Source organism: Psychromarinibacter sediminicola, assembly GCF_029168335.1.
Classification (GTDB): Bacteria; Pseudomonadota; Alphaproteobacteria; order Rhodobacterales; family Rhodobacteraceae; genus Psychromarinibacter; species Psychromarinibacter sediminicola.
The window spans coordinates 1-54318 of sequence record NZ_JARGYC010000014.1 but is presented as its reverse complement, the minus strand read 5'-3'; the positions used below and the strand labels follow the sequence as shown (position 1 = coordinate 54318).

The window sequence follows — 54318 nt, the reverse complement described above, 5'->3', positions numbered from 1 at the left end:
GCGGCGCCGCCGAGTGCCTGCTGATCCACCGGGATCTGGCCGACACGCTGGGCGCCGATCTGGTCCGCGCGCTGGTCGAGGCCGGCGTCGCGGTGCATGCCGATGCCGCGCTGCAGGACATCCCCGGCACCGTCGCGGCCACCGACGACGACTGGGGCCGCGAGTATCTCGACATGCACATCGCCGCGAAAGTCGTCGAGAGCATTGACGACGCGATGGATCACATCCGCCGCTACGGCTCCAGCCACACCGACGCCATCCTGACCGAGGACGACGCGGCCGCCGAGCGCTTCTTCGCCCGGCTCGACAGCGCGATCCTGATGCGCAACGCCTCGACCCAGTTCGCCGATGGCGGCGAGTTCGGCATGGGCGCCGAGATCGGCATCGCCACCGGCAAGATGCACGCGCGCGGGCCGGTGGGCGCGGCGCAGCTGACGAGCTTCAAGTACCTGGTGACCGGGGACGGCGCGACCCGGGCCTGACCCCGCGCGCCGCTCAGGCGCGGATCGTCGCGCCGGTCTCACTCAGCTCCACGGCGAGGGGCCGGCCCAGCTCGGCCGCGACCAGCGGCGCCAGCAGGAACTGCACCTCCGCCGCGCTCGCGCCAGTGGCGGGACCGGACCGCGACAGCCCCTCCCAAAGCGCGGGATCGGCGCGCATCTTCTCGGCCCGGGCCGCGACGTGCCAGCGCGCGCCCTCGCGGCCGACCTCGATCGTGCCGCCCCAGGGCATCGCGTTTTCCAGGCAGTTCAGCAGCAGGAAGACCAGCTTCACCTCTGGCCGCGCCACCTCGCCCTCGGCCGACCACAGCATCTCCAGCCGCCCGCCGCGGGTCAGGTCCGCCAGGATCTGCCGGATCTCCGCGGCGCCCAGCACCTGATCCGGCGCGGCGGCGCCGAAGGCGACGCGAAAGAATCCGATCCGCGCATTCGCATGCTCGACGCTCTGGGCGATCAGGTCTATCTCTGGCATGGGGCCGGCGCCCGACATCGCCAGAAGCTCGACCCCGTTGGAGATCGCGCCGATCGGCGAGATCAGGTCGTGGCAGATGCGCGAGCCGAGCAGCGCCGCGATGTCGGAAGTCGCCTGGGTCATGGCACTGCCTCCTCGCTGAAGGAAACCGGGGGCGGAAAGGAACCGATGAGTGAAATCAACGCATTTCTGGAACCGGGCATGCTGGTCCGCCACCCGGAGCAGCCCGACTGGGGCCTGGGCCAGGTCCAGTCGAATATCGGCGGCCGCATCACCGTGAATTTCGAACACCAGGGCAAGGTGGTCATCGACGGCCGGCGAATCGAGCTGATGCCCGTCTTTGACAGTTGATCCATCCTGCCTTCTTTCTACCAGAAAGGTTAACAGACACCTAACGCCGCAGCGGGCACGGAAATATTGCCATTTCCGGCCGGCTGCCGTTAAAAGCCGCGCGATGAAGGCGGAGACATCCCTCAAGGCCGGTACGGCGCCGCGGTTCGAGGTCCGGCTGGCCGCCGGTGCCGAGGATCTGCGCGCGGCGCAGGCGCTGCGCTACGATGTCTTCGTGCGCGAGCTGGGCGGCTCGGGGCCGCTGGTGGACCACGCGGCCGGGCTGGAGCGCGACGAGTTCGACCCGCATTTCGACCATCTTCTGCTGTTCGACCACGCCCGCGGCGCAGCGCCCGTCGTCGGCGTCTATCGGCTGCTGCGCGGCGACCAGGCGGCGCAGCTCGGGCGCTTCTATTCCGAGACCGAATACGACCTGACGCCGCTTCTGACCTCGGGCCGCCGGCTGCTGGAGCTGGGCCGCTCCTGCCTGCATCCGGACTATCGCGGCGGCACGGCGATGTACAAGATGTGGAACGGCCTTGCGGAGTATGTCGCGCGGCACGAGATCGAGCTACTGTTCGGCGTCGCCTCGTTCCACGGCACGGATATCGCGGCGCTGGCCGAGGCGCTGTCGCTGCTGCATCACCGCCACCTGGCGCCGCCGGAGCTCCGGGTGCGGGCGCGCGACGACCGGTTTCAGCGGATGGACCTGCGGCCGGAGGCCGAGATCGACCGCCTCGCGGCGATGAAATCGGTGCCCGCGCTGATCAAGGCCTATCTGCGCCTCGGCGGCATGGTGGGCGAGGGCGCGTGGATCGACCATGCCTTCAACACCACCGACGTGTGCCTCGTGATGGACACCGCACGGATGAACGACAAGCGCCGGAACCTCTATACCGGCGGTCGCGGGCGGTGAGCGTCACCTGGCATTCCAAGGATCTGCCGGCGGCGAAGCGGATTACCGCGGCCGGCTGGCTGCGCGTCGCCTTTCGCGGTTCAATTCTGGCCTGCATGATCCTGACGGGGCTGATTTTTCTGCTCCTCATCCGGGTGCCGGAACGCCCGCTCCACAGGCTGTCCCGGCCCTGGAGCCCGCATGTGGTGCGGCTGTTCTCGCGGCTGGTCTTCGTGGTGCTCGGGATGCGTTACCGGGTGGTCGGGCAGCCGATGGCCGGCCCGGGGGCGATGGTGTCCAACCACGCCTCGTGGCTGGACATCTTCGTGCTGAACGCGCGGGCCTGCGTCACCTTCGTGTCCAAGGCCGAGGTGGCGCGCTGGCCGGGCATCGGGTTTCTCGCCCGGATCACCGGCACGCTGTTTATCCACCGCGCCGGGCGGCAGGCCGGCGAACAGCGCGGGCTCTTGGAGGACCACCTGCGGGCGGGGCACAGGCTGGTGTTCTTTCCCGAGGGCACCTCGACCGACGGCCTGCGGGTTCTGCCTTTCAAATCAACGCTTTTCGCCGCGCTCTTCACGTCCGGCCTGCCGCATGACACGGCGGTGCAGCCGGTCACCGTCCGCTATATCGCGCCGGCCGGCGAAGACCCGCGATTCTATGGCTGGTGGGGCGACATGGGGTTCGGCGCGCATCTGTTGAAGCTGCTGGCACAGGCGCCGCAGGGCGGGGTCGAGGTGACCTATCACGCGGCGATCCCGGTCTCCGGCGTGGCCGACCGCAAGGCGCTGGCCCGGGCCTCCGAGGCGGCGGTGCGCGGCGGGCGCGGCCCGCGGCCCTGACCTCAGAGGCTCGGCGCCGCCAGCGCCTTCAGCGCGGCCACCGGGTCGTCGGCGTCCCAGATCTCGGTGCCGATCCCGAAGAAATCCGTCACCGGCGCCAGCGCCGCGACCCGCTCCGCCGTCAGCGCGCCTTCGGCCACCACCGGCACCTCGATCATCTCCGACCACCAGCCGAACAGGTCGGCCTCGGCATAGCTGCCATCCCCCAGCACCGTCGGCGCGCAGGGGCCGAAAGCCACGTAGTCCGCCCCGGCCTCGCCCGCGGTCATCCCGTCATGCCGCGATGTGCCGCAATAGGCGCCGACGATGGCGTCCTGTCCCAGCGCCTTGCGCGCCGGGCGCACCTGGCGCGCGCCGTCGGGCAGATGCACCCCGTCCAACCCCAGCCGCTCGGCCAGTTGCCAGTGGCGGTCGATCACCAGCGGCACGTCGCGGTCATGCGCCACGCCGCGCAGCGCGTCGCCCGCCCGGATCAGCCGGTCCTCGTCCGACGCCGCCAGCGCCAGCCGCAGGCAGGCCACGGGAACCGCGTCAAGAACGGCGCCCAAGGCGTCGGGAAAGCTCGACAATTCGATCTCCGGCGGGGTGATCAGGTAGATCTGCGGCTGCTCGGTCTCGGCCATACGGACACTCCTTCCGCCCGCTGCTATAACGCGGGCCGTCCGGCTTGACCATCGCCTCCGGAGGCCCGGGGCACGGCGCGGCCTCCGGCGCGCGCGGTGCCGACCCCGACGCCCGCCTTGCCTCTGCCCCGCCACCCCTCTATCACCGCGCCGCACAGCCCGGAAAGCCATCCATGCCCGACCGCCAGCCGATCTTCGTCCTCGTCCGCCCGCAGATGGGCGAGAATATCGGCGCGGCCGCGCGGGCGATGCTGAACTTCGGGGTGGGCGCGATGCGGCTGGTGGACCCGCGCGACGGCTGGCCGAACCCGCGCGCCGTCGCGATGGCCTCGGGCGCGGCGGGGCGGGTGCTGGACAGCGCGACGATCCATCCGACGACGGAAGAGGCGGTGGCCGACTGCACCTACGTCTACGCCACCACCGCGCGGCCCCGCGACCTGACCAAGCAGGTCTTCACGCCCGAGGCCGCGATGGCCGACGCCGCCGCGCGCCTCGCCGCGGGCGGCAAGGTCGCCGTGCTGTTCGGACCCGAACGCGCGGGGCTGGAGAACGACGACATCGCGCGGGCCAATGCCATCGTCTCGGTCCCGGTGAACCCCGACTTCGCCTCGCTGAACCTCGCGCAATGCGCGCTGCTCACCGCCTACGAGTGGCGCCGCCAGGCCGCGCCGGCCGAGGGCGCGCGCATGGATTACGCGGGCACCGAACCCGCCACCGCCATCGAGGTCGCGCGGCTGGGCGACCATTACGAGGACCGGCTCGACGCGGCCGGCTTCTTCTTTCCCGAGACCAAGGCGCCGGGCATGAAGCGCACCCTGCGCAACATGTGGTCGCGGCTGGAACTGACCCGCGCCGATGTCCAGATGTTTCACGGGATGCTGCGCCAGCTTCTGCGGCGCCGCGACACGCTTGCCGAGGACCGACGCGAGGACTAGTGCATGTCGCGTTCAATCGAGTTTCCCCGCCGCCCCGACTGCATTCGCGCGCGCGAACGCTGCCTCGGGGCGGCAGGTGAATGCGTGACTCGAATCAGACGCGACACGCACTAGGTAACGCGCGCCGCCAGGAGAGGACCACATGAGTCAGAAACGCTCGATCTTCGAGGAGGTGGGCGGGGACAAGCCCGCCGAGGCCCCCCGCACCACCGGCGTCATCGACGCCGGCCGCCGCGACGCCCGCGGCGCCATCCGCGCCTGGCTGGCCGTCCTGTTCGCGCTGGTCGTGATGATGATCGCGGTCGGCGGGCTGACGCGGCTGACCGACTCGGGGCTGTCGATCACTGAATGGAACCCGGTCAGCGGCGCGCTGCCGCCGATGAACGCCGCCGACTGGCAGTCGGAATTCGAGAAATACCAGGCGATCCCCGAATACCAGTTGCAGAACATGGATATGACCCTGTCCGAGTTCAAAACCATCTACTGGTGGGAATGGGGCCACCGGCAGCTCGGCCGGGTGATCGGCCTGGTCTGGGCCGTCGGATTCGTCTTCTTCCTGGCGACGAAACGCATCCCCGCGGGCTGGACCGGCCGCCTCCTGGCGCTCGGCGTGCTGGGCGGGCTGCAGGGGGCCATCGGATGGTGGATGGTGGCCTCGGGCCTGACCGGCACGATGCTGGACGTGGCGTCCTACCGCCTCGCCACGCATCTCGGCCTGGCCTTCCTGATCCTCGGGTTGATCGCCTGGTACATGTTCCGCCTCGGCCGCCCCGAGCGCGAGAACATGCAGGCCCGCCGCGCCCGCGAGCCCGGGCTGATGCGCCTCGGCACCGCACTGGCGGTCGTGGCCTTCGTCCAGATCCTGCTGGGCGCGCTGGTCGCCGGGATCGACGCGGGCCGCAACTATACCGACTGGCCGCTGATGGCCGGCGCGGTCACCCCGCCGGGCATGTGGGAGATCGCGCCGGCCTGGCGCAACCTGTTCGAGAACGACGGCACCGTGCAGTTCTTCCACCGTCTCGCCGGCTACGCCCTGTTCCTCTTCGGCGTCTTCGTCTGGCTCCGCGCCCGGGCCAGCGCCCATCGCCGCACGAAACAGGCGCATGACTGGATGGCGGTGGCGGTCTTCGGCCAGTTGGTCATCGGCATCGTGACCGTCATGCACTCCGCCCCCGTGGCACTGGCGCTGATCCACCAGCTCGGCGCGGTGGCAGTCTGGGTGCTGATCCTGCGCGCGCGTTTCCTTGCCAACTACCCGCTGGCACAATCTGTAAGGGGATAGGCCATGACCGCCTACGACGACCTGATGGCGTTCCAGCGCCAGACCGAGGCGCTCGCCCGCGTCGCCGGCCGCCTCGGCTGGGACCAGGAGACGGTGATGCCCCGCGGCGCCACCGGCCAGCGGGCCGAGGAGATGGGCGCGATGGAAAGCGTCCTGCACGCCCGCCGCACCGACCCGCGGGTGGCCGACTGGCTGGCCGCGATCGACCCCGACACACTGGACGCGGCGGGCCGCGCCAACCTGCGCCACATCCGCCGCGACCACGACCGCGCCGTCAAGGTGCCGGCCGACCTCGCCGCCGAGATTGCCCGCGTCACCAGCCTGTCCCAGGGCATCTGGGCCGAGGCGCGGCGGACCGAGGATTTCGACGCCTTCGCGCCGACGCTGCGCCAGGTGCTGGATCTGCGCCGGCGGGAGGCCGCCGCGCTGGCCGGCGACGGCGACCTTTACGACGCGCTGCTGGACGATTACGAGCCGGGCGCCACCGGCGCCGGGATCGAGGCGCTGTTCGGCGCGCTCCGCCCCCGCCTCGTCGCCCTGCGCGAGGCGGTGCTGGGCGCCGAAAAACGCCCCCCCGCACTCGCCGGCCATTACGACGAGGCGGCGCAGCTGCAGCTCGCCCGCGAGATGGCCGAAACCTTCGGCTACGACTTTCACCGCGGCCGGCTGGACCGGGCCGTCCACCCGTTCTCGTCGGGCTCCGGATCGGACGTGCGGATCACCACCCGCACCGTCGCCGCGGAACCGTTCAACTGCCTCTACTCGACGATCCACGAGACCGGCCACGCCTGCTACGAGCTCGGCATCGACGACGCCCATGCGCTGACGCCGCTGGGGCAGGGGGTCTCGCTCGGCGTCCACGAAAGCCAGAGCCGCATCTACGAGAACCAGCTCGGCCGCTCCCGCGCCTTCACCGGCTATCTCTTCGGCCGCATGCAGGCGATGTTCGGCGATCTCGGCATCGCGGACGCCGACGCCTTCTACGCCACCGTCAACCGCGTCGCCCCCGGCTACATCCGCACCGAGGCCGACGAGGTGCATTACAACCTCCACATCCTGCTGCGCTTCGACCTGGAACGCGCGCTGCTGTCGGGCGACCTCCCCGTCGCGGACCTGCCCGACGCCTGGAATACGCGGTTCGAAAAGGACTTCGGCGTCCGCGTCGACCGCCCCAGCCACGGCTGCCTGCAGGACGTCCACTGGTCGGTCGGCCTGATCGGCTATTTCCCGACCTACACGCTGGGCAACGTCTATGCCGGCTGCCTGCTGCAGGCGATGAAACAGGCCGTCCCCGACCTCGACGCGCAGCTCGCCCGGGGCGACACCGCGGCCGCCACCGGCTGGCTCCGCGACAATCTGCAGCGCCACGGCGGCCTGCGCGCCCCCCGCGCCACCATCGCCCACGCCTGCGGCTTCGAGCCCAACGAGGAACCGCTCCTCGACTACCTGGAAACCAAGTTCAGGTCCCTCTACGACCTCTAGGCTTCTTCTCGTTCCAAATACGCACGCCGAAGGCGAGGGCCCGCAGGGCCCTTCACTCCGCCCAGTCCGGCTTGCGCTTCTCCAGGAACGCCGCGATGCCCTCCTCGGTGTCGCGGTTCAGCATGTTCTCCACCATCACCGCCCCGGTATGGGCATAGGCGGCCGCCAGCCCCATCTCCAGCTGCTGGTAGAACGCCCGCTTGCCGATCCGCACCGCGCTGCCCAGCTTGCCCGCGACGGTCTCGGCCAGCGCCGCCGTCTCGTCGGCCAGTGCCTCGGCCGGCACCACCCGGTTCACCAGCCCGATCTCCCGCGCCCGCGCGGCGTCCACGAAGCCGCCGGTCGTCAGCATCTCGAAGGCCTGCTTGCGGGGCACGTTCCGCGACAGCGCCACCATCGGGGTCGAGCAGAACAGGCCGATATTCACCCCGTTGACGCCGAACCGCGCGTCCTCGGCCGCCACCGCCATGTCGCAGGAGGCCACCAGCTGACAGCCGGCCGCCGTCGCCAGCCCCTGCACCTGCGCGATCACCGGCTGCGGCAGCGCCGGGATGGCCTGCATGACGGCCGAACAGCGCGCGAAGAGGTCGGCGAAATAGGCCGCCCCGCCATCCTCCGCCTGCCGCCCGGCGGTCATCTCCTTCAGGTCGTGGCCCGCGCAGAACGCGCGCCCCTCGCCGGAGAGCACCACCACGCGGATGTCGCGGTCCTCGGCCAGCGCATCGAAGGCGCGCTGCAGCTCTGCCAGCATCGCGTCGCTCAGCGCGTTGAGGTTGCGGTCCGAGCACATCCGCAGATGCGCGACGCGGCCCGCGTCGTGACGTTCCAGAAGTGCCATCTTGTCCTCCGCCCGAATTCCCGGCACATCCTAGGACGCGCAGGCGAGAGGGGAAAGCATGGCCGTCCGGATGACCGTAGAAGACCTGCACGCCTTCCTGGCCGAGCATTTCCCGCAGGTCGGCGACGATTTCACTGTCGAGGAGGTGGGGGCGCGCCGCATCCGGGTGCGCCTGCACGTGACCGAAAAGAACCTGCGCCCCGGCGGCACCGTCTCCGGCCCCTCGATCTTCGCGCTGGCGGACGTGTCGATCTACCTGGCGGTGCTGGCGATGATCGGACCCGAGGCGCTGGCGGTGACGACGAACTGCTCGATCGACTTCATGCGCAAGCCCGCCGCCGCGACCGACCTGATCGCCGAGGCGCGACTTCTGAAGCTGGGCCGGGTCCTGGCGGTGGGCGACGTGCTGATCCGCTCCGACGGCGGCACGGAGCCGGTCGCGCGTGCCTCGCTCACCTACTCGATCCCGCCGGCCAAGTAGCCGGAAAATTTGTAATTTTCCGAACCGGATCGTTGCCAACGATCCGGCCCGTTTTCTTGCAAAGAAAACGGCTACAGCACCCGGCGGATCGGCTCGCGGTTGCAGAAGATAACCAGCTGCCCCGCATTCTCCACCGCGTGATAGCCCCGCCGCTCCAGCTCTGCCAGGAACGCCTCGCGCCCGACATAGCGCTCGATATCGCGCAGCTTGCGCCGGATCACCGCGCCGTCCCGCGCCGCCCGGGTCGCGAACAGCTGCGTCATCCATCCCTCGGGGCTCAATGGCGGCGGAGTCAGTCTCATGCCGCCAGCCTGTCCGAACAGGGTTAAGGCAGGCTTAATCGTCGACAAGCTCCGTCACGATCTCCGCCTCGGCCTCCAGCGTCCGGTGCACCGGGCAGCGGTCGGCGATCTCCAGCAGACGCGCGCGCTGGCCGTCGTCGAGCGGCCCCTGCAACAGGATCGCCCGGTGAAAGCGGTCGATCTTGGGCGTGCCCGCGTCGCCCGCATCCTGGGCGTGGACCTTCGCGTGGGTCACGTCCACCTGCACATGCGCCAGCGGCCAGCCCTTGCGCCGTGCATACATCCGGATCGTCATCGAGGTACACGCGCCCAGCCCCGCCGCCAGGAAGCCGTAGGGCGACATCCCCCGGTTGGTCCCGCCATAGGCCTCGGGCTCGTCGGCCAGCGCGTGATGCTCCGGCCCGTGATGCACGTCCTGCAGAAAGCCGTCCGGGTCGGCCTCGGAGACCCGCACCACGCCCTCCGGCGCGCCCGGCGGCGGGGCCGGCGGGCTCAGCTCCAGATAGCGCCGTGCCCAGGCCGCGATCACGTCGGCGGCGTATTCCGCGTCCTCGGGCCGCGAGATCAGGTGATCGGCCCCGTCCAGCGTCACGAAGCTCTTGGGATGCTTCGCCGCCTCGAAGATGCGCGCGGCGTTGTCCACCCCGACCACGGCGTCGCGCGGGCCGTGCAGCACCAGCAGCGCCCGCCCGAGCGCCGCGATCGCGGGTGCCAGCCGTTCGCGGCGCACATCCTCCACGAAGTCCCGCCCGATGCGGACCGGATGCCCGCCCAGCCGCAGCTCGGCGGCGCCCTCGCGCTCGATCCGCGCCAGCGTATCGCCGAACCGGGACAGCACCTGCGCCGGTTCGAACGGGGCGTTCAGCGTGACCACCGCGGTCGCGGACTCGATCTCGGACGCCGCCTGCAGCACCGCCGCGCCGCCCAGCGAATGGCCGATCAGCAGCCCCGGCGCCATGCCGCGGCCCTCCAGATACGCGGCCGCCGCGGCGATGTCGCCGACATTCGAGGCGAAGTCGGTGTTCTCGAACTCGCCCTCGGAATGCCCCAGCCCGGTGAAGTCGAAGCGCAGCACCGCGATCCCCATCGCCGCCAGCCGCGCCGCGATGCGCCGGGCGGCGGGGATGTTCTTGCCGCAGGTGAAACAATGCGCGAACAGCGCCGTGCCGAGGCGCGGGCCGTCGGGCAGGTCCAGCCGGGCCGAAAGCGTCGCGCCCGAATGGCCGGCGAATCGAACATGTTCCATGGGCATCGGCGGGGACCTTTCGCTCGGCAGGGCGGCCCGCCCAAGGTGGCGGCCCGCGCCGGTTCAGGCAAGCCGCCCGGCGGCCGCGTCACGTCAAGGTGACGGGGCGCGGCGCCGGCCGGTCTCAGCCGTCGATCTGCGCCGCCATGATGGCGATGGCCTTCTGATAGACCCCGGCGGCGTTCCATTCCTCGATCACCGGGAAATTGACCTGCCCGGGCTGATAGCCGCCGCCGGGCCGCCAGCCCTTCTGCCGCAGATACCAGGCGGTGGAGGCCATGGCGTCGGCGAGGTTGTACATGTCCAGATGTCCGTCGCCGTTGCCGTCGCGGCCGTAGTCCAGAACGTTGCCCGGCAGGAACTGCGTGTGCCCCAGCTCGCCGTGCTTCGCGCCCACGGTCGCGGCGGTGATGGTGCCCCGGTCCACCAGCTTCAGCGCCGCGATCAGGTGGGGGCGGAAGAACTCGGGCCGGCGGCAGTCATAGGCCAGCGTCGCGGTGGCCGAGACGAGGTTGGTGTCGCCCATGAACGCCCCGAACGCCGTCTCCATCCCGTGGATCGCCAGCAGCACGCCGGCCGGCACGCCGTAGATCCGCTCGACGCTGGCGTAGAATTGCGGGTTCTCGGCCTTCAGGCGCCGCGCGCGGTTCACGATGGTGGCCGCGCCGCGCACCTGCATGAATTTCTCCAGCGTGTAGCTGAAGCTCTTCTGGTTACGGTCCGCCGCGATGGTGCCGTGCGAGTACCGCGCGCCGGCCAGCGCGTTCAGCCCGGCCTGCTTCACGCCCGCCCGCGCGGCTTCGGGGGCGAACTCGGCCTTCCAGGCCTCGAAATGCGCGGCGTCGTTGCCGCAGGTGGCGGCGGGCGCGGCGAGGGGCAGGCAGACGAGCAGGGCGGCGAGGATACGGTGCATGGGGGCCTCCGGGATGGAATTTCGCCCAGACTAGCCGCCCCGGCGGCGAAGCGAAACGGCCCATGGCCCCGGGCGCGCGGCCCGTTGGCAGCTTTCCTCCGACGCCCCCCGATGCTACCTCACGCGCACAACCCCGGAGGCGGCGTGAGCAGCGAAGACGTCAGAACCCAGTACGAGGCCTATCCCTACCCGGAGCGCGACCCGGCCGACGAGGCGCGCCGGCTGATCACCGGCTCGCCCTCCTGGCCGCAGGAGATGGACCACTGGCTGTGGGGCGGGGCGCGCGACTGGTCGAAACCGTTGCGCGCGCTGGTCGCGGGCGGCGGCACCGGCGACGGGCTGATCCAGCTCGCCCAGCTGCTGACCAGCGCCGGGCGGCCGCACGAGATCACCTATCTCGACCTGTCCGAGGCCGCCCGCGCCGTCGCCGAGGCGCGCGCGAAGGCCCGCGGGCTGACGCGCATCCACTTTGTCACCGGCTCGCTGCTGGACGCGGCCGAGCACGGGAGGTTCGACTATATCGACTGCTGCGGCGTGCTGCACCACCTGGACGCGCCGCAGGCCGGGTTCGACGCGCTCGCGGCGGCGCTGGCGCCGGGCGGCAGCCTGGGGCTGATGGTCTATGCGCCGCTGGGCCGCAGCGGCGTCTACCCGCTGCAATCCGCCTTCACTGTGCTTTACAACCACCTGAGCCCGCAGGAGAAACTGGCCAAGGCCAAGGCGCTGTTCCGACGCCTGCCCGAAGGCCACCCGTTCAAGCGCAACCCGCATCTGGTGGATCACGAGGCGAGCGACGCGGGCTTTTTCGACCTGCTGCTGCATTCCACCGACCGCCCGTTCACGATCACCGAGCTCGCCCAGGCGCTGGACCGCGCCGGGCTGGAGATCGCTGGCACGCCGGAGCCGGCCCTTTACGACCCCGCGGCCCTGCTGCCCGAGGGCCAGACGCTTCCCGACGGCCTCGACCCGATCCAGGCCATGCAACTGGCCGAGGATCTGCGCGGCACCTTCAAGACCCATATCGTCTATGCCGTGCCGCGCGGGGCACGCCGCGCGCCGCCCCTGGGCAAGCCCGGCGCCATCCCGCATCTCAGGGGCATCGACCCGCGGCGGCTGGCGCAATCGGTCGCGCAGAAGGGGCAGGTCCGCCTGACTGCCGGCGGCGAGAAGCTGACCCTGCCGGTCCCGAAACAGGCCGCCCCGCTGATCGCCGGCATCGACGGCCGGCAGCCTCTGTCCACATTGGCGCAGTCCGCGCGGCTGGACCCGATCGCCTTCGCCACGCTGTGGGGCAAGGTCGAACGCGCCTTCTGCCCGCACGGCCATCTGCATTACTCGACGCTCTACGCCTCATGACGCATCTGCAAACCGCCCCGATCCTGCAATCCCGCCTGGCCTATGCCCCCTGGCACGGGCCGCAGGGCCACCGCCTGCCGGGCACCGACCGGACCGATCCGGAGGCGTGGCTCTGGGAAGACGAATGCTTCTCGCCGCAGATGGCGCTGCGCGACCGGCTGGTCGCCGCGCGGCCCGAGACGGTGCTGGCCTGCCAGCCCGAGGCGCGGGAGGCGGCGGGCGAACTGCTGGAGACCGTGCTCGGCTGGCTGCCGGAGCGGCCGCGCTATGGCGTGGGCGACGGCCAGGTGACGCGGCCCGACGGCGTCGCGGTGCCGGTCGACCGCACCCGGCCGATGGCGACGCTGGCGCGGCTGGTGCAGGACGACCTGTGCCTCTTGCAGAAACAGGGGGACGAACACGTGCTGACGGCGGCCGCCCTGTGTTTCCCGGCACATTGGAGCCTGGCGGAAAAGCTGGGCCAGCCGCTGGGTTTGATCCACCGGCGGATCGAGCCCTATGACGAGACGGTCGCGCGCCGCGTGCAGCGGCTGTTCGACGGGCTGCGCCCCGAGACGGTGCTGGTCCGCTCCAACTGCCTGCCGGATGACGATTTTGCGCTGCACCAGCCCGAGCGCAAGCCCGACGGCTTCGCCCGGCCCGACGGCGCGCCCTATGTCCGGCTGGAACGCCAGACCCTGCGCCGCCTGCCGCTGACGCAGGCGGTGGTCTTCGCCATTCATACTGCGATGGTCCGGCCCGATGCGCTGGCGCCGGAGGAGCAAACGGCGATGGCCGGGCATCTGGCCGACAAGGCCGGCTGAGCCGCAAGGGGTGGGGCGAGGGCCGTTCGGCCCTCAGATGATCCCGTTCATCAGCTGGGGCAGCAGGCAGATGCCCATCGCCGCCGTCGAGCAGGCCATCGTCGCGCCGCGCATCACGTGCGGGCGGTTCGCCTTGGTCGCCTCGATCGCGGCCAGCGCCACCGGCGCCGCACGCTGGAGCCCTTCGTTGACCGCCGAGACCACCGGATGCGGGGCGACGATCGGGCGGTGCTTGCCCTGGATGATCTGGGTCTGGATGAAGGTCAGCGCCCGCGCCTCCAGCGCCCGCTGCCGCTCCGAGCGCTGCGCGCCGGCGCGCACCATGGCGGGGCTCGGCAGCAGCTCGTGCGCGGGCAGGTGGCTCGTGCCCAGGATGTTGGCACGCGGGAATTCCTCGCCGGCATAAAGCATGTCGGTTTCGCACCAGAACACCAGCGACGGCTGCGCGTCGGCGGGCATCGCCTCGGCCAGCTGCCAGCACAGGGCGCGCTTCAGCTCCTGCAGATCGGGGTCGTCCGGCTGCGGCGCGTCGTCGTTGTCCGATACCAGGATCGTCACGGAATAGCGGTGCGAGGTCAGGCGCGACAGCATCTCGGTCTCGCAGACCGTGGCGCCGCCCGGGCGTCCGGCGTCCAGGAAATGCGCCACTTCCATCGGCTGGTCGCAGCCGGCGACAAGCACCTGGATCGGCCCGCAATCGAACAGCAGCACCGACGGGTCGTCGGTGTAGCGCCGCACGGCCGGCACCTCGTGCGCCATCGCGATCGTCTCGAACTCGCCGGCCAGATGCGCCAGGGCATCGGGCACGGGGGCCTCGAACAGAAGGCTGGCTTCGAATGATGGGTCTTGCGTGTACATCGTAAACCTCCGCCGGTTCCTGTCCTTAAGTATAGGTTAGTTAATGTGGAGGAATTGCGGCGCGCTTGGGGTTGAGGTATGAAAATTCGCTAATCGTTTAGGTTGAAAATCTCTCTCTTTCAGTATATTAAACGTTAACACCTTGGGAACCCCGCGCCGTGTTTCCAAGGGAGATCAGATGCCGCGCTGCCCGACGTTATTGTCTCGGGACAGAGCTCTAAATGGGACCATTGATGTCAAACTTTCTCCAAAGTTGTTTTCAAGACTGCAACAATCCAGAACACCGGATCGGACCGTACCGATGAGAGAAAAGAACGACACCGAGGCCAGGCTCCTTTACGCCAGCGCCGACAACGTCCTGGCGGAGGTCGACGCCGAGGCGCTGCAGCATCTCGTGCAGAAATGCGTCGGGCCGCAGGGCGATGTGCATATCGGCGGGCGGACGGGCGATCACCTGGTTCTGTCCGGCGACACCGTGCAGCTGGTCATCGCCTTCACCGACGTGCCCTTCGCGCTGAGCCATTTCCGCGGCATGACGCGCCCGGTCGAGGAAGAGGCGCAGCGCCGCGACGTCCTGCGCCGGCTCGCCCATCACCGGGCCAGCCTGTCGGTCGTGGCGCTGGACCGCCAGGGCGCCGACAGGCTGCCCGACTGGGTCAAGCGGCGGCTGGTCTGGGAGGTGGTCGACTACCTGCTCACCTGCGCGCCGGCCGACCTGGTCGTCTGCCCGTCCCGCGCCCGGCTGATGACCGGCGAGGAAGCCGAGACCTGGCTGAGCGAGATGACGACCGACATGCCCGACCTCGACCCGGCCGCCGGCCCGGTCTGCAACTCGCGCAAGGACATCTTCCTCAGCGATCCGCACCTGTCGCCTGAGGTGCTCGCCTGGCTGAACCAGCGCGAGGCCATCGCGCCGCAGGAAGAGGATCTCTGGGCCTCGCTGGTCCAGGCCTTCGTCGACCAGGAACCCGCGCCGGGCGACTCGCGGCTGTGCGACACCGTCCCGGGCCGCTCCGCGCTCTATACGATGAGCGCCACGGTCGGGCTGTTCGCGCTGCCGCTCGGGGCCGCGCTTCTGGCCTTCAACGCGCTGACCGGCGGCTCGCTCCGCGCCACCGCCTACGGCATGGCCGCGACCGGCATCGGCAGCGCGCTGGGGGCGTTCGAGTCCACCTCGGTCGCGTCTGTGGTGCAGATGACGGGGTTGTTCTAGGGCCGGGCGGGGGCGGTCTTACCGCCTTCGGCGGCCGGACCCGCTGGGGGGGACGCTGTCCCCGTCGTCCATCGGGCTTGAACCGATGGCGCCTCGATGGACGCCCCCCCCAGGGAGTATTTCAGCCAAGATGAAGCAGGGAGGGCGGCTCCGGAGACCTTGGCGCGTCCTTTGCCGAAGGGGGACGTGCGCCCGTCAGGGCCGGGGAGGTCCACAAAGAAAGGGCGCCCGTGGGCGCCCTTTCCGGTCTCCGAGCGCGACGGCGCTCAGCAGCTGTAGTACATCTTGAACTCGACCGGGTGCGGGGTGTGCTCGAAGGCGTAGATCTCTTCCCACTTGAGCTCCATGTAGCCCTCGATCTGGTCGCGGGTGAACACGTCGCCGGCCAGCAGGAAGTCCATGTCCTTCTCCAGCTCGTCCATCGCCTCGCGCAAGGAAGCACAGACTGTCGGGATACCGGCCAACTCCTCGGGGGGCAGGTCGTAGAGGTCCTTGTCCATGGCTTCGCCCGGGTGGATCTTGTTCTTGATCCCGTCGATCCCGGCCATCAGCAGGGCGGCGAAGCACAGATAGGGGTTCGCCGACGGGTCGGGGAAACGCGCCTCGACCCGCTTCGCCTTGGGCGACTCGGTCCACGGGATACGCACGCAGCCCGAGCGGTTCCGCGCCGAATAGGCCCGCAGCACCGGCGCCTCGAAGCCCGGGATCAGACGCTTGTAGGAGTTGGTCGACGGGTTGGTGAAGGCGTTGAGCGCCTTGGCGTGCTTCAGGACGCCGCCGATATAGAACAGCGCCTCGTCCGAGAGATCGGCGTACTTGTCGCCCGCAAAGAGCGGCTTGCCGTCCTTCCAGATCGACATGTTCACGTGCATGCCGGTGCCGTTGTCGCCGGCGATCGGCTTCGGCATGAAGGTCGCCGACTTGCCGTAGGCCTGCGCCACCTGGTGGATGACGTATTTGTACTTCTGCAGCTGGTCGCCCTGGTCGGTCAGCGACGAGAAGATCAGCCCCAGCTCGTGCTGGCACGAGGCGACCTCGTGGTGGTGCTTGTCCACCTTCATGCCGATCCGCTTCATCGTCGACAGCATCTCCGAGCGGATGTCCTGGCCGTCATCGACCGGCGGCACCGGGAAATAGCCGCCCTTGACGCCCGGGCGATGGCCCATATTGCCCATCTCGTAATCGGTGTCGGTGTTCCAGGCGGCGTCCAGCGCGTCGACCTCGTAGGAGACCTTGTTCATCGACAGCGAGTACTTGACGTTGTCGAACAGGAAGAACTCGGCCTCCGGCCCGAAGAAGGCGCTGTCGCCGATGCCCGACGACTTCAGATAGGCCTCGGCCTTCTCGGCGGTGCCGCGCGGGTCGCGGTCATAGAGCTCGCCGGTATCCGGCTCGACGATCGAGCAGTGCACGGCCATCGTCTTCTCGGCGAAGAACGGGTCCATGTAGGCCGAGTCGGTATCGGGCATCAGCTTCATGTCGGACTGGTCGATCGACTTCCAGCCGGCGATGGAGGAGCCGTCGAACATGAAGCCCTCGTCCAGGAAGTCCTCGTCGACCTCGTCGGACAGGATCGTCACGTGCTGCAGCTTGCCGCGCGGGTCGGTGAAGCGGATGTCGACGTACTCGACCTCTTCGTCCTGGATGGTCTTTAGCAGGTCAGATTTGCTCATTGTCTTTCCCTTGTCGTGTGTTCGGAATGTCTGGTTGTGGGTGCGCCGGGGGCACGCCGCCCGCCCGCCGGTCGGGTCCGTCCGCGGGCGCGCCGCGGATTACAGGGCGTCGGGCCCGGATTCGCCGGTGCGGATGCGGATCGCCTGTTCGACCGTCGAGACGAAGATCTTGCCGTCGCCGATCTTGTCGGTCTTCGCCGCGCCGATGATCGCGTCGACCGCCGCATCGACCTGGTCGGAGTCCAGCACCACCTCGATCTTCACCTTGGGCAGAAAATCGACGACGTACTCGGCGCCGCGGTAAAGTTCGGTATGGCCCTTCTGGCGGCCGAAGCCCTTCACCTCGATGACAGAGAGCCCCTGCACGCCGATCTCCTGCAGCGCTTCCTTCACTTCATCAAGCTTGAACGGCTTGATGATCGCCTCGATCTTCTTCATCTGCTGCGACTCCCTGGATACCGTGCGGTCTGTGGTTCAAGATCATTTCCGCCGCCGCGCCACAATTCGCGAGGGGGACGCGGTGCGGAGGCTCCTCGGGGATTTGTCTACGATGCCCAAAGTTTATGCAACATGCTCTGTGACGGAGCGTTCTGCGAACAGGGAAGGCGCAGCGAAATGACGGAATTGCTGACATCGGCCCAGATGCGCGCCATCGAACAGGCCGCGATCGCGTCCGGAGAGGTCACCGGGCTGACCCTGATGGAGCGCGCCGGCCGCGGCGTGGTGGCGGCCGCCTTCGGGCAATGGCCGGATCTGCGGGCGGCGCCGCAGCGGGCGGTGGTGCTGTGCGGGCCGGGCAACAACGGCGGCGACGGCTTCGTCGTGGCGCGGCTGCTGAAGGAGCGGGGCTGGGAGGTGGCGCTGTACCTGTTCGGCGACCCGGAGAAGCTGCCGCCGGATGCCAGGACGAACCACGACCGCTGGGCCGCGATGGGGCCAGTCGCGCCGATGGACGCCGCGGCGATCGCCGCGGGCTGGCGCGGCACGGTCCGGCTGGTGGTCGACGCGGTGTTCGGCACCGGCCTGACCCGGCCGGTCGGGGGCGAGATCCATGCGGCGCTCGCCGCGATCCAAGGCGAGATCGACCGTGCCCGTGACCGGACCGCCGCCGCCGTGGTGGCGGTGGATGCGCCCAGCGGGTTGTGCATGGACAGCGGCCGCCGCCTGCGCGACGCGGAGGGTGCCGCGCCGGTTCCGCCGTTGCCGGCCGACCTGACCGTCGCCTTTCACAAGGCCAAGCTCGGGCATTACCTGGCCGAGGGGCCGGCCGCCTGCGGCCGGGTCGTCGTCCACGATATCGGGCTCGACCCGAAATGGAACGCCGAGGCCGAGCCGCCCATTACCCGGCGCGTCACCGAGGTCTCGGCGGCAGAGCTCGACAAGCGCGGCGGCGATCACAAATACGGCTATGGCCACGCGCTGGTCCTGTCCGGCGGCGCCGGGCGGGGCGGCGCGGCGCGGATGGCGGCGCGGGGGGCGCTGCGCATCGGCGCGGGGCTGGTGACGGTGGGCTGTCCGCCCGGCGCGCTGCAGGAGAACGCGGCGCAGCTCGACGCGGTCATGCTGCGGTCCGTGGGGGCGGACGCGGACCTGTCGTCGATGCTGGAGGCGGACGATCGGCTGAACGCGCTGTGCCTCGGCCCCGGCCTCGGCACCGGCGCGCGGGAGCGGCAGCTGGTGGCCGCTGCGCTGCGCGCCGGCAGGGCCACTGTGCTCGACGCCGACGCCCTGACGCTCATCGCGCAGGATCCTGCGCTCTTCGCGGCGCTGCACGAGGCTTGCGTTCTCACCCCGCATGCCGGCGAATTCGCGCGCCTGTTCCCCGAAATCGCGAGGAGGCTCGGCGACGCGCCGACGAGCGGCCCTGCCTATTCCCGGCTCGATGCCGCGCGCGCGGCCGCGGCGCGGGCCGGCTGCACCGTTCTTCTCAAGGGGCCGGACACGGTAATCGCGACGCCCGACGGCGAGGCGGTCGTCAACGCGGCCGCCTACGACCGCGCCGCGCCGTGGCTGGCAACCGCCGGGGCAGGGGACGTTCTTTCGGGTTTCGTCGCCGGCCTGCTGGCCCGCGGTCTCGCGCCGATGCGGGCCGCCGAGGCGGCCGCCTGGCTGCATGTGGAGGCGGCGCGCGAGGTCGGCCCCGGGCTGATCGCCGAGGATCTGCCCGAGGCGCTGCCGCGCGTGCTGCGCGGGCTGGGCCTGTAGCGCAGGGGTCTGCGCGTCGGGCGAAATGGACGGGCGCCGCCGGCCACGACCCGTGTTAGCATGGGGCGACGCGCTGCACAGGGAGGTGGACATGGCGGAGGGCGTTTGTGCGATCATCGGGCACGGGCCCGGTCTGGGCCGGGCCTATGCGCGCGCCTTCCACGGCGCCGGCTACGACTTGGCGTTGCTGAGCCGGTCGGGCGCGGGCCTCGACGACGCGGGCGAAAGGCCGGCGGTCGCCGCCTATCCCTGCGACGCCGGCGATGCGGAGGCGCTGACCGCGGCGCTGGAGCGCGTCGAGCGGGATCTGGGCCCCGTCGACGTGCTGATCCACAACGCCGACATCGCCCGGTTCGGCGCGCTGGAGGAGATCGCGGCGGATCAGTTCGAACAAAGCTGGCAGGTCGCGGCCCTGGGGCTCTTCGCGGCGGCGCGGCTGCTGGGGCCTCGGATGGCCGAGCGCGGGGCGGGCACGATCCTGGTCTCCGGCGCCACGGCGTCGCTTCGGGGCAATGTCTGGACCACGGCCTTCGCGCCGGCCAAGGCGGCGCAGAGGGTGCTGGCCCAGTCGCTGGCGAAACAGCTCGGTCCCCGGGGCGTGCATGTGGCCTATCTGGTCATCGACGGGGTGATCGACACCGAAGACACGCGCACCAATTTCGCCCCCGACGCGCCGGACGACTTCTTCCTGCAGCCCGACCGCATCGCCGAGGCGGCGCTGATGCTGACGCGGCAGCATCGCTCGGCCTGGACCTTCGAGCTGGACCTTCGGCCGTTCGGCGAAAAGTGGTAGCGGCCGCCGGGTTTCGGGCGGATGACGGATGACGGGACGCCCCGCGGTCGGGGGAAAAAACGACCGGGGGAAAAACCTGCGTTTCCGGCGTGACGCCGGTGCGTATCTGTGGTCCTGTCCGCGCATGATGTCCCAGACCGACCGATCGCTTCTGACCCGCATGTTCGAGGCCGCCGTGGCCGCCGCCGATCCCAACGAGGCGCTGCGCGCCCATCTGCCCGAGCGGCCGCCCGGCCGCACCGTGGTCATCGGCGCCGGCAAGGGCGCGGCGCAGATGGCGGCCGCCTTCGAGGATCTCTGGGGCGACCCGGTGGAGGGCGTCGTCGTGACCCGCTACGGCTATGCCGCGCCCTGCCGCCACCTGCAGGTGCTGGAAGCCGCGCATCCGGTGCCCGACGCCGCCGGGCTCGCCGCGGCGGAGGCGCTGCGGGGCGCGGTATCGGGCCTGACCGAGGACGACCTCGTGGTGGCGCTGATCTGCGGCGGCGGATCGGCGCTGCTGCCGGCGCCGCCCGAGGGGCTGTCGCTGGAGGACGAGGTGGCGCTGAACAGCGCGCTTCTGTCCTCGGGCGCGCCGATCTCGGCGATGAACGCGATCCGGAAGCAGGTCAGCGGGATCAAGGGCGGCCGGCTCGCGGCGGCGGCGCATCCCGCGCGGGTGGTCAGCCTGATCGTGTCGGACGTGCCGGGCGACGATCCCGCACAGGTCGCCTCGGGCCCCACCGTGGCCGATGCCGTCGGGCGGGCAGAGGCGATGGCGCATGTCCGCACCTACGGCATCGCCCTGCCGGAGGCGGTGCAGCGCCACCTGGAGACGGCGCCCGAGGACGCGCCGAAGCCCGACGATCCGGCCTTCGCCCGCGACCGCGTACATGTCGTCGCCTCGGCGGCGAAGTCGCTGGAGGCCGCCGCCGCGGTCGCCGAGGCGGCGGGGGTTCCGGCCGCGATCCTGTCGGATGCGATGGAGGGCGAGGCGCGCGAGGTCGGCCGCGTGCTGGCCGCCATCGCGCGCGAGGTGCGCAGCCGGGGTCGCCCGTTCCAGCCGCCCGTCGTGCTGCTGTCGGGCGGCGAGACGACGGTGACGCTGGACGGGGCCGGCGGGCGCGGCGGGCGCAACAGCGAGTTCCTGCTGTCCTGCCTCATGGGCCTCGACGGCGTGGAGGGCGTGACGGCGCTGGCCGCCGATACCGACGGGATCGACGGATCCGAGGACAATGCCGGCGCGTTCGGCGACGGCGACAGCTGTGCCCGGCTGCGCGCCGGGGGGCTGGATCCGGCGGAGCTTCTGGCGGCGCACCGGTCCTGGGATGCTTTTTCGGCGCTGGAGGATCTGTTCGTGCCGGGGCCGACGGGGACCAACGTGAACGATTTCCGGGCCATCCTGATCCGCTGAGCGGGCAGGGTGCGGCGAAATGTGATTCGATTTGAGATCAATCCGTTAACGGGGGCGGGCGCAACAATGCCGCGCGCGTCCGCCGGATTGATACCGGGTGGCGAATAGTGGCGGAACTGTGGCAGACGGCGCTGCGAGCGGCAGGACGGCCTGATGGAGTGGCAGCCCGATTGCGGATCATTCGGAAACACTGGACGGGGCGGCCGGGCTGACGCGATGAGCGTCGCCCTTGTCGTCTCCCTTCAGCAACGCCTTCCGTTCATAGGATATTATCCGGGTCTTGGCCCGCGCGCCCGGACGGCGCCCCGGGTCGACCGGGCCGCCATCGTCCCGGAAACCGCAACAATCGGCCGCGATCCGCCCGCCGGAGATGGCCGGAGTCGGGCGACATCTTGACCGGTTCTGCCCAAAACTGCCGCAAAGTCACCATAATTGCGCTTCGCGCCGGCGGACTGCGCCGGTAACTTTTCAGACATCGGGAGTAGGCGAGGCCGGCGGCCGCCAGTGGCGGATCGGCGGCCCGGAACAAGACAATCGGGTGCGATGACCATGGTGAAGTACGAGCGAGACTGGACGGCGATACAGGACGGCGACGGCGTGCCGGCGCCGGTGGGGGCGCCGGTGCGGCCCGGGCGTCAGGAGGGGCGTCAGGAGACGGCCGATTCCGCCGCTACGACTCCCTGTTTCACCCCCGGCACGCAGATCGCGACGGCGCGCGGCGCGGTGGCGGTGGAGGACCTGGCGCCCGGCGACCGCGTGGTGACGCGCGACAACGGGCTTCAGGAGGTGCGCTGGGTCGGCGCGAAGCGGATGAGCGGCCGCGACCTGCTCCGGCGGCCGCATCTGCGCCCCGTGCTGATCCGCCAGGGCGCGCTCGGCAATGGCCAGCCGGCGCAGGACATGCTCTTGAGCCCCAACCACCGGGTGCTCGTGGCCTCCGACCAGACGCAGCTTTATTTCGAGGAGCGCGAGGTGCTGTGCTCGGCCAAGCACCTGATCAACAACCGGGGCATCCAGGCGGTACAGACCACGGGCACGACCTATGTGCATTTCATGTTCGACCGCCACGAGGTGGTGCTGTCGGACGGCGCCTGGAGCGAGAGCTTCCAGCCCGGCGACCATTCGCTGCGCGGCATCGGCGCCGCCCAGCGCCAGGAAATCCTGGAGCTGTTTCCCGAGCTGCGCGGTAAGCCGGGGCTGGAGGGGTTTCTTGCCGCGCGGCGCGTGCTGACCCGCACGGAGGCGCGCCGCCTGCAGGAGTAGCGCAAGCGTACATGCAGCCGGCCGGCGTCGTATCCCGCCAGATCGCGCCGGCCGACCCGACCCCGCCGCGATCCGCACCCGTGGCGGGGTCTTCTTTTGCGGGGCCGTCTTTTGCCGGCGGGGGCCTCTGGACAGTCGCGGGCGGGCGGGCCACTCTGGCGCCCGAACGCATCGGGCAGAGAGGCGGAAGAGAGACGGACATGGCGCGCGCGTGGCATCACCTTCCGGTATCGGCGCTGGCGGTTCTGTGGAACCTGCTTCTGGTCGGGGACTATCTGGGGCTTCGCCTGCGGGTTCCGCTCTACGTCTCGAACATGACCCCCGAACAGGTGGCCTGGTACGAGGCGATGCCGCTATGGATGTCCGTCGCCTGGGGCGTCGCGGTCTGGTCGGGGCTGTTCGCGGCGCTGCTGCTGGTGTCACGGATGGCCACGGGGACGTTCTTTGCGCTGTCCTTCCTGGGCTGGCTGGTGCTGGGCGGGGCGCTCATGTATCTGCGCGAGCCATCGCTTCTGGAGGCGACCGGCGAGGCGGGCGTCTACATGATGGCCGCCGCGGCCGTCGCCGCCTTCCTGTTCTTCGTCTACGCCCGCTGGATGCGTGCCCGGCTGCGGCACTGACGCCGCGCTCAATCGGCCGCGCGCCGCCAGGCCGCCCAGTCCTCGGGCGTGTCGAGGTCCGTCAGGGCGTGGCGGCCGGGCAGGGGGACGAGCTCCTGCTTCTCGGTGCGCAGGACGTCGCGGCCGCCGGTGTCGCCCTCCAGCGCGGCGAGTGCCGGGAACAGACGGCGCGGCACGATGGCCGGCGCGCCGGGGGTGCCGTCGGCGGCGGCGGCGCGGGTGACGGTGTCGGCGCCGAGCGCGCGGAAGCGGTCGGCCAGGGTCACGAGATCCGCGGTCTCCAGATCCGGCATGTCGGCCTGCAGCATCATCGCGCCGGCGGTCTCCGGCGGCAGGCTGGCAAGCCCGGCCCGGATCGACCGGGACATGCCCTCCGCCGCGCGGTCGACCCGGACGGTCGCGAGCGCGAGCCCCTCCAGCGCCGCAGTCCGATCGGGCCGGTCCGGCCGGTCCGGCGGCAGCAGCACCGTCACCGGCAGGCCCGTTGCCACGGCCCGCCGCGCGCTGCGGCACAGAAGCGGCTCGCCCCCGATCTCCTCCATCAGCTTGTCGCGGCCGCCCATCCGCGCGGACGCCCCCGCGGCGAAGAGCAGGATGGCGACGTCGCTCATCGCTCGGGGATCAGGCCGCGCGGGCTGAACCGGAGCACCAGCACCAGGATCAGCCCCATGGTGAACAGCCGCATATGCGCCGCCGATTCCAGCAGATGCGCCTTCAGCCAATAGCCGTCGGCCATGCCGGCGGTCACGAACTCCATCACCTCGCGGCCGCGCGGCTCGACCTCGACCCAGAGATACCAGACGAGGAACCCGCCCAGCACCGCGCCGAAGTTGTTGCCCGAGCCGCCGACGATCACCATCACCCAGATCAGGAAGGTGAAGCGCAGGGGCTGGTAGGAGGTGGGCGTCAGCTGGCCGTCCAGCGTCGTCATCATCGCGCCGGCGATGCCGCAGACGGCCGAGCCCAGGATGAACACCTGCAGGTGGCGCTTGGTCACGTCCTTGCCCATCGCCTCGGCCGCGACCTCGTTGTCGCGGATGGCGCGCATCATCCGGCCCCAGGGCGAGGCGAGCGCCTTCTGCGACAGCCACAGAAGGATCGCCAGCACCACCACGAACAGCCCGGCATAGGCCAGCTTCACCGTGACCGAGGATGCCGCGACGGGATCGATCCCCCAGCCCTGCATCCGCGCCACGAAGGCGGGCGAGTTCTGCAGGTCGATCTCGTAGGGCACCGGGCGGGGCAGGCCGATCACGTTCTTGACGCCGCGCGACAGCCAGTCCTCGTTCTTCAGCACCGCGATCACGATCTCGGCGATGCCCAGCGTCGCGATGGCCAGGTAGTCCGAGCGCAGCCCCAGCGCCGTCTTGCCGATGGCCCAGGCCGCGCCGGCGGCCAGCAGCCCGCCCACCGGCCAGGCCAGGAAGATCGGCAGGCCCAGCCCGCCCAGATAGCCGGTGCCGGCGGGGTTCACCGACTCCACCGCCTCGACGGCGGGGTCGAAGACCCAGCGGTAGAGGATGAAGCCGACGAGCAGGATGGCGGTGACCGCCAGCGCGCGCGGCCAGCCCCTGGCCAGCCGCCCCCAGACGAAGATCGCCGCCGCGATGGCGCCCGCGCCGATCACCAGTCCCAGGATCAGCCGGCCGCCGCCCGCGGCCCAGGCCTCGGCCACCGGGGGCTGGCCCACCAGCACCGCCGCCAGCCCGCCCAGCGCCACGAAGCCCATGACGCCCACGTTGAACAGCCCCGCATAGCCCCATTGCATGTTCACGCCCAGCGCCATGATCGCGCTGACGAGCCCCATGTTCAGGATGCCCAGCGCCACGTTCCAGCTGCGCTCGAACCCCGACAGAACGATCAGGCCCAGGACGAGCGCGAAGAGCAGGATGCCTCTGACGGTCGGGTTCATACCGCTTTCCCCGCGAAGATGCCGGTGGGGCGGAACAGCAGCACGATCACCAGGATCACGAAGCTGACCGCGAACTTGTAGTCGGTGGACAGAAGCTGGACGAGTCCGTCGGGCTCCCAGGCTTCGGGCACGACATAGGCGATCACCTTCTTCCAGGCATAGGTCACCATGACCTCGGAGAAGGCGATGACGAAGCCGCCGACGATGGCCCCGACGGGCGAGCCGAGCCCGCCGACGATGGCCGAGGCGAAGATCGGCAGCAGGAGCTGGAAGTAGGTGAACGGCTTGAACGACTTGTCGAGGCCGTAGAGCACGCCCGCCAGCGTCGCCAGCGCCGCCACGATGATCCAAGTGATCGCCACGACCCGCTCGGGGTTGATGCCGGACAGCAGCGCCAGATCCTCGTTGTCGGAATAGGCGCGCATCGACTTGCCCGTCCGGGTGCGGTTCAGAAACCAGAACAGCAGCGCCACGGCGATGACGGCAACGACCAGGGTGATCCCCTGGCTGGTCTTGATCGCCAGCCCCTCGCGCAGGCCGGTCAGGTCGCGGAAGACGCGCGCGTTGATGATGAACCGCTCGCCGTCGGCGAAGCGCTGGTCGTCGGGGCCGATGATGAAGCGCACGATGCCGTTCAGCATGAACATCACGCCGATCGAGACGATGACCAGCACCACAGGCTTGGCCTTCTGCGCCCGGTAGAAGGAAAAGATGACCCGGTCGGTGGCCAGCAGGAGCGCCGCCGTCACCACGATCCCCACCGGCAGCGCCAGGAGCGCGGTGGGCAGCGGGCCGAAGGAGACGCCCATGCTCTGCAGCCACCAGGTCATCAGGATCGTCGCCATGGCGCCGAAGGCCATGGTGTCGCCATGGGCGAAGTTGGAAAACCGCAGGATGCCGTAGATCAGCGTGACCCCCAGCGCCCCCAGCGCCAGCTGCGCGCCGTAGGCCACGGCGGGGACGATCACGAAGTTCGACAGCGCGACGAGCGCGTTCAGAAGGTCCATGTCGGTGCGGCCTCCGGTGCTACTGCGTGGCGCATGTGCCGAAATAGCTGGTTGCCACGGCATCCCCGCTTTCGAAATGCGTGCCGTGCTGGGTCATCGCCGCGGCGCCCGAGGCAGTCACGGTCAACAGCAGCGTGCCCATGCCGGCCTCGTGGGGCGGAAAGAGCACCGTGAGCGTCGTGTCGTCGGGGGCAGAGACCGTTTCTCCGGTCACGCCGCCGGCCTCGGTGATCCAGACCCAGCCGCCGCCGTCCGGGACCGCGTCGAGAAACTGCGTGAAGGCGGCCATGTCGCTGCAGCCCTCGCCCGGCGCGCAGACACTGTCGAAGGTGCAGGCCCGTTGCGGCGCGGGATCGGCCGTCGCGGCCAGCGGCGACAGCAGCGCCAGCGCGGCGGCCAGTATGGGTCGCTTCATTCCGGTCGTCCTCCCCTCGGTCTTTCCCCGGCACGGTCATTCGGCGATGCCCCGGCCGGCGCCCGTGCGTTTTTCTGGCGTTGTTCTTGCGTCGTTCGTTCCGAACAGTCTCGGTGTAAACCGCCTGTCCGTCCAGTGCCACCGTCTGCAGGCCGCGCGCCGCCCCGCATCGTGGCATGAATGCCCCGCAGGTCGCCGGGTGCCGGGCCGGCCACGCGCTGCGCGGGGATTAGGCGGGGCCGCAGTGGAGCCAAAGGAGCTCGGCGTCCTCGAAATTGCCGGCCCAGACCGGCGTGCGCAGGATGAGGCCGCCGCCGTCGCCCGTCAGGCGCAGCTGGTAGACGCGGTCGCCCAGCCGCGCCGCGCCGGTGCCCGTGTCGGCGTCCAGCGCGAAGGCCGCGCTGCCGTCCGCCCCCGCCAATGTCGCGCGCGCGCCGTCGAGGGTCAGCGTGAAGACCTCCTGCGCCTCGGCGCATTTGCGGTCGACCATGCAGGTCCGCATGGCCTGGCACGCCAGCGTTTCGGCGGCCGCGCCGGTTGCGCCGGCACAGAGTAGGGCGAGCAGGGGAACGAGGGGTTTCATGGCGGGCAGTCCCGGGGAACGAATGACGATGCCCCATCATGGCGCCACGGTCGCGCATTGCAAGACAATGGGCTGTCCGGCCCGGCGGGCGCGCAGCGTCACCCGCCCAGGAACGACCGGCGCACCTCGTCATCGGCCAGCAATTCGTCGCCGCGCCCGGTATGGGCGTTGCGGCCCTGCACCATCACGTATCCCTTGTCGGCGATCTCCAGCGCCTGTCGGGCGTTCTGTTCCACCATCAGCACGGGCAGGCCGGTGCGGGCGATCTCGATGATCCGGTCGAACAGCTCGTCCATCACGATGGGCGAGACGCCGGCGGTCGGCTCGTCCAGCATCAGTACCTTGGGCTCGGTCATCAGCGCGCGGCCCACCGCGACCTGCTGGCGCTGGCCGCCGGAAAGCTCCCCGGCCTTCTGGCGCCGCTTGTCGCGCAGGATCGGGAACAGGTCGTAGACCTGCTCCATCGTGCGCATGATGTCGTCGCGGCGCAGGAAGGCGCCCATCTCCAGGTTCTCCTCGACCGTCAGCGAGGTGAAGATGTTCGAGGTCTGCGGCACGAAGGCCATGCCCTTGGCCACCCGCGCCTGCGGGGTCAGCGCCGCGATGCTCTCGCCGTCCAGCCGCACGTCGCCGCCGCGCAGGTCGAGCATCCCGAAGACCGCCTTCATCGCGGTCGACTTGCCGGCGCCGTTGGGGCCGACGATCACCGCGATCTGGCCGCGCTCCACCGCGATGGTGCAGGCATGCAGGATGTCCGGGCCGCGGCCGTAGCCGCCCGACATCTCCTCGCCGATCAGGAAGGGCTCGCCCGGGCTGGCCGCGTGGGCATGGCCCGAGTAGTGCCCCGGCCGCAGCGTGCCCACGCCGTCGGGATTGGCGATCGAGCGGTCCTTGTTGCCGCGGTCGTCCTGGTAGGGGTCGCTCATTCGGCGGTCTCCCGCAGTGCGCGCACGGCCTGCAGGTGGCGGTCGCGGTGCTGGTCGGTCAGGGTCTCGGCGCCCTGCAGACTCGTCTGAACGACGAGACGCGCCGCCCCTTCGGCATAGTAGGTGTACATGGTGACATATCCGGTGTCCGGGTTGTGCAGCGCCATGGTGGCGGCGGCCACGTCCGTGCCGAGCGGCGCGAAGGTCTCCAGGATCTCCGCGTCGTCGTAGGTGACGAGGAGGTCTCCGAACCCGGCCAGAAGAGCGGCGACATCGCCCTGATCCGGGTGCCGGGGCAGATCCTCGGCATACGGGATCTCGGCGAAGACCAGCCAGAGCCGGTCGTACTGACCGGTCAGCGAGCGGATGCGGTTGCCGTCCAGCTTGGGAATGAGCGCGACGCCCTCCCAGACGGTCCCCGCCGGGCAGAACTCCGGGGCATCGACGACGACCGGCCGACAGGTCTGTGCCGCGGCCGCGCCCGGCAGGACGGCGCCGAGGCATGCGCCCGCCAGCAGCCCGCGGACCAGGGCGCGCGGCCCCGTCTCGCTCTGTCTCTGGCGGCTCGTCCGGCTCACAGCTCTGGGGCCTCCGGCGTGATCTCGAAGCCGCCGAGGAATTCGCGGTGCAGCGCGCGGGCGCTGGTCTCTTCCACGGCCGGCGCGGTGATGGTCAGGAACTGGATCAGCAGATCGCCCTTCACCAGGTAGGAATGCAGCAGGTTCAAGGGCCGCGTCCCGCCGGGAATGCTGTATTCCAGGTTGCCGGCCGGGGTGCCGTCGACGGTGCCGCCCTCCAGCCGGTCGACGGTGAAGCTTCGGTCGTCGCCGCCCTGGCTGACGGCGAGGTCGCGCAGGATCGCGCGCTCCACCTGCTTGCCGGTGATCTCGCCCGGCGGAACCGTCTCGACGATTACCTTGCCCACGCCGCGGGCGGGGCTGCGGAACAGGGCGATGCCGGTCGGCAGATCGCGGTCGACCGGGCGCCAGGCCTCCTCGCCGCCGCAGAAGGTCAGCTTGGGATGGACCTGCCGGCAGTCCCCGGCCTGCGCGTCCTCGGCCTGCACGTCCTCGGCTTGTACGGGGCCGCACAGGGCGCCGGCCAGCAGGATCGCGGTAATCGAACGGACTGTCATGGTCTTGCCCACCCGTCTTGAGGTGCCTCAGGAGGCGGCCTCGGCCACGGCCTTGTTCTTCAGCCCGGTGCCCAGATACGCCTCGATCACCTGCTCGTTGCCCTTGATCTCGTCGATGGACCCCTGGGCCAGGACCCGGCCCTCGGCCATGCAGATGACCGGGTCGCAGAGCCGGCCGATGAAATCCATGTCGTGCTCGATCATGCAGAACGTATAGCCGCGTTCCTTGTTCAGCCGAAGGATCGCGTCGCCGATGGTGTTCAGCAGCGTGCGGTTCACGCCGGCGCCGACCTCGTCGAGGAACACGATGCGCGCATCCACCATCATCGTCCGGCCGAGCTCCAGAAGCTTCTTCTGCCCGCCGGAGAGGTTGCCGGCCTTCTCATCGGCCAGGTGGTCGATGGTCAGGAATTCCAGGACCTCGTCGGCCTTCTTCGCCAGCTCGCGTTCCTGTTCGGCCACGGCAGCGCGGCGGAACCAGGCGTTCCACAGCGTCTCGCCCGACTGGTCGCCGGGGACCATCATCAAGTTCTCGCGCACCGTCATCGAGGAGAACTCGTGCGCGATCTGGAAGGTGCGCAGCAGGCCCTTCGCGAACAGCGCGTGCGGCGGCAGGCCGGTGATGTCCTCGCCGCCCATGGTCACGCGCCCGGAGGTTGGTTGAAGAACGCCGGCGATCACGTTGAAAAGCGTGGTCTTTCCCGCACCGTTGGGGCCGATCAGGCCGGTGATCGTGCCCTCGGCGATCTCCAGGCTGGCGCCGTCCACGGCGTGGAAGCCGCCGAAATGCTTGTGAAGATCCTCGACGACGATCATCGGCCTGCTCCGGATAGGCGACAGCCCGGCCGTCCGGGCCGGGCTGTGCAGAGGGTCGTTGACGGGCTCAGCGGAACTGCACCGTGGAGTAGTCCGCGTCCTCGATGACGTATTCGCGATAGGTCCCGGCAGCTTCGCCCGGGCCGATCAGCTCGACATTGGTGGCGCCGACATAGTCGACCTCACCGCCCTCGGCGAGAATTTCGAGCGCCTTGCCCAGCTCGCCCGGCAGGATCTCCTCGCCCGGCGCGTTGGCCACGTCCATCAGGTTCTCGGCCGCCGCCGCGCTGGTGGCTTCGCCGCCCGCCTGCATCGCCAGCGCCAGCAGCGCCGCCGCGTCATAGCTTTCGCGGGTGAAGGAGCTGTCGCCGTTCACGCCGGCCTCCTCGGTGATCTCGGCGAACGCCTCGGCGCCTTCGCCCTCGGACCACGGCACGGCGCCGAAGGAGCCCTCCATGTACTCGCCGAGATCGGCGAGCAGCGCGTCGGCATACATGCCGTCGCCCATCATGAAGGTGTCGAAGGCGCCCGAATCGATGGAGGACTGGATGATGCCCTTGCCGCCCTGGTCGGCATAGCCCAGCACCACCAGAACCTCGCCGCCGGCGGAGGCCAGCGTCGCGACTTCGGCGGAATAGTCGGCCTTGCCGTCTTCATGGGGCACGTTCGCGGTCACGGTGCCGCCCATGTCCTCGAAGTTCGAGATGAAGCTGTCGGACAGGCCCTTGCCGTAGTCGTTGTTGGTGTAGGTGACGGCGACCTCGGTGATGCCCCGGGACTCGAGGATGTTGGCCAGAACCTCGCCCTGCCGCGCGTCGGACGGCGAGGTGCGGAAGAACAGGCCGTTATCCTCGGCGGTCGACAGGGCCGGCGACGTGGCCGAGGGCGACACCATCGGGATGCCGTTCGGCACCGCGACATTGGCCAGCACCGCGCCGGTCACGCCGGAACAGTCGGCGCCCATGATCGCGACGACGCCTTCGGAGGTCACCAGACGCTCGGCCGCGGCGGTGGCGGCGGCGCTGTCGATGCAGGTGGAGTCGGCGCGCACCGACTCGAGCATCATCCCGTCCAGGATGCCGCCCGCCTCGTTGATCTCCTCCATCGCCAGTTCGGCGCTGTCGGCCATCTGCGGCGTGAGGGATTCGATCGGGCCGGTAAAGCCCAGGATGACACCGATCTTGACGGTGTCGGAGTGGCTGGCCGCATGCGCGGCGCCGGCGGTCATCGCCGCAAGCGCGGCAGAGGCCATGAGCAGCTTTTTCATTGTAGACTCCCTGTGGTTGGCCGTTATGGGGGCGGAGCCTAAGACGCCGCAGGAAAAAAGGAAAGCCCGGCCGTCGGGGCCGGGCCGTGCCGGGGCGCCGAAAGGGGCCGGTGGCGGCTCAGGCGGCGCGCGCCGCCGTCGCCGCGGTCACCAGGTGCATCCGCGCCGCCTTGCCGTCGGCCGCGGTGCCCACGCGCCGCAGCGGGCCCAGCCCGGTGAGCGGCTGCGCGATCTCGCGGATCCGGCGCAGGCGCAGATCCAGGATGACCGACCCGCCGGGGCGCACGGCCATGCGCAGAAAGCTCCGGTAGGGCGCGCAGGAGAAAGCGAAGCCGCAGGAGAGAAGGCTGACGGCAAGGTCGATGTCGCGCACCTGCGACAGGTTCTGACGTGTGGGGTTCAGCGTCTCGATCCGCGCGGGCGCACAGCCGTTCGCCACCAGGAACCGCCGGGCCGTCTCCAGGTTGGCGGTGCCGGAGCCGGTCTCGGAGTATTTCACCGCGCGCGCGCCGGCCGTCTCGCTGTCGATCAGCACCAATTCGGCGCCGAATTCGGCCTGGGCGAACAGGTCGAAGAATCCGTAGCCGCAGCCGATATCGGCGATGCGCGCCGGGCGAAGCGTCTGCAGCAGGCCGCGCAGGGCGCGGTATTCGAGAAAGACGAAGGCCACGGCGCGGGCCACCAGCGCCTGCCGGTGCTGCCGCGCGATCCGCAGAAGCGGCGCATCGTCGCCGCGCGCCCAGGCGCGGATCGCGTCGGCCTGGCCGCGAATGTCGTGCAGGACCTCGGAGCGCTGCAGCGCCACATTGGCGATATCGCTCTCGCCGAACATCGAGAAATCCAGCGACCGGATCGCCGGGCCGTCCGCCATCCGGAGGGCCGCTTCGAACCTGTTCATAGATCGTACCTCAATTCCATGGGTTCCGCAGGACTGTTTCCCGGTATGCCGCCCCAATATGGCGACAGAATGGGCCTCGCCGGGCGATGATGCGGCCCCGGGGCCGTCAATTGCCCGCCGGGGACGGCGGGACTTCGCCGAGACGCCACGGCGGTCCGGCAACGGAGCGCCCAGCCCGCCGGAGCCCCTCGCAATCCCCGCGCGTCATTGCTCTTTTAGAAGGCCAGGCCCGCGCGATCCCTCACGCCCGGGCCCCGTCAATCAGTTCGTCAATCAGGAGGACTCACTCATGAGCAGTACCCCGGTTCGTTCCGCGCGCCATCTTCTGCGCGCCACCGGCCTTGCCCTCGTGCTTCTCGGCGCAGCCGGCGTCACCGTGGCCCCCGTCGCCTGGGACGCCGCCCATGCCGGGAACGGCAACGGCAATAACGGCAACAATGGCAATGGCAATGGCAACGGCAACGGCAACGGCAATAACGGGAACGGTAATAACGGCAACCAGGGCAACAACGGCAACCAGGGCAACACCGCCCCGGCCAACGCCACGCAGGCCGCGAATGCCCAGTCGAATGCCGGCGGGAGCGAGCGCGGCCGTCTCGCGCGGGAACTGAAGGGGCTGAACGCCGCCCATGCCAGCCCCACGGCGCTGGCCAATGCCGCGCCGGACAGCATGCCGGGCAAGCTGAACACCTACAAGACGTCGTATCAGGCCGCCGTGACGGCGCAGCAGACCATGCTGGCCGCCGAGCAGGAGCTCACCCGGCTGCAGAACCTGTCCCAGCAGGAGATCGACGAGGAGTTCGCAAGTCAGGCGGAGTATGACGCCGCGCTCGCGCAGGCCCAGCAGGAATATGACGACGCGGAGTTGGCCTTCAATCAGGCCAGCCAGACGCTGAACAACAGCTACGCGGAGCTCACCGGCGGCCGGGATCTGTCCCCGGAAGCCGATGCCGAACTGCACAGGCTCCTGGGGCTGTAAGAGATCGGGCCGGGCCCCCCGCCGCGGGGCCCGTTGCCCGGGGCCTGTACGTCCGACTGCCTGGCTAGACGGACAGGCCCGCCGACTGGCTGCCGCGCTCGCGGTAGGGCGTGGTGTTGTAATGCGCGCGGTAGCATTTCGAGAAATGCGACGGGCTCGCGAAGCCGCAGGCCAGCGCCACGTTGATCACGCTCATGTCGGTCTGCATCAGCAGGTTGCGCGCCTTCAGCAACCGAAGCTCCATGTAGTAGCGCTTGGGCGAGCGGTTCAGGTAGCGGCGGAACAGCCGCTCCAGCTGCCGCGTCGACATGCCCACCTGCTTGGCCAGGATCGCGGGGCTGATCGGCTCCTCGATATTCTGCTCCATCATCTGGATCACCTGGCTGAGCTTGGGATGCCGCACGCCGATCCGGGTGGGCACCGACAGCCGCTGCACGTCCTGGTCGGTGCGGATGGTGGAATAGATCAGCTGGTCGGCCACCGCGTTGGCCAGATCCTCGCCATGGTCCTGCGCGATGATCTTCAGCATCAGGTCGATGGAGGAGGTGCCGCCGGCGGTGGTGAGCCGGTTGCCGTCCATCACGAAGACCGACTTGGTCAGCGTGACCTCGTCGAACTCCTCGGCAAAGCTGTCCTGGTTCTCCCAGTGGATCGTCGCGCGCTTGCCGTCCAGGAGGCCGGCCTTGGCCAGCGTGTAGCCGGCGGTACACAAGCCCCCGACGGTCGCGCCGCGCCGCGCCTCGCGGCGGAGCCAGTTGAGCATCCGCCGCGTCGACGCCTCCTGCACCTTGATCCCGGCGCAGACGAGGATCGTATCCTCGCGCGAGAGCTCTTCCAGGTCGGAATCCAGCTTGAAGGAAATCCCGGCCGAGCAGGTGGCGAAGTCGCCGCCTTCGCCCGCCGTGGTCCAGGTATAGAGCGTCCGCCCCGCCATCCGGTTGGCGATGCGCAGCGCCTCCATGGCGCTGGCAAAGGACAGAAGCGTGAACTGTTCGAGCAGCACGAATACGAACCGCCGGGGCTTTGCCCCGGGATTGGCCACCTTGATCGGGTCGCGACTCACATCCATTTCTATGCGGTCCTGTTCGCTATCTGACGACGGAAACAGCTTTACGCGCGGGGCGCAAGACGCAGGATGCGCAGAAATCCACCGGCTGCCTCCGAAAAAGGCGACATTACCCGGTTTCCCCGCCGTCGGCGAGCGCCTATACGGGGGCACCCTGAAAAGGCATCTGTTGGAGGATGAGATGAGCAAGTGGGACAAGTCTGGATGGCGCAGCAAGCCGCGGGTCCAGATGCCCGACTATACGGATGAGGCCGCGCTGCACGCCGTCGAGGCGCAGCTCGCGAAATATCCGCCGCTCGTCTTTGCCGGAGAATGCCGCCGTATGCGCGAGAAGCTGGCCGCGGTCTCGCGCGGCGAGGCGTTTCTCCTGCAAGGCGGCGACTGCGCCGAGAGCTTCAACGAGTTCTCGGCCGACAACATTCGCGACACCTTCAAGGTGTTGCTCCAGATGGCGATGGTGCTGACCTTCGGCGCCAAGGTGCCGGTGGTCAAGGTGGGCCGCATGGCCGGCCAGTTCGCCAAGCCCCGCTCGGCGCCGACCGAGACGGTGGGCGGCGTGGAGCTGCCGAGCTATCGCGGCGACATCATCAACGAGATCGACTTCACCCCCGAGGCGCGGATCCCGAACCCGCAGAACATGCTGCGCGCCTACACCCAGGCGGCGGCGACGCTGAACCTGCTGCGGGCGTTCTCGACCGGCGGCTTCGCCGACGTCCATCGCGTACATGCCTGGAACCTCGCCTTCACCGAGACCGACGAGGCCGAGCGCTATCGCGATCTCGCCAACCGGCTGCAGGACGCGCTGGACTTCATGACGGCGGCGGGGGTCTCGGACACCACCAACCGCGACATGTCGACGGTCGAATTCTTCACCAGCCACGAGGCGCTGCTGCTGGAATACGAAGAGGCGCTGTGCCGGGTGGATTCCACCTCGGGCGCGCAGATCGCGGGCTCGGGCCACATGATCTGGATCGGCGACCGCACGCGGCAGCCGGACGGCGCGCATGTGGAATTCGCCCGCGGCGTGCAAAACCCGATCGGCTTGAAATGCGGCCCCACGACCACGGCCGAGGATCTCAAGATCCTGATGGAAAAGCTGAACCCCGACAACGAGGCGGGCCGGCTGACCCTGATCGCGCGTTTCGGCGCCGGCACCGTGGGCGACCACCTGCCGCGGCTGATCAAGACGGTTCAGGAGGAAGGCGCCAACGTCGTCTGGTCCTGCGACCCGATGCACGGCAACACGATCAAGTCGGCCTCGGGCTACAAGACCCGGCCCTTCGACAGCGTGCTGCGCGAGGTGACGGAGTTCTTCGACATCCACAATGCCGAGGGCACGGTGCCCGGCGGCGTGCATTTCGAGATGACCGGCCAGGACGTGACCGAATGCACCGGCGGCGTGCATTCGGTGACCGACGAGACCCTGTCGGACCGCTACCACACCGCCTGCGACCCGCGGCTGAACGCCACGCAGTCGCTGGAGCTGGCCTTCCTGATCGCCGAAGAGCTGATCGAGCGGCGCGCGCCCCGGCAGGCCGCGGCGGAGTGACGGAGATCGCGCCAAACGGCGCGGCGTGAGACGAAAGGCGCCCCGAAGGCCGGTCCTTCGGGGCGTCGTTCTGTCCGGGTCTTGATCCGCGGCCGCTCGGGCCCGGTCACGGGTCGTCCGCCTCCGACCCGTCCGATGGCACCAGCCGCAGATGCGGCCGCCGCTCCGCCGGCGTGAACCCCGCGGCCTCCTCGGCAAAGCCGCCCTGCGGCGCGTCCCCGCGCGAGCGGGGCGCCGCGTCCGGCCGATCCTCCGGCCGGGCGCCCGCCGTCTCGACGATGCGCCGCATCTCCACCTGCTCCACCGCGAAGCGCCGCGGCGCCCGGCCGATCTCGCCATGGCTCTCCAGGCAGGCCAGAACCCGCGGCGCCCCGGTCCCGGCCCGGTTCGCCAGCGGCGCCATGTACAGCCGCGCCGCCAGGGCCGGGCGGCCGATGCCGCGCTCGCCGGACAGGGTGATGTCGGCGATCTGCGGTGTCGTCACCACGGCCTCCAGCGCCGACTGGATGCGCGCGCGCGACTCCGGCAGGAAGAACGCCGTAAGCGGCATGCCCCGCACTTCCATCCCCAAAAGGTCGCGCAGATGCGTCCCCGATATCCGCACGCGCCCGATGCCCGGCGCCACATGTTCCATCAGGAACGCGAATTCCAGCGCCGTATCCAGCCCGCGCGGATCGACCTCGGCGCGGTCCGGCATCGCCCGCCCGGCGCGCAGCGCGTCCCAGTAGGCGTCGACCCGGGCGATGGCCGGGTAGCTCAACGGGATCGGCTTTCCGAACAAGGACACCACGTTTTCACCCCCGACATCGTGCCCGGATTCACGCCCCGCATACAGACGCTCCATCTTACCACCCCCGCCGGCGGGGCGCCGCGTTGCCGCGACCCGGCCGGTCTGTTAACCGATAGGTCGGATTCCTTACTCTTTCCTTAATCTGCCACGAATTGAGGCGAAATGGAGGCGAGATCTTAGCGAATGGTTAATCCCGATGGTTAAATCCATGACCGGTTTCGCCGCGCTCAAGGGGGCCGGTGCGGGCTTTTCCTGGGCCTGGGACATGCGGGCGGTGAATGCGCGGGGGCTCGACGTGCGGGTGCGGGTTCCGGACTGGGTCGAGGGGCTGGACCAGCCGGTGCGCGCCGCCGTCGCGGGTGTCGCGGCGCGCGGCAATGTGACCGTGGGGCTGCGGCTGACGCGCGACGAAGGCGCCGGGGGCGACCGCATCGACCGCGCCGCGCTGGCGCGGGTGCTGGAGCAGCTGGGCGCGGTCGATGCGGCCGCGGCCGAGGCCGGCGTGACGCTCGCCCGGCCCACCACGGCCGAGGTGCTGGCGACCCGCGGCGTGCTAGTCAGCGACGCGGGCGAGACCGACCTGGAGCCGCTGACCCGGGCGCTGACCGCGGATCTGCCGAAGCTGGTAGAGGCCTTCGACGCGATGCGCCGCAGCGAGGGCGAGAGCCTGAAATCGGTGATCGGGGGACAGCTCGACCGGATCGAGGCACTGACCGCCGAGGCCGCCCGGCTGGCCGAGGCGCGCCGCGACGAGATGGCCGCGAAACTGCGCGACCAGCTCGCCCGCGTGCTCGACAACGCCGAGGGCGCCGATGCGGACCGCGTCGCACAGGAGCTTGCCCTGATCGCCGTGAAATCCGACGTGACCGAAGAGATCGATCGCCTGAACGCGCACGTGAAGGCCGCCCGCGATCTCCTTGAAACCGCAGGCGCAATCGGCCGCAAGCTCGACTTTCTCAGCCAGGAGTTCAACCGAGAGGCCAACACGCTGTGCTCCAAGGCGCAGTCCAGCGAGTTGACCCGCGTCGGGCTTGACCTCAAGGCGACCATAGATCAGATGCGCGAGCAAGTTCAGAACGTGGAGTGACATATGGCCGAGCGGCGCGGGCTTCTGATCATCCTGTCCTCGCCGTCGGGCGCGGGCAAGTCCACGCTGGCCCGCCGGCTTCGCGACTGGGATCCGACGATCCGCTTTTCGGTCTCCGCCACCACCCGGCCGCCGCGGACGGGCGAGGTGGACGGCACCGATTACGTCTTCACCGACGAGCCCGGCTTCAAGCGCATGGTCGCCGAGGGCGGGATGCTGGAACACGCGCATGTCTTCGGCAACTTCTACGGCTCGCCCAAGGGGCCGGTGGAACAGGCGATCTCGGACGGCATCGACGTGCTGTTCGACATCGACTGGCAGGGGGCGCAGCAGATCCGCAACTCCGATCTGCAGGACAACGTGCTGTCGATCTTCCTGCTGCCGCCGTCGATCGACGAGCTGCACCGCCGGCTGGTGGAGCGGGCCCAGGACGATCCCGACACGGTCGCCCGCCGGATGCAGCGCAGCTGGGACGAGATCAGCCACTGGGACAGCTATGACTATGTCCTGATCAACGACGATCTGGACCGGACGGAAGCGGCGCTGCGCACCATCGTGACGGCGGAACGGCTGCGCCGCCCGCGCCAGCCGGGCCTGACCGCCGTGGTCCGCCGCCTGCAACGTGAATTCGAGGAAACCGCATGACACTCTACGCATTGGGAGAGCTGGAACCACAACTGCCCGAGGACGGCGACTACTGGATCGCGCCGGATGCCAACGTGATCGGGCAGGTGATCCTGCACACGGGCGCCTCGGTCTGGTTCGGCGCGACGTTGCGCGGCGACAACGAGCCGATCACCGTCGGCGCCGGCTCGAACGTGCAGGAGAACACTGTCATGCACACCGATCCCGGCTATCCCCTGACGATCGGCGCCGATTGCACCATCGGGCACAAGGCGATGCTGCACGGCTGCACCATCGGCGACGGCGCGCTGATCGGCATGGGGGCCACGGTGCTGAACGGCGCGCGGATCGGTGCGGGCTGCCTGATCGGGGCGGGCGCCCTGATCACCGAGGGCAAGGAGATCCCGCCCCGCTCGCTGGTGATGGGCGCGCCGGGCAAGCTCGTGCGCGAGTTGGACGACGCGGCCGCGGCGGGCCTTCTGGCCTCGGCCGCGCATTACCGCGAGCGGATGCGCCGGTTCCGCGCCGAGCTTCGCGCGCTATAGCCGTTTTCTTTGCAAGAAAACGGATCGGATCGTTAGAAACGATCCGTCACGGAATATTCGGAATATTCCGGCAACAGGAGACGCCATGAAAGCCTCGAAATCCATCGTGCGCCGGACCCGCTGGCCCGACAGCGCGGGCGCCCCGCTGGTGACGCCGCTGCAGCCCTCCGTCGTCTACGCCTCGTCCAGCCCCGACGCGCTCGACGCGCAGTACGACGGCACCGCGCCGGGCTATACCTATGCCCGCGAGGGGCACCCGAATGCCGATGTCCTGGCCCGGAAGATCGACGCGCTCGAAGGCGCCGAGGCGGGGCTCGTCACCGGCAGCGGCATGGCGGCGGTCACGGCGGTGCTCTACGGGCTGCCGGGGCAGGGGGATCACGTGCTGGCCGGCAACCAGCTTTACGGCCGCTCCATGCGGATGCTGCGCGAGGAGCTGCCGCGGATGGGCATCGCCACCGACATGGCCGACCCGACCGACGCCGCGGCGATGGCGGCGGCGCTGCGCCCCGAGACCAGGCTGATCCTGCTGGAGGTCGTCTCCAACCCGACGCTGCGCGTCTCCGACATCGCCGGCATCGCGGCGCTGGCGCGCGAACGCGGCATCCTGCTGGCCGTCGACAACACCTTCACCACGCCGCGCGGCCTGCGGCCGTTCGACCACGACGCCGATATCGTGATCCACTCCGTCACCAAGCTGCTCGCCGGCCATTCCGACGCGACGCTGGGCTATGTCGCGGCGCGCGACCCCGAGCACCGCAAGCGCCTCTACGAGACCGCCGTCACGCTGGGCCTGACCCCCAGCCCGTTCGACTGCTGGCTGGCCGAACGCGGGCTGCAGTCCTTCGAGCTGCGCTACGACCGGGCCGAGGCGAATGCCCGCGCGCTCGCCGACGCGCTGGCCGACACGCCCGGTGTCCGGCGCGTCCTCTACCCGACGCGCCCCGACCATCCCGATCACGACCGGGCCGTTTCCCTGCTGGGGGACCGGGGCGGCCCCATGGTCTGCTTCGAGATCGACGGCGGCCGCGCCGCCGCCAACGCGCTGGTCGAGGCCGCGCCCGACATCGCCTTCGCCCCCACGCTGGGCGATATCGGCACCACGCTGAGCCACCCCGCCAGTTCCTCGCACCGGGGGCTGGCGCCGGAGACCCGCGCCGCGCTGGGGATGACCGAGGGGGTCTTCCGGGTCTCGCTGGGCATCGAGGATGCCGATCTGCTGATCTCCGAGTTCCGTGCCGCCATCGCCGCGGCCACCGCCGGATGACCGGGCCGTCGCTCGCCTCGGTCCTCGCGGCGGTGCCGATGCCGCTGGTGCTGATCGGCGCGGACGAGCGGGTGATCGCGGCGAACGCGGCGGCCGGGCAGCTCTTCGGCACGGCGGCCGAGGGCTTTCACTATATCACCGTCCTGCGCCAGCCGGTCCTGCTCGACATCGTCGAGGCGGCGCTGAAGACCGGCCGGCGCCGCGAGGCGCCGTTCCTGACCCGCGACGGCGAGCGCGACGTGACCTTCAACGCCGTGGCCGTGCCCGCCAACGGCCGGGCCGTCATGCTGAGTCTGGAGGATATCAGCCACGTGCAGGCCGCCGGCGAGATGCGCCGCGACTTCGTCGCCAATGTCAGCCACGAGCTGCGCACGCCGCTGACCGCGCTGATCGGCTTCATCGAGACGCTGCAGGGCCCCGCGCGCGGCGACCCGGACGCCCAGGCGCGGTTCCTGGAGATCATGGAGCGCGAAGCCGGCCGCATGAGCCGGCTGATCGAGGATCTGCTGTCGCTGTCCCGCGTCGAAAGCCAGGAGCGCGTGCGCCCGACCGAGCGGGTGGACGTGGCGAACCTGGTGACCTCGGCCTCGATGACGCTGGGCGCCTTCGCGCAGGAAAGCGACACCGAGCTCGTCGTGCGGGGCAACGAGGACGGGATGGAGGTGATCGGCGATCCCGATCAGCTTCTGCAGGTCTTCACCAACCTCATCGAGAACGGCATCAAGTACGGCGGCGGCACGGTCACGGTCACGCTGGAGCGGCAGGAGCGCGACCCGGCGCTGCGCGGCCCGGCGCTGCGCGTCGAGGTGGCCGATAACGGCGAAGGGATCGACCCGCTGCACATCCCGCGGCTGACCGAGCGGTTCTACCGCATCGACAGCCACCGCTCGCGCGAGATGGGGGGGACGGGGCTGGGCCTCGCCATCGTCAAGCATATCGTGAACCGGCACCGCGGGCGGCTGCGAATCGAAAGCCAGAAGGGGCAGGGGAGCCGCTTCAGCGTGGTGCTGCCCGCCTGAGCGCCGGGGCCGACCGATTCTTCCAAGAGCGTGCCCGCGGCGCGACGGCCCGCGCGGCCGGGGCTCACCCCACGTCAGTACATGGGAATAAACGGCCTGCCGGCCGCGGCCGCGCGGCGCGCGAGCCCGTTTTTCCAGCCATTTCAAGGCGTGGCGCGATTGCCCGGACGCCTGACCCGCAGGCCCCTGTCGACTGTCATAAAACCGTTACGCACCTGTCACAAAAGGGTTGGGCGGGGCTTGTTAGGAGCCGCGGACAAGGGGGGAAAAGAGGGAAGCCCCCCGGCAACCAATCAGGAGCTATACATGTCCTTTGCGAAAATGACCGCCTCGACGCTGGCGATCGCTGCCGTCTCCGCGTCGGCCGCCGTTGCGCAGTCCCGCGACAACGTGCAGGTCGCCGGCTCGTCGACGGTGCTGCCCTATGCGTCGATCGTCGCCGAAGTGTTCGGCGATAACACCGATTTCCCGACCCCGGTGGTGGAATCGGGCGGCTCCTCGGCCGGCCTGAAGCGCTTCTGCGAAGGCGTGGGCGAAAACACCATCGACGTCGCGAACGCCTCGCGCGCCATCCGCCCGTCGGAAGTCGAGACCTGCGCCGCCAACGGCGTCGAGGACATCATCGAGGTCCGCATCGGCTATGACGGCATCGTCTTCGCCAGCCAGCAGGACGGCCCGGCGTTCAACGCCTTCGAGCCGGCCGACATCTACCAGGCGCTGGCCGGTCAGCTGATCGTCGACGGCGAACTGGTCGACAACCCGAACGAGACCTGGGCCGACGTGAACGCCGACCTGCCGGACGTCGAGATCGCCGCCTTCATCCCGGGCACCAAGCACGGCACCCGCGAAGTCTTCGAAGAGAAGGTCCTGCTGGTGGGCTGCGAGAATACCGGCGCCTTCGAGGCGATGGTCGAGATGGGCATGTCCGAGGACGACGCCGAAGGCGCCTGCATCGACGTGCGCACCGACGGCAAATCGGTCGACATCGACGGCGACTACACCGAGACCCTGGCGCGGATCGACTCCAACCCCGAGGGCATCGGCGTGTTCGGCCTGGCGTTCTACGAGAACAACACCGACAAGCTGAAGGTCGCCACCATCTCCGGCGTCGCGCCGTCCACCGAGACCATCTCGTCGGGCGAGTACCCGGTGTCGCGCCCGCTCTACTTCTACGTCAAGAAGGCCCATATCGGCGTGATCCCCGGCCTGAAGGAATACGCGATGTTCTTCGTCTCCGACGAGGTCGCCGGCCCGGGCGGCCCGCTGTCCAACTACGGCCTGGTTCCCGACCCGGAACTGGCCGCGACCCAGGACAAGGTCGCCAACGAAGTGACCATGAGCGAAGAGTCCATGTAATCAGGCCCCGGCTTGACACAGGGAGGCGGCCGGTTCAGGCCGCCTCTGCATTTCCAAGCGAAAGACGCATAGCCCGGGGGAAGCGCTCATGCCCGTCTTATGGATCGTCCTGATCGTCCTCGCCCTTGCGGCCGTCGGCTACGTGCTGGGCCGGCAGCGGGCGCTGGCGAGCGCGGATGGCAACAGCCGCAAGCTGCACTCGCTGCCCAGCTTCTACGGGACCAGCGTGGCCATCTTCACGATGGTGTTCTCCTTCGCGGCGCTGATCGTCTGGATGATCGTTCAGCCCATCGTGGTCGAGAACCGCGTCGCCGCGACCATCTCGCCCGAAACGATCCCCGAGGGCCGGACCATCGGGTTGATGATGTCGGATGTCCGCCGCGTCGCCGACGGGCTCGACCAGGCCGTCGCGCAGGGCGCGATGAGTGCCGACCAGGCGACAAGCATCCGCACCGAGTTCACCGACGTCCGCGAGCGCCTGGGCCAGATCGGCGTCGCGCTCGGCTCCGACGTGGGGCCGGCGGTCCTGCACGCCGCACAGCGCTACCGGGCGATGTCGGCGACCGGCGACCTGGCGATGACCGTCGTCGTGCTGGGCCTCGCGCTGGCGGGCTTCGCCGTTGCCTACAGCCGCACCCATAGGGATTTCCGCGCCCGCAACGTGGTCGAGCGCACGATCCGCTACATCCTGATCTTCGCCGCCTCGATCGCGGTGCTCACGACCGTCGGCATCGTCCTGTCGCTGATCTTCAACACCATCGAGTTCTTCCGGCTCTACCCGGCCTGGGAGTTCTTCTTCGGCACCACCTGGGCGCCCAGCTTCTCGGGCCGGGGCGGGGGCTCGGAACTCGGCATCGTGCCGCTCCTATGGGGCACCTTCTACATCTCGCTGATCGCGCTGCTGGTCGCGGTGCCTATCGGGCTCTTTGCCGCGATCTACCTGTCGGAATACGCCTCGCCCAAGGTGCGCTCCATCGCCAAGCCGATGATCGAGGTGCTGGCCGGCATTCCCACCATCGTCTACGGCCTCTTCGCGCTGCTGACCGTCGGTCCGCTCCTGCTCTCCGTGTTCGGCGATGACGGGCTGGGCTGGATGCAGGCGGGCACGGCGGTGATGACCGCGGGGCTCGTCATGGGCGTCATGCTGATCCCGTTCGTGTCCTCGCTCAGCGACGACATCATCAACGCGGTGCCGCAGGCGATGCGCGACGGCTCGCTGGGCCTGGGCGCCACGCATAGCGAAACGGTGCGCCAGGTGGTGCTGCCGGCCGCGCTGCCCGGCATCGTCGGTGCCATCCTTCTGGCCGCCAGCCGCGCCATCGGCGAGACGATGATCGTGGTGCTCGGGGCAGGGGCCGCGGCCCGCCTGTCGCTGAACCCGTTCGAGGCGATGACCACCGTGACCGCCAAGATCGTCAGCCAGCTGACCGGCGACTCCGACTTCGGCTCGCCCGAGGCGCTGGTCGCCTTCGCCCTGGGCATGACGCTGTTCGTCATCACGCTGATGCTCAACATCCTCGCGCTCTACATCGTGCGCAAATACCGGGAGCAGTACGAATGACCGACGCGACCGCATCGACCCCCGCCGCGCCCGCGTCGGGCCGCCGGCAGTCCATCTCGCTGTTCCGGCAGGACGCGCATACCAAGCGCCGCAACGCCGCCGAGACCCGGTTCAAGGCCTACGGCCTGACGGCGGTTCTGGTCGGGCTGTTCTTCCTGATCGTGCTGTTCGGCTCGATCATCTCGAACGGCCTGCCGGCCTTCACCCGGACGGTCGTCGAGCTCGAGCTTACCCTGACGCAGGAGCAGTACGAGGAGGCCGAGAGCAAACTGCTGAAGACCGGCGCCTACCGGGACTTCTTCATCGCGGCCTTCGACCGCGAGCTGGAGGAGCGCGGCGTCGAGGTCGAATACGACGCCGCCGCGCTGGAGCGCATCCTCGGCAAGATCGGCGGCAACCTGCGCGAGTTCTACACCGCCAACGAGGATCGGCTGGGCCAGCCGGTCGATTTCGAACTGTCGACCTCGTCGCGGATCGACGGCTACTTCAACGGCCGGCTCAAGCGCGAGGACGTGCGCGACAGCCGCTTTCTGATGAGCACCGACCTCGACCTCGCCGACGAGCTTTACGCGGCCGGCATCATGAAGAGCGACTTCAACTGGAACTTCATCACCGGCGCCGATTCCGGCGTGGACAACCCGGGCGGGGCAGGGATCGGCGCCTCGGTGGTCGGTTCGTTCTTCATGATGATCGTGGTGCTGGTGCTGTCGCTGCCGATCGGCGTCGCCGCCTCGATCTACCTGGAGGAATTCGCGCCCAAGAACCGCTGGACCGACCTGATCGAGGTGAACATCTCGAACCTCGCGGCCGTGCCCTCCATCGTCTTCGGCATCCTCGGGCTTGCCGTCTTCATCCAGTTCGCCGGCCTGCCGCAATCGGCGCCGCTCGTGGGCGGGCTGGTGCTGACGCTGATGACCCTGCCGACGATCATCATCTCGACCCGCGCCTCGCTGAAATCGGTGCCGCCGTCGATCCGCGACGCGGCGCTGGGGGTCGGGGCCTCGAAGATGCAGGCGGTGTTCCACCACGTCCTGCCGCTCGCGATGCCCGGCATCCTGACCGGCACCATCATCGGCCTGGCGCAGGCGCTCGGCGAGACCGCGCCGCTGCTCCTGATCGGCATGGTCGGCTTCGTGGCGCGCGGCTACCCCGACGGCTTCGTGTCGGGCTTCACCGAGGCGAACTCGGCCATGCCGGCCCAGATCTACACCTGGGCGGCGCGCGCCGATGCGAGCTTTTACGAGAAAGCCTGGGGCGGTATCATCATCCTGCTCCTGTTCCTGATGACGATGAACATCATCGCCATCGTACTGCGCCGCCGCTTCGAGCGTCGCTGGTAAGGAGATCCGCGAATGAACATGACAGATATGCCCGCGACCGCAGAGACCGTGACCACGATGACCAGCCCCAAGAGCAAGATCACCGCGAAGAACGTGGAGGTCTTCTACGGCGACACTCACGCCATCAAGGACGTGGACGTCGAGATCGAGGACCGCAACGTCACCGCGTTCATCGGGCCGTCGGGCTGCGGCAAGTCGACCTTCCTGCGCTGTCTCAACCGGATGAACGACACCATCGACATCTGCCGCGTCGAGGGCAGGATCGAGATCGACGGCGAGGACATCTACGACAAGAAGGTCGACCCGGTGCAACTGCGCGCCAAGGTCGGCATGGTGTTCCAGAAGCCGAACCCGTTCCCCAAGTCGATCTACGACAACATCGCCTACGGCCCGCGCATCCACGGCCTTGCCAGGTCCAAGCGCGACCTCGACGACATCGTCGAAAAATCCTTGCGCCGCGGGGCGATATGGGACGAAGTTAAGGACCGGCTTCAAGAGCCCGGCACCGGCCTGTCCGGCGGCCAGCAGCAGCGGCTCTGCATCGCCCGCGCCATCGCGACCGAACCCGAAGTGCTGCTGATGGACGAACCCTGCTCGGCGCTCGACCCGATCGCCACCGACCAGGTCGAGAACCTGATCGACGAGCTGCGCCAGGACTACTCGGTGGTGATCGTGACCCACTCGATGCAGCAGGCCGCCCGCGTCAGCCAGAAGACGGCGTTCTTCCACCTCGGCAATCTTGTCGAATACGGCGAGACCGACCAGATCTTCACCAACCCCCAGGACCCCAGGACGGAAAGCTACATTTCCGGACGGATCGGATGATCGACATGCACGACAAGCACATTTCCTCCGCCTTCGACCGCGACCTCGAAGCGCTTCAGGCGCTCATCATGAAGATGGGCGGGCTGGTCGAAGCCTCGATCCAGCAGGCCGTGCGCGCCTTTCTCGACCGCGACCTGGACCTGGCCGAGCAGGTGCGCACCACCGACCGCCGCATCGACGCGCTGGAACACGAGGTCAACGAAGAGGCCGCCACCGTCATCGCCAAGCGCAACCCGATGGCGACCGACCTGCGCACCGTGCTGGCCGTCATGAAGATCGCCAACAACCTCGAACGCTGCGGCGACTACACCAAGAACCTCGCCAAGCGCACCACCGCGCTGGCCCATATGCAGCCCGTGGCCGAGGCCGCGCCGGCGATCCGCCGCATGTCGCGCGACATCGAGGCGATGCTGAAGGACGCGCTCGACGCCTTCGCGCAGCGCGACGCCGAACTGGCGGGGCAGGTGATCGAGCGCGACGAGGATGTCGACCAGATGTACAACGCCGTGTTCCGCGAGCTGCTGACGCATATGATGGAAGACCCGCGCAACATCACCGCCGGCATGCACCTGCACTTCATCGCCAAGAACATGGAGCGCATGGGCGACCACGTGACCTCGATCGCCGAGCAGGTGGTCTATCTGGTCACCGGCGAGATGCCCGAGGAACGGCGCCCGAAATCCGACGACACGTCCTTCGTCGAGGGGAACGAGGTGGTCTGATGACAGCGGCACATCCGAAGGTTCTCGTGGTCGAGGACGAACCCTCGCAGCGCGAGGTGCTGGCCTACAACCTGGAGGCGGAAGGCTTCGATGTCGCGCGGGCCGGGACCGGCGACGACGCGCTGCTGCTGGTCGAGGAGGAGGTGCCCGACATCATCCTTTTGGACTGGATGCTGCCCGGCGTGTCCGGCATCGAGATCTGCCGCCGCATCAAGACCCGGCCGCAGACCCGCTCGGTCCCGATCATCATGCTGTCGGCCCGATCCGAAGAGGTCGACCGCGTGCGCGGGCTGGAGACCGGCGCCGACGACTATGTGGTCAAGCCGTTCTCGGTCGTCGAGCTGATGGCCCGGGTCCGCGCGCAACTGCGCCGCACGCGGCCCGCATCGGTGGGGCAGCGGCTGGAATACGACGACATCGCTCTGGACGCCGAGACCCACAAGGTGACCCGCGACGGCCACGAGCTGAAGCTGGGGCCCACGGAATTCCGGCTGCTGACCACCTTCATGGAAAAGCCCGGCCGAGTCTGGTCCCGCGAGCAGCTGCTCGACCGGGTCTGGGGCCGCGACATCTATGTCGACACGCGCACGGTCGATGTCCATATCGGCCGGCTGCGCAAGGCGCTCGGGGTGCATGGCGGCGACGACCCGATCCGCACCGTGCGCGGCGCGGGATACGCACTGGGCTAGCGGACCAGGATCGTAGTTGTGGGGAGGGCGCGTGGACGGCGCGGGGAACCGGCTGGCGGCGTGCGGCCCACCGTGCGGCCACGCAATAATCCGGTAATCGGTATTATGTAAATATTATGCCTGCGAACGCCGGGCGCCAAACCCTTGCACAGGCACGCTTATCTGGTGCGGGTTAACAACGCCCTGACGCGCCGTCCTGTCGCGCGCGCAATCGGCCGCGGGCGGTGATCCACAGACCCCGCGACGCCGTAACGCTAAGAGGAATTCCAAAACCAACTGTCCGGCGGTGAGCCCCCCCGGTTGCGCTCCATGGACAGCTCAACGGTCATTCCGACCCCGAACGCGAAAAACTGAACCGTGAAAACACCGTTAACGTCTCACAAATAAGGGTGATCTGGGTGCGCGTTATCCTAGCGTAAGCACAGTTCGAGCCGCCCGCGAGGGCTGATGAACGAAAGCGGTTGACCGGATGGTAAAACTTATCAAGATTCCACACCGGATGAGGCCCCCGCAATCCCGTGGATTGTCGATGCTTGAGTATGTCGAACGTGTCGTGTCGTCCAGTACGATGGACGAGTTGTGGCAGATGCACTGCGACGTTATGGCGTCCTATGGCTTCACCAGATTGCTCTACGGAATGGCCGCGTCGCGCTCTCGCGCGTCTTTGGGCGCGCGCGACGATTTTCTGATTTTGACAAATATTGGTGGGGGTTACATGGATACCTTCATCAATGACGGGCTCTACATGCACGCGCCGATGGTCCGCTGGGCACGGGAGAATGCCGGCGCCTGCAGCTGGGGCTGGATCGCCGAGAACGCCGATGCCCTGACCCCGCAGGAGCGCGAGGTGGTCGCCTTCAACAGCAAGCACGACATCACCGCCGGCTATTCGATCAGCTTCGTCGAGATCGGCGCCCGCAACATCGCCGCGATCGGGCTGATCCCCGATCCCGGCGTTTCCCAGGCCCGGACCGACGCGATCTGGGAGGAGCACGGCCGCGAACTGATCGCGATGAACAACGTGCTGCACCTCAAGATCCTGACGCTCCCCTACCCCAACACCCGCAAGGCCCTGACGAAGCGCCAGCGCGAGGCGCTGGAATGGGTCGGCGAAGGCAAGACGACCCAGGACATCGGCGTCATCATGGGGCTGACCCCGGCGACGGTGGAGAAACACCTGCGGCTGGCGCGCGAGGCGCTGGATGTCGAGACGACGGCCCAGGCCGTCCTGAAGGCGAGCCTGCAGAATCAGATCTTCCGGATCGAAGGCTGACACGGCGCCCGTCGCGGCCTGACCCCCGAGGCGATCCCGGCCTCGGGCGGACGCTTTGCGGCGCGCCGAATGACATTGGAATCGCTGAAAAAATCGGCGCGCTTTAACAACCTTTCCGGAAAGGTAGGGAATCCCTTACTTTCCTAACGTCAATTATCGGGGCAGTTTGGAACCGTTCCGTGAGTGGTGGCATTAGCCAAGGAACAAGCCGGCCTGACAGCCCTGGCATTTCAGGGATAAGGGTTGGCTCCGGGAAACCGGACCGCCGGTCTGTCTGTGTATAGTCCACAGGCAGGCCCGGCACCAAATAGAGGCACCTCGTCCTCATCCCCATTTGTCTGGGTGCCTTTACTCGAAGACGGTGCAGTCCACGCCCGGGCTGCACCGTTCTTCTTTTCCGGCCGGCGCTTTTCGCGCCGCGGGGCAAGAAAAAACCCCCGGGGACGCCGCCCCGGGGGTTCGGATTCTCGCGATGGCGCGAAGGCTCAGCCCTGCGCCGCCTTGGCGACCTCGGCGGCGAAGTCCTCTTCGACCTTCTCGATCCCCTCGCCGACTTCCAGCCGCACGAAGGCGGTGATCTCGACCCCGGCCTCTTCGGCGGCCTTGGCGACCGTCAGGTCCGGGTTCACCACGAAGGCCTGGCCCATCAGCGTGACTTCCGACAGCCACTTCTTCATGCGGCCGTCAATCATCTTCTCGATGACGGCCTCGGGCTTGCCCGACTCGCGCGCGATCTCGATCTGCACCTGCCGCTCCTTCTCGACGACGGCCGGGTCCAGGTCGGCCTCGGATAGCGAGGCGGGGTTCGCCGCGGCCACATGCATCGCCACCTGGCGGCCGAACGCGGCGTCGTCGCCGGACAGCGCGACCAGAACGCCGATCTTGCCCATCTCGGGCGCGGTGGCGTTGTGGATGTAGGACACCACGGTCTGCCCCTCGACCTTGGCCATCCGGCGCAGGGTCATGTTCTCGCCGATGGTCGCGATCTTGTCGGTCAGCGTGTCGGCCACGGACTTGCCGCCCAGGTCGGCCGCGGCCAGCGCCTCGACGTCGTCGACGGTCAGCGCGGTCTGCGCGATGTCTTTCACCATCGTCTGGAACTCGGCGTTCTTGGCGACGAAGTCGGTCTCCGAGTTCACCTCGACGGCCACGCCGGTGCCGCCCTCGACGGCGACGGCGACGAGGCCCTCGGCGGCGGTGCGGCCGGATTTCTTCGCGGCCTTGGCCAGGCCCTTGGTGCGCAGCCAGTCGACCGCGGCATCCATGTCACCGTCGGTCTCCACCAGCGCCTTCTTGGCGTCCATCATGCCCGCGCCGGTCTTCTCGCGCAGATCCTTCACCTGGGATGCGGTGATTGCCATCTTTCGGCTCCTCTTGAACGAATTCGGGACCGGACGGGGCCCTATCCCCGCCCGGCAAAACTTTCGTGACAGTCGCGGACCTCAGTCCTTGTTTTCCAGCTCGTAGGGCGCGTCCTTGGCGACGGCGTCGTCGTGGACCGCCTCGTCGCTGACCGCGACGGTGTCCTCGGCATTGGCCGGGGTCTCGACGACCTCTTCGGCGGGCGCGTCTTCCAGCGCGCCGACATCGACGCCGGCGGTCTCCAGCTGCGCCGACATCCCGTCGAGCGCCGCCCGCGACGCCAGATCGCAATAAAGCGAGATCGCCCGCGCCGCATCGTCGTTGCCGGGGATGATGTAATCCACGCCCTCGGGCGAGCAGTTGGTGTCCACCACGGCGACGACCGGGATGCCCAGCTTCTTCGCCTCGGCGATGGCCAGGTCTTCCTTGTTCACGTCGATCACGAACAGGAGATCCGGGATGCCGCCCATCTCGCGGATGCCGCCCAGCGAGGCTTCCAGCTTCTCGCGGTCGCGGTCGACGGCCAGACGCTCGCGCTTGGTCAGGCCCTCGGCGCCCGACTCCATCATCTCGTCGATGGACTTCAGCCGGCCGATCGACTGCGACACGGTCTTCCAGTTGGTCAGGGTGCCGCCCAGCCAGCGGTGGTTCATGTAGTACTGCGCGCAGCGCTCGGCCGCCTCGGCCACCGGCTTCTGCGCCTGCCGCTTGGTGCCGACGAACAGGATGCGGCCGCCCTTGGCCACGGTCTCGCGGATGACGTTCAGCGCGGCGTCCAGCATCGGGACGGTCTGCGTCAGGTCGAGGATGTGGATGCCGTTGCGTTCACCGTAGATGAACTCGCCCATCCGCGGGTTCCACCGCTGGGTCTGGTGGCCGAAGTGAACGCCAGCTTCCAGAAGCTGACGCAGAGAGAAATCAGGCAGCGCCATGGTCTATTCCTTTCCGGTTTGCGCCTCGGCGGGGCGTTTCAAGCTCTCGCTCAACCGGCGGACCGTCGCGGGATGTCTCCCCGCACGGCCCAAGCCCCGCCTGTGAAGTCCGCGCGCATTACGCGATCCGCCACCAATGCGCAAGCCCCCAGCTTCTTCTCGTCCCAAATACGCCCGCCGGAGGCATTCGCCGCAGGCGAATTCCCCTTGCCGCCCGCCCTGCCCCTTGCCATCAAGCGCCAATGTCCGCCCCGCCCGACATCCTCTGCATCGGCGCCGTCCTGTGGGACGTGATCGGCCGCGCCACGCGCCACATGAGCCTCGGCAACGACGTGCCCGGCCGCATCACCCGCGTGCCCGGCGGCGTCGCGATGAACATCGCCATGACGCTGCGCCGCTTCGGCCTGACGCCCGCGCTGCTGACCGCCATCGGCCAGGACGCCGAGGGCGACGAGCTGATCGCCGCCTGCGACCGGATGGGCATGGACACGCGCCACGTCTACCGCTCGCTCGACCTGCCCACCGACCGCTACATGGCGGTCGAGGGCGCCAACGGCCTGATCGCCGCCATCGCCGACGCACATTCGCTGGAGGCCGCGGGCGCGCGCATCCTGACGCCGCTGACCGACGGGCCGCTGGGCTCGGCCGCGGCCCCCTACCCCGGCATCGTCGCGCTCGACGGCAACCTGACCGAGGTGCTGCTGGGCGAGATCGCGCAAAACCCCGCCTTCGCCGCCGCCGACCTGCGCATCGCGCCGGCCAGCCCCGGCAAGGCCGAGCGCCTGCTGCCCTTCCTGACCGCGCCGCGCGCCACGCTCTACGTCAATCTCGAAGAGGCCGGGCTGATCTGCGCCGAGCGCTTCGCCGATGCCGAAACCGCCGCCCGCGCGCTGCAGAAGCGCGGCGCCGCCCGGATCCTCGTGACAGACAGCGCCAACCCCGCCGCCGCCGCCGACCCTTCGGGGCTGATCACCGCCACCCCGCCGCAGGTCATGGTCACCCGCGTGACCGGCGCCGGCGACACCTTCATGGCGGCCCATATCGCCGCCGAACGCGACGGCGCCACCGGGGCCGCGGCGCTCGACCGCGCGCTTCAGGCCGCCGCCGCCCATATTTCCGGAGGAGCCGCCGGATGATCGACCTGTCCCTCTCGCCCGAAGCCGCCGCCGCCCGCGCCGACGGCGCGCCGCTGGTGGCGCTCGAATCCACCATCATCACCCACGGCATGCCCTGGCCGCAGAACCTGGAAACCGCCCGCGCGGTCGAGGACGAGGTGCGCGCCGCCGGCGCCGTGCCCGCCACCGTCGCGGTGCTGAACGGCGTGCTGCATGTGGGCCTCGCCCTCGACCAGCTCACCCAGCTGGCGCAGGCCCGCGACGTGGCGAAGCTCTCGCGCGCCGACCTGCCGGTGGCGCTGGCCACCGGCCGCACCGGCGCCACCACCGTCGCCGCCACGATGATCGCCGCCCGCGCCGCCGGCATCGGCGTCTTCGCCACCGGCGGCATCGGCGGCGTCCATGTGGGCGCCGAGCACAGCTTCGACATCTCCGCCGACCTGCAGGAACTGGCCGAAACCCCGGTCACCGTGGTCTGCGCCGGGGCCAAGGCGATCCTCGACATCCCCAAGACGCTGGAGGTGCTGGAGACTCTGGGCGTCCCCGTCATCGCCTATGGCCAGGACGATTTCCCCGCCTTCTGGTCGCGCAGCGCCGGCCTGCCCGCGCCGCTGCGCCTCGACACCGCGCGCGAGATCGCCCTGGCCCAGGCCGCCCGCACCGCGCTCGGGCTGAAAGGCGGCCAGCTCGTCGCCAACCCGATCCCGGCCGAGGCGGAAATCCCGGCCCGCGAGATGCGCGCGGCGATCGACACCGCCAATGCCGAGGCGGCGGCCCGGGGCATCGCCGGCAAGGCCGTCACGCCCTTCCTCCTCGACCGCATCTTCGCGCTGACCGAGGGCCGCTCGCTCGAAGCCAATATCGCCCTGGTGCGCAACAATGCGCGCCTGGCGGCGGCCGTTGCCGAAGAATTGATCAGGTGCACAGACTGATTGCGCAATCTGCGGCAACGGATATTGTGAGGCTCCGGCGGAGAGATTATCTTGCCGTGATGCACATGGTCCCGAACCACTGACATGACCAGACCCGACGACAGCGCGCAGGGCGACAGCGCCCCGCGACCCAAACGGTCGCGCTTCGGCGCGCTCCGCACCTCCTTTTTGACCGGCCTCGTGGTCATCGCCCCCATCGGGCTGACGATCTGGCTGATCTGGACCGCGATCGGCTGGGTGGACGGCTTCGTCCTGCCCTTCGTGCCCAACGCCTACCAGCCCGAGAACGTCATCAACACGGTCTTCGGGATCGAGGCGCCGATCAACGTGCGCGGCCTCGGCGTGGTGGTGTTCTTCGTCTTCACCATCATCGTCGGCTGGCTCGCCAAGGGCATCATCGGCCGGTCGCTGATCAACTGGGGCGAGGGCGTGGTCGACCGGATGCCGGTCGTGCGCTCGATCTATAACGGCCTGAAACAGATCGCCGAGACGGTGTTTTCCCAGGCCGAGAACAACTTCGACAAGGCCTGCCTGGTGCAGTACCCGCGCGAGGGCATCTGGGCCATCGCCTTCATCTCGACCACCGCCAAGGGCGAGATCGACCGCCGGATCCCGCGCGAGGAAAAGCTCATGTCGGTCTTCCTGCCGACCACGCCGAACCCGACGAGCGGGTTCCTGCTCTTCGTGCCGCGCTCGGAGGTGATCGAGCTGGACATGACGGTCGAGGACGCCGCCAAGCTGGTGATCTCCGCGGGCCTCGTCTATCCCAACGGCAAGGTTCCGCCGGTCGAGCCCTCTGCCCTGCCCCCCGAGGAGCGCGAGAAGCTCTCGGCCTGACCGGGCCGCCGTTTGCGACCCGGTGTCCAGGGCGCGGACATGTCCACGCTACACGGCACTGGATTTTCCGTGGGCCATTTCCACCTGCCTCGCGCGGCGGAACGCCGTGCAGCGCCGCCTCTCGGCGATTGCTGTGCAATCGCCTGTCGGCAGGGCATTTCGTTTCGAAAT

General features: G+C 69.3%; 57 protein-coding genes (1 of these 57 only partly in view). 33 read left to right on the top strand and 24 right to left on the bottom strand.

Annotated elements, in window-relative coordinates:
- Positions 1 to 482: the end of a glutamate-5-semialdehyde dehydrogenase gene (locus tag P1J78_RS07335; RefSeq protein ID WP_275566681.1), read on the top strand. It extends 784 nt beyond the left edge of the window; only the last 482 of its 1266 coding nucleotides appear in the window; the start codon falls outside the window, past its left edge; its stop codon occupies positions 480 to 482.
- A gap of 13 nt (positions 483 to 495) precedes the next feature.
- Here the strand turns inward: P1J78_RS07335 and P1J78_RS07330 are convergent, their stop codons facing one another.
- Positions 496 to 1095 carry a histidine phosphotransferase family protein gene (locus P1J78_RS07330; RefSeq protein ID WP_275566680.1) on the bottom strand — a complete coding sequence of 200 codons (600 nt, stop codon included), beginning with the start codon at positions 1093 to 1095 and terminating at the stop codon, positions 496 to 498.
- 45 nt (positions 1096 to 1140) lie between these two features.
- Here P1J78_RS07330 and P1J78_RS07325 point away from each other — a divergent pair, with 45 nt between their 5' ends.
- The 3 genes from P1J78_RS07325 to olsA all read left to right on the top strand — a co-directional run bounded on the left by P1J78_RS07325 (position 1141) and on the right by olsA (position 3039).
- A complete protein-coding gene (locus tag P1J78_RS07325) occupies positions 1141 to 1323 on the top strand; it encodes a DUF3553 domain-containing protein (RefSeq protein ID WP_275566679.1) in 183 nt (60 codons plus the stop codon).
- A 103-nt stretch (positions 1324 to 1426) separates the two neighbouring features.
- Positions 1427 to 2218 carry an L-ornithine N(alpha)-acyltransferase gene (gene olsB / locus P1J78_RS07320; protein ID WP_275566678.1) on the top strand — a complete coding sequence of 264 codons (792 nt, stop codon included), beginning with the start codon at positions 1427 to 1429 and terminating at the stop codon, positions 2216 to 2218.
- Entirely contained in the window at positions 2215 to 3039 is an 825-nt protein-coding gene (gene olsA, locus P1J78_RS07315) for a lyso-ornithine lipid O-acyltransferase (protein ID WP_275566677.1), read from the top strand. The genes olsB and olsA overlap by 4 nt, the downstream gene beginning before the upstream one ends.
- Before the next feature lie 2 nt (positions 3040 to 3041).
- On the opposite strand, the gene P1J78_RS07310 is transcribed toward olsA, so the two are convergent.
- A complete protein-coding gene (locus tag P1J78_RS07310; protein WP_275566676.1) occupies positions 3042 to 3662 on the bottom strand; it encodes a thiamine phosphate synthase in 621 nt (206 codons plus the stop codon).
- 173 nt (positions 3663 to 3835) lie between these two features.
- Here P1J78_RS07310 and P1J78_RS07305 point away from each other — a divergent pair, with 173 nt between their 5' ends.
- From P1J78_RS07305 to P1J78_RS07295, 3 genes are all read left to right on the top strand, one after another.
- Positions 3836 to 4597, top strand: a complete 762-nt coding sequence (locus tag P1J78_RS07305; protein WP_275566675.1) for an RNA methyltransferase — start codon at positions 3836 to 3838, stop codon at positions 4595 to 4597.
- Between the two features lie 142 nt (positions 4598 to 4739).
- A complete protein-coding gene (gene ctaA, locus P1J78_RS07300; protein WP_275566674.1) occupies positions 4740 to 5879 on the top strand; it encodes a heme A synthase in 1140 nt (379 codons plus the stop codon).
- A 3-nt stretch (positions 5880 to 5882) separates the two neighbouring features.
- Positions 5883 to 7361: a carboxypeptidase M32 gene (locus P1J78_RS07295; RefSeq protein ID WP_275566673.1), complete on the top strand. Its 1479-nt coding sequence runs from the start codon at positions 5883 to 5885 to the stop codon at positions 7359 to 7361.
- A 52-nt stretch (positions 7362 to 7413) separates the two neighbouring features.
- Here the strand turns inward: P1J78_RS07295 and P1J78_RS07290 are convergent, their stop codons facing one another.
- Positions 7414 to 8199 (bottom strand): enoyl-CoA hydratase, encoded by a 786-nt coding sequence (locus P1J78_RS07290; protein ID WP_275566672.1) that lies wholly within the window; start codon positions 8197 to 8199, stop codon positions 7414 to 7416.
- Between the two features lie 58 nt (positions 8200 to 8257).
- Here P1J78_RS07290 and P1J78_RS07285 point away from each other — a divergent pair, with 58 nt between their 5' ends.
- On the top strand, positions 8258 to 8680 hold the full coding sequence (locus P1J78_RS07285; RefSeq protein WP_275566671.1) for a PaaI family thioesterase: 423 nt from the start codon (positions 8258 to 8260) through the stop codon (positions 8678 to 8680).
- A 71-nt stretch (positions 8681 to 8751) separates the two neighbouring features.
- On the opposite strand, the gene P1J78_RS07280 is transcribed toward P1J78_RS07285, so the two are convergent.
- From P1J78_RS07280 to P1J78_RS07270, 3 genes are all read right to left on the bottom strand, one after another.
- A complete protein-coding gene (locus tag P1J78_RS07280) occupies positions 8752 to 8943 on the bottom strand; it encodes a hypothetical protein (protein ID WP_275566670.1) in 192 nt (63 codons plus the stop codon).
- A 73-nt stretch (positions 8944 to 9016) separates the two neighbouring features.
- Positions 9017 to 10234 (bottom strand): bifunctional alpha/beta hydrolase/OsmC family protein, encoded by a 1218-nt coding sequence (locus P1J78_RS07275; protein ID WP_275566669.1) that lies wholly within the window; start codon positions 10232 to 10234, stop codon positions 9017 to 9019.
- A gap of 118 nt (positions 10235 to 10352) precedes the next feature.
- Positions 10353 to 11141, bottom strand: a complete 789-nt coding sequence (locus P1J78_RS07270) for a lytic murein transglycosylase (RefSeq protein WP_275566668.1) — start codon at positions 11139 to 11141, stop codon at positions 10353 to 10355.
- A 144-nt stretch (positions 11142 to 11285) separates the two neighbouring features.
- Here P1J78_RS07270 and P1J78_RS07265 point away from each other — a divergent pair, with 144 nt between their 5' ends.
- Positions 11286 to 12497 carry a class I SAM-dependent methyltransferase gene (locus P1J78_RS07265; RefSeq protein ID WP_275566667.1) on the top strand — a complete coding sequence of 404 codons (1212 nt, stop codon included), beginning with the start codon at positions 11286 to 11288 and terminating at the stop codon, positions 12495 to 12497.
- Positions 12494 to 13300, top strand: coding sequence for a heme-dependent oxidative N-demethylase family protein (locus tag P1J78_RS07260; RefSeq protein WP_275566666.1), 807 nt, complete (start codon positions 12494 to 12496; stop codon positions 13298 to 13300). Before P1J78_RS07265 ends, P1J78_RS07260 begins: the two co-directional genes overlap by 4 nt.
- 33 nt (positions 13301 to 13333) lie before the next feature.
- Here P1J78_RS07260 and P1J78_RS07255 read toward each other — a convergent pair whose 3' ends face one another.
- Positions 13334 to 14158, bottom strand: a complete 825-nt coding sequence (locus P1J78_RS07255) for a hypothetical protein (protein WP_275566665.1) — start codon at positions 14156 to 14158, stop codon at positions 13334 to 13336.
- 301 nt (positions 14159 to 14459) lie between these two features.
- On the opposite strand from P1J78_RS07255, the gene P1J78_RS07250 reads away from it, so the two are divergent.
- On the top strand, positions 14460 to 15371 hold the full coding sequence (locus P1J78_RS07250; protein ID WP_275566664.1) for a hypothetical protein: 912 nt from the start codon (positions 14460 to 14462) through the stop codon (positions 15369 to 15371).
- Positions 15372 to 15637: 266 nt separating this feature from the next.
- Here P1J78_RS07250 and glnA read toward each other — a convergent pair whose 3' ends face one another.
- Together glnA and P1J78_RS07240 are read right to left on the bottom strand one after the other, a co-directional pair.
- Positions 15638 to 17044: a type I glutamate--ammonia ligase gene (gene glnA, locus P1J78_RS07245; RefSeq protein ID WP_275566663.1), complete on the bottom strand. Its 1407-nt coding sequence runs from the start codon at positions 17042 to 17044 to the stop codon at positions 15638 to 15640.
- A gap of 99 nt (positions 17045 to 17143) precedes the next feature.
- The gene (locus tag P1J78_RS07240) at positions 17144 to 17482 is read right to left on the bottom strand and encodes a P-II family nitrogen regulator (RefSeq protein ID WP_275566662.1); all 339 of its coding nucleotides are present in this window, start codon (positions 17480 to 17482) and stop codon (positions 17144 to 17146) included.
- A 177-nt stretch (positions 17483 to 17659) separates the two neighbouring features.
- On the opposite strand from P1J78_RS07240, the gene P1J78_RS07235 reads away from it, so the two are divergent.
- From P1J78_RS07235 to P1J78_RS07215, 5 genes are all read left to right on the top strand, one after another.
- Positions 17660 to 19249, top strand: coding sequence for an NAD(P)H-hydrate dehydratase (locus P1J78_RS07235; protein ID WP_275566661.1), 1590 nt, complete (start codon positions 17660 to 17662; stop codon positions 19247 to 19249).
- Positions 19250 to 19340: 91 nt separating this feature from the next.
- On the top strand, positions 19341 to 20042 hold the full coding sequence (locus P1J78_RS07230) for an SDR family NAD(P)-dependent oxidoreductase (protein ID WP_275566660.1): 702 nt from the start codon (positions 19341 to 19343) through the stop codon (positions 20040 to 20042).
- 127 nt (positions 20043 to 20169) lie between these two features.
- Positions 20170 to 21435, top strand: a complete 1266-nt coding sequence (locus P1J78_RS07225; RefSeq protein WP_275566659.1) for a glycerate kinase type-2 family protein — start codon at positions 20170 to 20172, stop codon at positions 21433 to 21435.
- Positions 21436 to 21978: 543 nt separating this feature from the next.
- A complete protein-coding gene (locus P1J78_RS07220) occupies positions 21979 to 22698 on the top strand; it encodes a Hint domain-containing protein (protein ID WP_309568111.1) in 720 nt (239 codons plus the stop codon).
- A 200-nt stretch (positions 22699 to 22898) separates the two neighbouring features.
- Entirely contained in the window at positions 22899 to 23318 is a 420-nt protein-coding gene (locus tag P1J78_RS07215; RefSeq protein ID WP_275566658.1) for a hypothetical protein, read from the top strand.
- 8 nt (positions 23319 to 23326) lie between these two features.
- On the opposite strand, the gene P1J78_RS07210 is transcribed toward P1J78_RS07215, so the two are convergent.
- From P1J78_RS07210 to P1J78_RS07160, 11 genes are all read right to left on the bottom strand, one after another.
- On the bottom strand, positions 23327 to 23929 hold the full coding sequence (locus P1J78_RS07210) for a nucleotidyltransferase family protein (protein ID WP_275566657.1): 603 nt from the start codon (positions 23927 to 23929) through the stop codon (positions 23327 to 23329).
- Positions 23926 to 25230, bottom strand: a complete 1305-nt coding sequence (locus tag P1J78_RS07205) for a branched-chain amino acid ABC transporter permease (RefSeq protein ID WP_275566656.1) — start codon at positions 25228 to 25230, stop codon at positions 23926 to 23928. Before P1J78_RS07205 ends, P1J78_RS07210 begins: the two co-directional genes overlap by 4 nt.
- A complete protein-coding gene (locus P1J78_RS07200) occupies positions 25227 to 26237 on the bottom strand; it encodes a branched-chain amino acid ABC transporter permease (RefSeq protein WP_275566655.1) in 1011 nt (336 codons plus the stop codon). The genes P1J78_RS07205 and P1J78_RS07200 overlap by 4 nt, the downstream gene beginning before the upstream one ends.
- A gap of 19 nt (positions 26238 to 26256) precedes the next feature.
- The gene (locus P1J78_RS07195) at positions 26257 to 26652 is read right to left on the bottom strand and encodes a hypothetical protein (protein WP_275566654.1); all 396 of its coding nucleotides are present in this window, start codon (positions 26650 to 26652) and stop codon (positions 26257 to 26259) included.
- A gap of 229 nt (positions 26653 to 26881) precedes the next feature.
- A complete protein-coding gene (locus P1J78_RS07190; protein WP_275566653.1) occupies positions 26882 to 27235 on the bottom strand; it encodes a hypothetical protein in 354 nt (117 codons plus the stop codon).
- Between the two features lie 98 nt (positions 27236 to 27333).
- A complete protein-coding gene (locus P1J78_RS07185) occupies positions 27334 to 28161 on the bottom strand; it encodes an ABC transporter ATP-binding protein (protein ID WP_275566652.1) in 828 nt (275 codons plus the stop codon).
- Positions 28158 to 28739 (bottom strand): hypothetical protein, encoded by a 582-nt coding sequence (locus P1J78_RS07180; protein ID WP_275566651.1) that lies wholly within the window; start codon positions 28737 to 28739, stop codon positions 28158 to 28160. Before P1J78_RS07180 ends, P1J78_RS07185 begins: the two co-directional genes overlap by 4 nt.
- A complete protein-coding gene (locus tag P1J78_RS07175) occupies positions 28736 to 29296 on the bottom strand; it encodes a hypothetical protein (protein ID WP_275566650.1) in 561 nt (186 codons plus the stop codon). The genes P1J78_RS07180 and P1J78_RS07175 overlap by 4 nt, the downstream gene beginning before the upstream one ends.
- Positions 29297 to 29323: 27 nt before the next feature.
- Positions 29324 to 30112 carry an ABC transporter ATP-binding protein gene (locus P1J78_RS07170; RefSeq protein WP_275566649.1) on the bottom strand — a complete coding sequence of 263 codons (789 nt, stop codon included), beginning with the start codon at positions 30110 to 30112 and terminating at the stop codon, positions 29324 to 29326.
- Positions 30113 to 30179: 67 nt separating this feature from the next.
- On the bottom strand, positions 30180 to 31379 hold the full coding sequence (locus P1J78_RS07165) for an ABC transporter substrate-binding protein (protein ID WP_275566648.1): 1200 nt from the start codon (positions 31377 to 31379) through the stop codon (positions 30180 to 30182).
- Between the two features lie 118 nt (positions 31380 to 31497).
- A complete protein-coding gene (locus P1J78_RS07160; protein WP_275566647.1) occupies positions 31498 to 32277 on the bottom strand; it encodes a class I SAM-dependent methyltransferase in 780 nt (259 codons plus the stop codon).
- Between the two features lie 289 nt (positions 32278 to 32566).
- Between P1J78_RS07160 and P1J78_RS07155 the strand changes: the two genes are divergently transcribed.
- The gene (locus tag P1J78_RS07155) at positions 32567 to 33256 is read left to right on the top strand and encodes an efflux RND transporter periplasmic adaptor subunit (RefSeq protein ID WP_275566646.1); all 690 of its coding nucleotides are present in this window, start codon (positions 32567 to 32569) and stop codon (positions 33254 to 33256) included.
- Positions 33257 to 33320: 64 nt separating this feature from the next.
- Here the strand turns inward: P1J78_RS07155 and P1J78_RS07150 are convergent, their stop codons facing one another.
- Positions 33321 to 34325 carry a GlxA family transcriptional regulator gene (locus tag P1J78_RS07150; RefSeq protein ID WP_275566645.1) on the bottom strand — a complete coding sequence of 335 codons (1005 nt, stop codon included), beginning with the start codon at positions 34323 to 34325 and terminating at the stop codon, positions 33321 to 33323.
- Between the two features lie 178 nt (positions 34326 to 34503).
- On the opposite strand from P1J78_RS07150, the gene P1J78_RS07145 reads away from it, so the two are divergent.
- Entirely contained in the window at positions 34504 to 35871 is a 1368-nt protein-coding gene (locus P1J78_RS07145) for a class II 3-deoxy-7-phosphoheptulonate synthase (protein WP_275566644.1), read from the top strand.
- A 106-nt stretch (positions 35872 to 35977) separates the two neighbouring features.
- Here the strand turns inward: P1J78_RS07145 and P1J78_RS07140 are convergent, their stop codons facing one another.
- Positions 35978 to 36658 carry a PAS domain-containing protein gene (locus P1J78_RS07140; protein WP_275566643.1) on the bottom strand — a complete coding sequence of 227 codons (681 nt, stop codon included), beginning with the start codon at positions 36656 to 36658 and terminating at the stop codon, positions 35978 to 35980.
- A gap of 211 nt (positions 36659 to 36869) precedes the next feature.
- Here P1J78_RS07140 and P1J78_RS07135 point away from each other — a divergent pair, with 211 nt between their 5' ends.
- From P1J78_RS07135 to P1J78_RS07080, 12 genes are all read left to right on the top strand, one after another.
- Complete coding sequence (locus P1J78_RS07135; RefSeq protein ID WP_275566642.1) at positions 36870 to 37748, top strand: YicC/YloC family endoribonuclease; 879 nt, start codon at positions 36870 to 36872, stop codon at positions 37746 to 37748.
- Between the two features lie 3 nt (positions 37749 to 37751).
- Complete coding sequence (gmk, locus tag P1J78_RS07130) at positions 37752 to 38393, top strand: guanylate kinase (protein WP_275566641.1); 642 nt, start codon at positions 37752 to 37754, stop codon at positions 38391 to 38393.
- A complete protein-coding gene (locus P1J78_RS07125) occupies positions 38390 to 38917 on the top strand; it encodes a gamma carbonic anhydrase family protein (RefSeq protein ID WP_275566640.1) in 528 nt (175 codons plus the stop codon). Before gmk ends, P1J78_RS07125 begins: the two co-directional genes overlap by 4 nt.
- A gap of 85 nt (positions 38918 to 39002) precedes the next feature.
- A complete protein-coding gene (locus P1J78_RS07120; RefSeq protein ID WP_275566639.1) occupies positions 39003 to 40184 on the top strand; it encodes a trans-sulfuration enzyme family protein in 1182 nt (393 codons plus the stop codon).
- Entirely contained in the window at positions 40181 to 41203 is a 1023-nt protein-coding gene (locus P1J78_RS07115) for an ATP-binding protein (protein WP_275566638.1), read from the top strand. Before P1J78_RS07120 ends, P1J78_RS07115 begins: the two co-directional genes overlap by 4 nt.
- 306 nt (positions 41204 to 41509) lie before the next feature.
- The gene (locus P1J78_RS07110) at positions 41510 to 42559 is read left to right on the top strand and encodes a PstS family phosphate ABC transporter substrate-binding protein (protein WP_275566637.1); all 1050 of its coding nucleotides are present in this window, start codon (positions 41510 to 41512) and stop codon (positions 42557 to 42559) included.
- 88 nt (positions 42560 to 42647) lie between these two features.
- A complete protein-coding gene (pstC, locus tag P1J78_RS07105) occupies positions 42648 to 44120 on the top strand; it encodes a phosphate ABC transporter permease subunit PstC (RefSeq protein WP_275566636.1) in 1473 nt (490 codons plus the stop codon).
- On the top strand, positions 44117 to 45460 hold the full coding sequence (gene pstA / locus P1J78_RS07100; protein WP_275566635.1) for a phosphate ABC transporter permease PstA: 1344 nt from the start codon (positions 44117 to 44119) through the stop codon (positions 45458 to 45460). The genes pstC and pstA overlap by 4 nt, the downstream gene beginning before the upstream one ends.
- Before the next feature lie 57 nt (positions 45461 to 45517).
- Positions 45518 to 46285: a phosphate ABC transporter ATP-binding protein PstB gene (pstB, locus tag P1J78_RS07095; RefSeq protein WP_374213202.1), complete on the top strand. Its 768-nt coding sequence runs from the start codon at positions 45518 to 45520 to the stop codon at positions 46283 to 46285.
- 5 nt (positions 46286 to 46290) lie between these two features.
- Positions 46291 to 47007 (top strand): phosphate signaling complex protein PhoU, encoded by a 717-nt coding sequence (gene phoU / locus P1J78_RS07090; protein WP_275566706.1) that lies wholly within the window; start codon positions 46291 to 46293, stop codon positions 47005 to 47007.
- Positions 47007 to 47696, top strand: a complete 690-nt coding sequence (phoB, locus tag P1J78_RS07085) for a phosphate regulon transcriptional regulator PhoB (RefSeq protein WP_275566634.1) — start codon at positions 47007 to 47009, stop codon at positions 47694 to 47696. The genes phoU and phoB overlap by 1 nt, the downstream gene beginning before the upstream one ends.
- 469 nt (positions 47697 to 48165) lie before the next feature.
- A complete protein-coding gene (locus P1J78_RS07080) occupies positions 48166 to 48969 on the top strand; it encodes a helix-turn-helix transcriptional regulator (RefSeq protein WP_309568109.1) in 804 nt (267 codons plus the stop codon).
- A gap of 485 nt (positions 48970 to 49454) precedes the next feature.
- Here the strand turns inward: P1J78_RS07080 and tsf are convergent, their stop codons facing one another.
- Together tsf and rpsB are read right to left on the bottom strand one after the other, a co-directional pair.
- Positions 49455 to 50330, bottom strand: a complete 876-nt coding sequence (gene tsf, locus P1J78_RS07075) for a translation elongation factor Ts (RefSeq protein WP_275566633.1) — start codon at positions 50328 to 50330, stop codon at positions 49455 to 49457.
- Positions 50331 to 50411: 81 nt separating this feature from the next.
- Positions 50412 to 51263 (bottom strand): 30S ribosomal protein S2, encoded by an 852-nt coding sequence (gene rpsB / locus P1J78_RS07070; protein WP_275566632.1) that lies wholly within the window; start codon positions 51261 to 51263, stop codon positions 50412 to 50414.
- A gap of 242 nt (positions 51264 to 51505) precedes the next feature.
- Between rpsB and P1J78_RS07065 the strand changes: the two genes are divergently transcribed.
- The 3 genes from P1J78_RS07065 (at position 51506) to P1J78_RS07055 (ending at position 54147) form a co-directional block, all read left to right on the top strand.
- A complete protein-coding gene (locus P1J78_RS07065; RefSeq protein WP_275566631.1) occupies positions 51506 to 52399 on the top strand; it encodes a PfkB family carbohydrate kinase in 894 nt (297 codons plus the stop codon).
- Positions 52396 to 53310, top strand: coding sequence for a pseudouridine-5'-phosphate glycosidase (locus tag P1J78_RS07060; RefSeq protein ID WP_275566630.1), 915 nt, complete (start codon positions 52396 to 52398; stop codon positions 53308 to 53310). Before P1J78_RS07065 ends, P1J78_RS07060 begins: the two co-directional genes overlap by 4 nt.
- Before the next feature lie 84 nt (positions 53311 to 53394).
- On the top strand, positions 53395 to 54147 hold the full coding sequence (locus P1J78_RS07055) for a DUF502 domain-containing protein (RefSeq protein WP_275566629.1): 753 nt from the start codon (positions 53395 to 53397) through the stop codon (positions 54145 to 54147).
- The last annotated feature ends 171 nt before the right edge of the window (positions 54148 to 54318 follow it).

Coding starts and splice junctions, on each gene's coding strand:
- P1J78_RS07210 (WP_275566657.1), bottom strand. CDS start 23,929: ATGAGCGACGTCGCCATCCTGCTCTTCGCCGCGGGGGCGTCCGCGCGG.
- pstC (WP_275566636.1), top strand. CDS start 42,648: ATGCCCGTCTTATGGATCGTCCTGATCGTCCTCGCCCTTGCGGCCGTC.
- P1J78_RS07290 (WP_275566672.1), bottom strand. CDS start 8,199: ATGGCACTTCTGGAACGTCACGACGCGGGCCGCGTCGCGCATCTGCGG.
- P1J78_RS07205 (WP_275566656.1), bottom strand. CDS start 25,230: ATGAACCCGACCGTCAGAGGCATCCTGCTCTTCGCGCTCGTCCTGGGC.
- P1J78_RS07330 (WP_275566680.1), bottom strand. CDS start 1,095: ATGACCCAGGCGACTTCCGACATCGCGGCGCTGCTCGGCTCGCGCATC.
- P1J78_RS07250 (WP_275566664.1), top strand. CDS start 14,460: ATGAGAGAAAAGAACGACACCGAGGCCAGGCTCCTTTACGCCAGCGCC.
- phoB (WP_275566634.1), top strand. CDS start 47,007: ATGACAGCGGCACATCCGAAGGTTCTCGTGGTCGAGGACGAACCCTCG.
- olsB (WP_275566678.1), top strand. CDS start 1,427: ATGAAGGCGGAGACATCCCTCAAGGCCGGTACGGCGCCGCGGTTCGAG.
- rpsB (WP_275566632.1), bottom strand. CDS start 51,263: ATGGCGCTGCCTGATTTCTCTCTGCGTCAGCTTCTGGAAGCTGGCGTT.
- P1J78_RS07080 (WP_309568109.1), top strand. CDS start 48,166: ATGGTAAAACTTATCAAGATTCCACACCGGATGAGGCCCCCGCAATCC.
- P1J78_RS07115 (WP_275566638.1), top strand. CDS start 40,181: ATGACCGGGCCGTCGCTCGCCTCGGTCCTCGCGGCGGTGCCGATGCCG.
- gmk (WP_275566641.1), top strand. CDS start 37,752: ATGGCCGAGCGGCGCGGGCTTCTGATCATCCTGTCCTCGCCGTCGGGC.
- P1J78_RS07065 (WP_275566631.1), top strand. CDS start 51,506: ATGTCCGCCCCGCCCGACATCCTCTGCATCGGCGCCGTCCTGTGGGAC.
- P1J78_RS07170 (WP_275566649.1), bottom strand. CDS start 30,112: ATGATCGTCGTCGAGGATCTTCACAAGCATTTCGGCGGCTTCCACGCC.
- P1J78_RS07155 (WP_275566646.1), top strand. CDS start 32,567: ATGAGCAGTACCCCGGTTCGTTCCGCGCGCCATCTTCTGCGCGCCACC.
- P1J78_RS07150 (WP_275566645.1), bottom strand. CDS start 34,325: ATGGATGTGAGTCGCGACCCGATCAAGGTGGCCAATCCCGGGGCAAAG.
- P1J78_RS07165 (WP_275566648.1), bottom strand. CDS start 31,379: ATGAAAAAGCTGCTCATGGCCTCTGCCGCGCTTGCGGCGATGACCGCC.
- P1J78_RS07145 (WP_275566644.1), top strand. CDS start 34,504: ATGAGCAAGTGGGACAAGTCTGGATGGCGCAGCAAGCCGCGGGTCCAG.
- P1J78_RS07275 (WP_275566669.1), bottom strand. CDS start 10,234: ATGCCCATGGAACATGTTCGATTCGCCGGCCATTCGGGCGCGACGCTT.
- phoU (WP_275566706.1), top strand. CDS start 46,291: ATGCACGACAAGCACATTTCCTCCGCCTTCGACCGCGACCTCGAAGCG.
- P1J78_RS07325 (WP_275566679.1), top strand. CDS start 1,141: ATGAGTGAAATCAACGCATTTCTGGAACCGGGCATGCTGGTCCGCCAC.
- ctaA (WP_275566674.1), top strand. CDS start 4,740: ATGAGTCAGAAACGCTCGATCTTCGAGGAGGTGGGCGGGGACAAGCCC.
- glnA (WP_275566663.1), bottom strand. CDS start 17,044: ATGAGCAAATCTGACCTGCTAAAGACCATCCAGGACGAAGAGGTCGAG.
- pstA (WP_275566635.1), top strand. CDS start 44,117: ATGACCGACGCGACCGCATCGACCCCCGCCGCGCCCGCGTCGGGCCGC.
- P1J78_RS07285 (WP_275566671.1), top strand. CDS start 8,258: ATGGCCGTCCGGATGACCGTAGAAGACCTGCACGCCTTCCTGGCCGAG.
- P1J78_RS07125 (WP_275566640.1), top strand. CDS start 38,390: ATGACACTCTACGCATTGGGAGAGCTGGAACCACAACTGCCCGAGGAC.
- P1J78_RS07260 (WP_275566666.1), top strand. CDS start 12,494: ATGACGCATCTGCAAACCGCCCCGATCCTGCAATCCCGCCTGGCCTAT.
- P1J78_RS07185 (WP_275566652.1), bottom strand. CDS start 28,161: ATGAGCGACCCCTACCAGGACGACCGCGGCAACAAGGACCGCTCGATC.
- P1J78_RS07310 (WP_275566676.1), bottom strand. CDS start 3,662: ATGGCCGAGACCGAGCAGCCGCAGATCTACCTGATCACCCCGCCGGAG.
- P1J78_RS07135 (WP_275566642.1), top strand. CDS start 36,870: ATGACCGGTTTCGCCGCGCTCAAGGGGGCCGGTGCGGGCTTTTCCTGG.
- P1J78_RS07195 (WP_275566654.1), bottom strand. CDS start 26,652: ATGAAGCGACCCATACTGGCCGCCGCGCTGGCGCTGCTGTCGCCGCTG.
- P1J78_RS07200 (WP_275566655.1), bottom strand. CDS start 26,237: ATGGACCTTCTGAACGCGCTCGTCGCGCTGTCGAACTTCGTGATCGTC.
- P1J78_RS07305 (WP_275566675.1), top strand. CDS start 3,836: ATGCCCGACCGCCAGCCGATCTTCGTCCTCGTCCGCCCGCAGATGGGC.
- P1J78_RS07215 (WP_275566658.1), top strand. CDS start 22,899: ATGGCGCGCGCGTGGCATCACCTTCCGGTATCGGCGCTGGCGGTTCTG.
- P1J78_RS07230 (WP_275566660.1), top strand. CDS start 19,341: ATGGCGGAGGGCGTTTGTGCGATCATCGGGCACGGGCCCGGTCTGGGC.
- P1J78_RS07240 (WP_275566662.1), bottom strand. CDS start 17,482: ATGAAGAAGATCGAGGCGATCATCAAGCCGTTCAAGCTTGATGAAGTG.
- tsf (WP_275566633.1), bottom strand. CDS start 50,330: ATGGCAATCACCGCATCCCAGGTGAAGGATCTGCGCGAGAAGACCGGC.
- P1J78_RS07120 (WP_275566639.1), top strand. CDS start 39,003: ATGAAAGCCTCGAAATCCATCGTGCGCCGGACCCGCTGGCCCGACAGC.
- P1J78_RS07060 (WP_275566630.1), top strand. CDS start 52,396: ATGATCGACCTGTCCCTCTCGCCCGAAGCCGCCGCCGCCCGCGCCGAC.
- P1J78_RS07295 (WP_275566673.1), top strand. CDS start 5,883: ATGACCGCCTACGACGACCTGATGGCGTTCCAGCGCCAGACCGAGGCG.
- P1J78_RS07235 (WP_275566661.1), top strand. CDS start 17,660: ATGACGGAATTGCTGACATCGGCCCAGATGCGCGCCATCGAACAGGCC.
- P1J78_RS07160 (WP_275566647.1), bottom strand. CDS start 32,277: ATGAACAGGTTCGAAGCGGCCCTCCGGATGGCGGACGGCCCGGCGATC.
- P1J78_RS07175 (WP_275566650.1), bottom strand. CDS start 29,296: ATGACAGTCCGTTCGATTACCGCGATCCTGCTGGCCGGCGCCCTGTGC.
- P1J78_RS07270 (WP_275566668.1), bottom strand. CDS start 11,141: ATGCACCGTATCCTCGCCGCCCTGCTCGTCTGCCTGCCCCTCGCCGCG.
- P1J78_RS07280 (WP_275566670.1), bottom strand. CDS start 8,943: ATGACGCAGCTGTTCGCGACCCGGGCGGCGCGGGACGGCGCGGTGATC.
- pstB (WP_374213202.1), top strand. CDS start 45,518: ATGACCAGCCCCAAGAGCAAGATCACCGCGAAGAACGTGGAGGTCTTC.
- P1J78_RS07220 (WP_309568111.1), top strand. CDS start 21,979: ATGACCATGGTGAAGTACGAGCGAGACTGGACGGCGATACAGGACGGC.
- P1J78_RS07190 (WP_275566653.1), bottom strand. CDS start 27,235: ATGAAACCCCTCGTTCCCCTGCTCGCCCTACTCTGTGCCGGCGCAACC.
- P1J78_RS07255 (WP_275566665.1), bottom strand. CDS start 14,158: ATGTACACGCAAGACCCATCATTCGAAGCCAGCCTTCTGTTCGAGGCC.
- P1J78_RS07055 (WP_275566629.1), top strand. CDS start 53,395: ATGACCAGACCCGACGACAGCGCGCAGGGCGACAGCGCCCCGCGACCC.
- P1J78_RS07225 (WP_275566659.1), top strand. CDS start 20,170: ATGTCCCAGACCGACCGATCGCTTCTGACCCGCATGTTCGAGGCCGCC.
- P1J78_RS07110 (WP_275566637.1), top strand. CDS start 41,510: ATGTCCTTTGCGAAAATGACCGCCTCGACGCTGGCGATCGCTGCCGTC.